Source organism: Lelliottia sp. RWM.1, from assembly GCF_016859735.1.
Taxonomy (GTDB): domain Bacteria; phylum Pseudomonadota; class Gammaproteobacteria; order Enterobacterales; family Enterobacteriaceae; genus Enterobacter.
The window spans coordinates 1-57,671 of the sequence record NZ_WLVC01000028.1 but is presented as its reverse complement, the minus strand read 5'-3'; the positions used below and the strand labels follow the sequence as shown (position 1 = coordinate 57,671).

43 protein-coding genes, 2 tRNA genes and 2 pseudogenes (1 of these 47 running past the window's edge) are annotated in these 57,671 nt (G+C 51.6%); 31 read left to right on the top strand and 16 right to left on the bottom strand.

Annotated features, from left to right (window positions below; all coding sequences use genetic code 11):
- From GF617_RS18100 to recD, 8 genes are all read left to right on the top strand, one after another.
- Window positions 1-311, top strand: the 3' portion of a protein-coding gene (locus tag GF617_RS18100; RefSeq protein ID WP_181623825.1) for a prepilin peptidase-dependent protein. The gene continues 154 nt to the left of window position 1, outside the view; only the last 311 of its 465 coding nucleotides appear in the window; its start codon lies off the left edge, out of view; its stop codon occupies window positions 309-311.
- Window positions 302-862, top strand: coding sequence for a prepilin peptidase-dependent protein (locus GF617_RS18095; protein WP_203452202.1), 561 nt, complete (start codon window positions 302-304; stop codon window positions 860-862). Before GF617_RS18100 ends, GF617_RS18095 begins: the two co-directional genes overlap by 10 nt.
- Complete coding sequence (locus GF617_RS18090; RefSeq protein WP_203452201.1) at window positions 859-1,263, top strand: DUF2509 family protein; 405 nt, start codon at window positions 859-861, stop codon at window positions 1,261-1,263. Before GF617_RS18095 ends, GF617_RS18090 begins: the two co-directional genes overlap by 4 nt.
- Window positions 1,248-1,571: a prepilin-type N-terminal cleavage/methylation domain-containing protein gene (locus GF617_RS18085; RefSeq protein ID WP_203452200.1), complete on the top strand. Its 324-nt coding sequence runs from the start codon at window positions 1,248-1,250 to the stop codon at window positions 1,569-1,571. Before GF617_RS18090 ends, GF617_RS18085 begins: the two co-directional genes overlap by 16 nt.
- 12 nt (window positions 1,572-1,583) lie before the next feature.
- The gene (gene recC / locus GF617_RS18080) at window positions 1,584-4,958 is read left to right on the top strand and encodes an exodeoxyribonuclease V subunit gamma (RefSeq protein ID WP_203452199.1); all 3,375 of its coding nucleotides are present in this window, start codon (window positions 1,584-1,586) and stop codon (window positions 4,956-4,958) included.
- A gap of 140 nt (window positions 4,959-5,098) precedes the next feature.
- Window positions 5,099-7,981, top strand: a complete 2,883-nt coding sequence (gene ptrA / locus GF617_RS18075) for a pitrilysin (RefSeq protein WP_203452198.1) — start codon at window positions 5,099-5,101, stop codon at window positions 7,979-7,981.
- A complete protein-coding gene (gene recB / locus GF617_RS18070; RefSeq protein WP_181620611.1) occupies window positions 7,978-11,520 on the top strand; it encodes an exodeoxyribonuclease V subunit beta in 3,543 nt (1,180 codons plus the stop codon). Before ptrA ends, recB begins: the two co-directional genes overlap by 4 nt.
- Window positions 11,517-13,337 (top strand): exodeoxyribonuclease V subunit alpha, encoded by a 1,821-nt coding sequence (recD, locus tag GF617_RS18065; protein ID WP_203452197.1) that lies wholly within the window; start codon window positions 11,517-11,519, stop codon window positions 13,335-13,337. Before recB ends, recD begins: the two co-directional genes overlap by 4 nt.
- Before the next feature lie 35 nt (window positions 13,338-13,372).
- Here the strand turns inward: recD and argA are convergent, their stop codons facing one another.
- Window positions 13,373-14,704 carry an amino-acid N-acetyltransferase gene (gene argA, locus GF617_RS18060; protein WP_181620609.1) on the bottom strand — a complete coding sequence of 444 codons (1,332 nt, stop codon included), beginning with the start codon at window positions 14,702-14,704 and terminating at the stop codon, window positions 13,373-13,375.
- 227 nt (window positions 14,705-14,931) lie between these two features.
- Here argA and amiC point away from each other — a divergent pair, with 227 nt between their 5' ends.
- The gene (gene amiC, locus GF617_RS18055; protein ID WP_181620608.1) at window positions 14,932-16,185 is read left to right on the top strand and encodes an N-acetylmuramoyl-L-alanine amidase AmiC; all 1,254 of its coding nucleotides are present in this window, start codon (window positions 14,932-14,934) and stop codon (window positions 16,183-16,185) included.
- Between the two features lie 89 nt (window positions 16,186-16,274).
- On the opposite strand, the gene GF617_RS18050 is transcribed toward amiC, so the two are convergent.
- Both GF617_RS18050 and GF617_RS18045 read right to left on the bottom strand, forming a co-directional pair.
- Window positions 16,275-16,351, bottom strand: a tRNA-Met gene (locus tag GF617_RS18050).
- A gap of 94 nt (window positions 16,352-16,445) precedes the next feature.
- Window positions 16,446-16,522, bottom strand: a tRNA-Met gene (locus GF617_RS18045).
- A gap of 208 nt (window positions 16,523-16,730) precedes the next feature.
- Between GF617_RS18045 and mltA the strand changes: the two genes are divergently transcribed.
- Both mltA and tcdA read left to right on the top strand, forming a co-directional pair.
- Window positions 16,731-17,828 (top strand): murein transglycosylase A, encoded by a 1,098-nt coding sequence (gene mltA / locus GF617_RS18040; RefSeq protein WP_181620607.1) that lies wholly within the window; start codon window positions 16,731-16,733, stop codon window positions 17,826-17,828.
- 109 nt (window positions 17,829-17,937) lie between these two features.
- Window positions 17,938-18,744: a tRNA cyclic N6-threonylcarbamoyladenosine(37) synthase TcdA gene (gene tcdA, locus GF617_RS18035; RefSeq protein ID WP_181620606.1), complete on the top strand. Its 807-nt coding sequence runs from the start codon at window positions 17,938-17,940 to the stop codon at window positions 18,742-18,744.
- Here the strand turns inward: tcdA and csdE are convergent.
- Together csdE and csdA are read right to left on the bottom strand one after the other, a co-directional pair.
- Window positions 18,735-19,181: a cysteine desulfurase sulfur acceptor subunit CsdE gene (gene csdE, locus GF617_RS18030; RefSeq protein ID WP_203452196.1), complete on the bottom strand. Its 447-nt coding sequence runs from the start codon at window positions 19,179-19,181 to the stop codon at window positions 18,735-18,737. The genes tcdA and csdE overlap by 10 nt on opposite strands.
- Window positions 19,181-20,386 carry a cysteine desulfurase CsdA gene (csdA, locus tag GF617_RS18025; RefSeq protein ID WP_203452195.1) on the bottom strand — a complete coding sequence of 402 codons (1,206 nt, stop codon included), beginning with the start codon at window positions 20,384-20,386 and terminating at the stop codon, window positions 19,181-19,183. Before csdA ends, csdE begins: the two co-directional genes overlap by 1 nt.
- Before the next feature lie 191 nt (window positions 20,387-20,577).
- Here csdA and GF617_RS18020 point away from each other — a divergent pair, with 191 nt between their 5' ends.
- The 4 genes from GF617_RS18020 to rlmM all read left to right on the top strand — a co-directional run bounded on the left by GF617_RS18020 (window position 20,578) and on the right by rlmM (window position 23,601).
- Window positions 20,578-20,805: a YgdI/YgdR family lipoprotein gene (locus GF617_RS18020; protein ID WP_181620603.1), complete on the top strand. Its 228-nt coding sequence runs from the start codon at window positions 20,578-20,580 to the stop codon at window positions 20,803-20,805.
- 349 nt (window positions 20,806-21,154) lie between these two features.
- Window positions 21,155-22,072 (top strand): glycine cleavage system transcriptional regulator GcvA, encoded by a 918-nt coding sequence (gene gcvA / locus GF617_RS18015; RefSeq protein ID WP_181620602.1) that lies wholly within the window; start codon window positions 21,155-21,157, stop codon window positions 22,070-22,072.
- Between the two features lie 40 nt (window positions 22,073-22,112).
- Window positions 22,113-22,508 carry a DUF423 domain-containing protein gene (locus GF617_RS18010; RefSeq protein ID WP_181620601.1) on the top strand — a complete coding sequence of 132 codons (396 nt, stop codon included), beginning with the start codon at window positions 22,113-22,115 and terminating at the stop codon, window positions 22,506-22,508.
- The gene (gene rlmM, locus GF617_RS18005) at window positions 22,501-23,601 is read left to right on the top strand and encodes a 23S rRNA (cytidine(2498)-2'-O)-methyltransferase RlmM (RefSeq protein WP_181620600.1); all 1,101 of its coding nucleotides are present in this window, start codon (window positions 22,501-22,503) and stop codon (window positions 23,599-23,601) included. The genes GF617_RS18010 and rlmM overlap by 8 nt, the downstream gene beginning before the upstream one ends.
- 47 nt (window positions 23,602-23,648) lie before the next feature.
- Here rlmM and fucR read toward each other — a convergent pair whose 3' ends face one another.
- The 6 genes from fucR to queF form a co-directional block, all read right to left on the bottom strand.
- The gene (gene fucR, locus GF617_RS18000) at window positions 23,649-24,365 is read right to left on the bottom strand and encodes an L-fucose operon activator (RefSeq protein ID WP_203452203.1); all 717 of its coding nucleotides are present in this window, start codon (window positions 24,363-24,365) and stop codon (window positions 23,649-23,651) included.
- 153 nt (window positions 24,366-24,518) lie between these two features.
- The gene (xni, locus tag GF617_RS17995; protein ID WP_181620599.1) at window positions 24,519-25,277 is read right to left on the bottom strand and encodes a flap endonuclease Xni; all 759 of its coding nucleotides are present in this window, start codon (window positions 25,275-25,277) and stop codon (window positions 24,519-24,521) included.
- Between the two features lie 111 nt (window positions 25,278-25,388).
- Window positions 25,389-26,756: an L-serine ammonia-lyase gene (locus GF617_RS17990; protein WP_203452194.1), complete on the bottom strand. Its 1,368-nt coding sequence runs from the start codon at window positions 26,754-26,756 to the stop codon at window positions 25,389-25,391.
- Between the two features lie 61 nt (window positions 26,757-26,817).
- A complete protein-coding gene (locus GF617_RS17985; protein WP_181620597.1) occupies window positions 26,818-28,107 on the bottom strand; it encodes an HAAAP family serine/threonine permease in 1,290 nt (429 codons plus the stop codon).
- 524 nt (window positions 28,108-28,631) lie between these two features.
- The gene (gene ppnN / locus GF617_RS17980) at window positions 28,632-29,996 is read right to left on the bottom strand and encodes a nucleotide 5'-monophosphate nucleosidase PpnN (RefSeq protein ID WP_181620596.1); all 1,365 of its coding nucleotides are present in this window, start codon (window positions 29,994-29,996) and stop codon (window positions 28,632-28,634) included.
- Between the two features lie 114 nt (window positions 29,997-30,110).
- Window positions 30,111-30,953, bottom strand: coding sequence for an NADPH-dependent 7-cyano-7-deazaguanine reductase QueF (gene queF / locus GF617_RS17975; RefSeq protein WP_203452193.1), 843 nt, complete (start codon window positions 30,951-30,953; stop codon window positions 30,111-30,113).
- 69 nt (window positions 30,954-31,022) lie between these two features.
- Here queF and syd point away from each other — a divergent pair, with 69 nt between their 5' ends.
- The 8 genes from syd to GF617_RS17935 all read left to right on the top strand — a co-directional run bounded on the left by syd (window position 31,023) and on the right by GF617_RS17935 (window position 39,413).
- On the top strand, window positions 31,023-31,568 hold the full coding sequence (gene syd, locus GF617_RS17970) for a SecY-interacting protein (protein WP_203452192.1): 546 nt from the start codon (window positions 31,023-31,025) through the stop codon (window positions 31,566-31,568).
- A gap of 629 nt (window positions 31,569-32,197) precedes the next feature.
- A complete protein-coding gene (locus GF617_RS17965; RefSeq protein ID WP_181620593.1) occupies window positions 32,198-32,527 on the top strand; it encodes a YqcC family protein in 330 nt (109 codons plus the stop codon).
- Window positions 32,524-33,303, top strand: a complete 780-nt coding sequence (truC, locus tag GF617_RS17960; protein WP_181620592.1) for a tRNA pseudouridine(65) synthase TruC — start codon at window positions 32,524-32,526, stop codon at window positions 33,301-33,303. The genes GF617_RS17965 and truC overlap by 4 nt, the downstream gene beginning before the upstream one ends.
- Window positions 33,304-33,324: 21 nt before the next feature.
- Window positions 33,325-33,774, top strand: coding sequence for a flavodoxin (locus tag GF617_RS17955; protein WP_181620591.1), 450 nt, complete (start codon window positions 33,325-33,327; stop codon window positions 33,772-33,774).
- 363 nt (window positions 33,775-34,137) lie between these two features.
- Window positions 34,138-35,490 carry a galactarate/glucarate/glycerate transporter GudP gene (gene gudP, locus GF617_RS17950; RefSeq protein ID WP_203452191.1) on the top strand — a complete coding sequence of 451 codons (1,353 nt, stop codon included), beginning with the start codon at window positions 34,138-34,140 and terminating at the stop codon, window positions 35,488-35,490.
- Between the two features lie 2 nt (window positions 35,491-35,492).
- Window positions 35,493-36,833, top strand: coding sequence for an enolase C-terminal domain-like protein (locus GF617_RS17945; protein WP_181623823.1), 1,341 nt, complete (start codon window positions 35,493-35,495; stop codon window positions 36,831-36,833).
- Window positions 36,834-36,848: 15 nt separating this feature from the next.
- A complete protein-coding gene (gene gudD / locus GF617_RS17940; protein ID WP_181620589.1) occupies window positions 36,849-38,186 on the top strand; it encodes a glucarate dehydratase in 1,338 nt (445 codons plus the stop codon).
- Window positions 38,187-38,273: 87 nt separating this feature from the next.
- Entirely contained in the window at window positions 38,274-39,413 is a 1,140-nt protein-coding gene (locus tag GF617_RS17935) for a glycerate kinase (protein WP_203452190.1), read from the top strand.
- Between the two features lie 82 nt (window positions 39,414-39,495).
- Here the strand turns inward: GF617_RS17935 and barA are convergent, their stop codons facing one another.
- Entirely contained in the window at window positions 39,496-42,255 is a 2,760-nt protein-coding gene (barA, locus tag GF617_RS17930) for a two-component sensor histidine kinase BarA (protein ID WP_181620587.1), read from the bottom strand.
- 57 nt (window positions 42,256-42,312) lie between these two features.
- On the opposite strand from barA, the gene rlmD reads away from it, so the two are divergent.
- The 5 genes from rlmD to eno all read left to right on the top strand — a co-directional run bounded on the left by rlmD (window position 42,313) and on the right by eno (window position 49,987).
- Window positions 42,313-43,611, top strand: a complete 1,299-nt coding sequence (rlmD, locus tag GF617_RS17925) for a 23S rRNA (uracil(1939)-C(5))-methyltransferase RlmD (protein ID WP_203452189.1) — start codon at window positions 42,313-42,315, stop codon at window positions 43,609-43,611.
- 51 nt (window positions 43,612-43,662) lie between these two features.
- Window positions 43,663-45,894, top strand: a complete 2,232-nt coding sequence (gene relA / locus GF617_RS17920; RefSeq protein WP_181620585.1) for a GTP diphosphokinase — start codon at window positions 43,663-43,665, stop codon at window positions 45,892-45,894.
- A gap of 59 nt (window positions 45,895-45,953) precedes the next feature.
- A complete protein-coding gene (gene mazG / locus GF617_RS17915) occupies window positions 45,954-46,745 on the top strand; it encodes a nucleoside triphosphate pyrophosphohydrolase (RefSeq protein ID WP_181620584.1) in 792 nt (263 codons plus the stop codon).
- 223 nt (window positions 46,746-46,968) lie between these two features.
- A complete protein-coding gene (gene pyrG, locus GF617_RS17910) occupies window positions 46,969-48,606 on the top strand; it encodes a glutamine hydrolyzing CTP synthase (protein ID WP_181620583.1) in 1,638 nt (545 codons plus the stop codon).
- 82 nt (window positions 48,607-48,688) lie between these two features.
- Window positions 48,689-49,987 carry a phosphopyruvate hydratase gene (eno, locus tag GF617_RS17905; protein ID WP_181620582.1) on the top strand — a complete coding sequence of 433 codons (1,299 nt, stop codon included), beginning with the start codon at window positions 48,689-48,691 and terminating at the stop codon, window positions 49,985-49,987.
- 53 nt (window positions 49,988-50,040) lie between these two features.
- Here eno and GF617_RS17900 read toward each other — a convergent pair whose 3' ends face one another.
- Both GF617_RS17900 and GF617_RS17895 read right to left on the bottom strand, forming a co-directional pair.
- The gene (locus GF617_RS17900) at window positions 50,041-51,150 is read right to left on the bottom strand and encodes an SDR family oxidoreductase (protein WP_181620581.1); all 1,110 of its coding nucleotides are present in this window, start codon (window positions 51,148-51,150) and stop codon (window positions 50,041-50,043) included.
- Window positions 51,151-51,518: 368 nt separating this feature from the next.
- A complete protein-coding gene (locus tag GF617_RS17895; protein ID WP_203452188.1) occupies window positions 51,519-52,343 on the bottom strand; it encodes a MurR/RpiR family transcriptional regulator in 825 nt (274 codons plus the stop codon).
- A 167-nt stretch (window positions 52,344-52,510) separates the two neighbouring features.
- On the opposite strand from GF617_RS17895, the pseudogene GF617_RS17890 reads away from it, so the two are divergent.
- The 3 genes and pseudogenes from GF617_RS17890 (at window position 52,511) to queE (ending at window position 55,501) form a co-directional block, all read left to right on the top strand.
- Window positions 52,511-54,068 (top strand): annotated as a pseudogene (locus GF617_RS17890) (PTS transporter subunit EIIC).
- Entirely contained in the window at window positions 54,068-54,775 is a 708-nt protein-coding gene (locus GF617_RS17885; protein ID WP_203452187.1) for an N-acetylmannosamine-6-phosphate 2-epimerase, read from the top strand. Before GF617_RS17890 ends, GF617_RS17885 begins: the two are co-directional and overlap by 1 nt.
- Before the next feature lie 54 nt (window positions 54,776-54,829).
- Window positions 54,830-55,501, top strand: a complete 672-nt coding sequence (queE, locus tag GF617_RS17880) for a 7-carboxy-7-deazaguanine synthase QueE (RefSeq protein ID WP_181620577.1) — start codon at window positions 54,830-54,832, stop codon at window positions 55,499-55,501.
- 46 nt (window positions 55,502-55,547) lie between these two features.
- Here queE and GF617_RS17875 read toward each other — a convergent pair whose 3' ends face one another.
- Window positions 55,548-57,026, bottom strand: a complete 1,479-nt coding sequence (locus GF617_RS17875; protein WP_203452186.1) for an FGGY-family carbohydrate kinase — start codon at window positions 57,024-57,026, stop codon at window positions 55,548-55,550.
- Window positions 57,027-57,046: 20 nt separating this feature from the next.
- Window positions 57,047-57,595: pseudogene (locus GF617_RS17870) on the bottom strand (MFS transporter); the annotation flags it as partial.
- Between the last annotated feature and the right edge of the window lie 76 nt (window positions 57,596-57,671).

Here is a 57,671-nt window from a genome sequence, read left to right as displayed (position 1 = left end):
TCCTGCGTAACGACGCTAACAGGCACAACCGGGACCATAAACTTAGTCTGATATTGAATGGAACAAGCACCTGCCTTGTCAGTTCGGTGGTGTCTGATTGCGAGGATAAAACACCATTTGTCTTAAGGCCGCTCTGGCCCGAAGTCACAATTACGGAGTTAACGCCTTCGCTGGGGTTTTATGGGTTACGTGACACCGCCTGGGCAGGCAGAGTTCGCGTACATAGCAGTGCAGGGGAGTGGTTGATTATCATCTCGAATGGAGGGCGTATCAGAATGTGCAATACCGCAGGAGAAAGCTCATGCCACTAAGAGCAGGTGGTTTTTCGCTGATCGAGGTGCTGATCGCCATGATGATCAGCAGCATCCTGTTGTTAAGCTCATCGCGTTTTTTACCCGGGCTGCAGCGGGCTATTTCGCTGCAATCTGGGCAACGGGAGCTTGAAGAGGCGGTCTGGCAGCGTCTTTTTTCCATTGGAAAGCAGCTTCAGCGGGCAGGGTATTGCGCTGGGAATTGTCAGGGGCAAGGGCTGGTGATCGGTAAACAGGGGCGTTGTGTCATTGTGCAGTGGGACGCAAACAGCAACGGAAATTGGGACATCACTCAATCTGAAAGCGACCAGACAGGTTTTCGTCTGGAATCGGGGTCTTTGGAAACACTACGAGGTGCAACATCCTGTGAGGGGAAGGGGTGGGAGAAAGTCACCGACCCGGACAGGCTTCGGATCCAACAGTTTGTGGTGACCAAAACTGAACGACTTGGTTTCGCTCCAGAACTGAACATTGAGCTGACGGCAGTAATAACAGGCTCACTCGCTTCCCCTTATAGCGCTCGCCATACCGTGACAGGGTTTAACCTGTGAATCGGCAGCGAGGAATGTCGTCACTGGCCATGGTTCTGCTGTTGCTGGTTCTTGGTAGCCTGGTGCTTTCTGGGTTGAATCAGCAGCTAAATACCTTCAGTGCATTGGTTGGTGGCGAGAGCCGGTCCCTTCAGTCTCAGGCCATCGTACAGTCTGCACTGGAATGGGGACGTATGCAGCACTGGCTGCCAGAAAGCGATATTCAGTGCAAACAGGCACAGCCGCCAGCACGCGTGTGTGTGAAGCTTCTGAGCGATGAGCGTGTTTTGCTGATTGCTGGAAACAATGATCTGCTGTCGTGGCGTACTGGCAAGGTGCTGGAAGGACATATCATTTTTTCCCCACATGGCTGGAGTGATTTTTGCCCGCTTAAGGAAAGTGCGTTATGCCAGTTGCCCTGAGTAAACAGAAAGGATTTAGCATGGTTGAAGTTTTGCTGGCGATGATGCTGCTGGTCTTAATTGTCACGGCGCTGTCTGGTTATCATCGGGAACTTGCCGTTCGCTTTACGGTTTTTAACCAATATCGCGAACTCTGGCACAATGCCTGGAATCAGTCTCAACTGGAAGCCAAAGCGCTGCCGGAAGGTTGGCAGGTTAACCGGGAGCAGACAACGCAGTCGGGATGTGTCAGCATCACGGTTACACTTATTTCTCCTCTGGGGCGGCGTGGTGAGATGACTCGCCTGCATTGCCCGGTCAGCCAGTAGTCGGGAGCGTCTATGTTAAGGGTTTACCACTCAAATCGTCTGGATGTGCTGGAAGCGCTGATGGAGTTCATTGTTGAGCGAGAGCGCCTTGACGATCCTTTTGAGCCCGAAATGGTGCTGGTGCAAAGCACTGGGATGGCGCAGTGGCTACAGATGTCACTTTCGCAAAAATTCGGTATTGCGGCGAACATCGAATTTCCACTCCCCGCCAGTTTTATCTGGGACATGTTTGTTCGCGTATTGCCAGATATCCCAAAACAGAGCGCATTCAACAAACAAAGTATGAGCTGGAAGTTGATGGCGCTGCTGCCGGAAATGTTGGCGCGTGATGAATTCGCTATGCTGCGCCACTATCTCAATGACGATACCGACAAACGAAAACTGTTCCAGCTCGCATCGCGTACTGCCGATCTTTACGACCAATATCTGGTTTATCGCCCGCAATGGCTGACCCGTTGGGAGGCTGGCGAGCTGGTTGATGATCTGCCGGAGGCGCAGATCTGGCAAGCACCATTGTGGAAAGCGCTGGTAGAACATACCGCGAAGCTAGGCCAACCGTTGTGGCATCGCGCCAATTTATACGATCGGTTCATTTCAATACTGGAAACCGCTTCAGAGCGCCCCACGGGACTGCCATCACGGGTGTTTATTTGTGGTATTTCGGCACTACCGCCAGTTTATCTGGATGCGCTAAAAGCACTGGGTAAGCATGTTGATATCCATATCCTGTTTACTAACCCATGCCGCCATTATTGGGGGGATATTCAGGATTCGCGCTGGCTTTCGAGACTGGTGACAAGGCAAAGACGGCGCATCTTTGAAGAACGGACCATCCCGCTGTTTAAGGACAGTGCAACGGCATCGATGCTCTTCGATGAAGAGGGTATTCAGAACCTTCCAAATCCACTTCTTGCCTCCTGGGGAAAATTGGGACGCGATTATATTCACATGCTCTCTGATATCACTTCATCAGGTGAGGGCGATGTTGATGCGTTTGCGGAGATCAGCCCGGATAGCTTGCTACACAATATCCAGTTAGACATTCTGGATCTTGAAAATCGTGCCGTTGCGGGGATCACTGCCGACGAATTTGCGCGTAGCGATCGGAAGAGAAGGTTGGATCCTGACGATCGCAGTATATCGATCCATGTGTGCCACAGCCCGCAGCGTGAAGTGGAGATCCTGCACGACCGTTTACTGGCACTCCTGCAAGACGATCCTGATTTAACCCCGCGCGACATCGTGGTGATGGTGGCTGATATCGATAGCTATAGCCCCTTCATTCAGGCTGTTTTTGGTAGCGCCACGGGGGAGCGTTATCTGCCTTATGCAATATCTGACCGACGAGCGCGGCAGTCTCATCCGGCATTGCAGGCATTTGTTAGTTTGCTGTCACTCCCTGATAGCCGGTTTATCTCTGAAGATGTGCTGGCGCTACTTGATGTACCTGTACTGGCAGCCCGCTTTGGAATTGATGAAGAAGGGTTACGCTACCTGCGCCAGTGGGTGAATGAATCCGGCGTGCGCTGGGGGATTGATGACGATAACGTTCAGGAATTTGATCTCCCGCCTACTGGTCAACATACCTGGCAGTTTGGGCTTACGCGTATGTTGCTGGGCTACGCAATGGAGAGCAGCCAGGGCGAGTGGAAAGATGTTCTGCCTTATGATGAATCCAGCGGTCTCATTGCTGAGCTGGTTGGCCATCTGGCCTCGTTGTTGATGCAGCTTAACCGCTGGCGGCGTGAGCTGATACAGCCTCGCACCCTTGAAGAGTGGCTACCGGTTTGCCGTGAGATGCTCAGTGATTTCTTCCTGCCGGATAGTGAAACAGAAGCAGCAATGGCACTCATTGAAAAGCAGTGGCAGGCGATCGTTGAAGAGGGGGCTGATTCCCACTATACGGAGACGGTTCCCCTGTCGCTATTGCGTGACGAACTGACCCAGAGGCTTGATCAAGAACGAATCAGCCAGCGCTTCCTTGCCGGGCCTGTCAACATTTGTACCTTGATGCCCATGCGTTCTATTCCGTTCAAAGTGGTTTGCCTGCTGGGGATGAATGACGGTATTTACCCACGAGCACTCGCGCCTCTGGGTTTTGATCTGATGAGTCCGAAACCGAAACGGGGCGATCGTAGTCGGCGTGATGATGACCGCTATCTTTTCCTCGAAGCGCTGATCTCAGCTCAAAGCAAGTTGTATATCAGTTATATCGGGCGCTCAATTCAGGATAACAGTGAGCGTTTTCCGTCGGTTCTGGTGCAAGAATTGGTGGATTACATCGGGCAGAGTCACTATCTGCCAGGGGATGAAGCGCGTAATTGTGACGAAAGCGAACAGCACGTGAAGGTGCACATTACGTTTTGCCATAGCCGAATGCCCTTTGATCCGATGAACTATGTCGTAAGTGAGTATCAAAGCTACGCCTGTGAGTGGCTACCCGCGGCGAAAAAAGAGGGGACTGCACACACTGAGTTTATTCAGGAGCTTGAACCACGCCCGTTTGACACACTGACCTTTGAGCAACTCTTGCGCTTCTGGTCACATCCGGTGCGGGCATTTTTTCAGCAGCGATTACAAGTCAACTTTCGATCTGAAGAGGGCGATATTCCTGATACTGAACCCTTTACCCTTGAAGGGCTTGAGCGCTATCAGTTGAATGTTCAGTTGTTGAACGCACTCGTCGAGCAGGAAGATGCACACAGTCTGTTCCGTCGTTATCGGGCTGCCGGGCAGTTGCCATATGGTGCATTCGGGGAAATAGCCTGGGATGCGCAATGCCAGGAGATGCTGGCCCTTGCAGGCCGTGTTATCGAATGTCGCCAACCGGGGAAAAGTCTCGAAATAGACCTCAATTGCAATGGTGTGCAATTGACGGGCTGGCTCTCTCAGGTTCAGCCAGACGGGCTGCTCCGCTGGCGTCCATCCATGCTCAGCGTTTCGCAAGGCTTGCAACTCTGGCTCGAACATCTTGTCTATAGTGCTGGTGGTAATGAAGGTGAAAGCCGGTTGTTCGTGCGTAAAGAGGGCGAGTGGCGTTTTCCTCCGATGGCTGCAGATCAGGCGTTAACCTTGCTGTCAGTGTTTGTTGAAGGCTATCGGCAAGGGATGAACAAACCTCTCCTGCTCCTGCCAGAAAGTGGAGGGGCGTGGATAAAAGCTTGTTACGATGTGCAGAATGATGCCATGTTAACGGACGATGCAACGTTGCAGAAAGCACGTAGTAAATTCTTGCAGGCGTACGAAGGAAACATGATGGTGCGTGGTGAAGGCGAGGATGTCTGGTATCAACGCCTGTGGCGTACACTTGAGCCAGAATACTTCGAGACCATCACGAAAGAGGCGCAGCACTACCTGTTACCCTTGTTTAAATTTAATCAGTCCTGATTGCTGTATAAAAATTGCACAGATTTTGGTGTTCATTTATTATGCACTTCTTATCACGGACCGATGTACCAAAAGAAAGAGATGCTGGTGTGTCCAGCACGCAGTTTGTTAATGATGTAGCCGTGATAAAGAGGTCGTGAATGCCAGGCAGCACCTTGTTCAAAGCGTTTGTTTTGTTTGTCGCCCTTTGGGCTCCCGTCACTCAGGCAGACTCCGGTTGGCAACCCGTTCAGGAAACTATCCGTAAGAGCGAAAAAGATACCCGTCAGTATCAGGCGATTCGTCTTGATAACGGCATGACTGTACTGTTGGTTTCCGATCCACAGGCGGTGAAATCGCTGTCAGCGCTGGTTGTTCCTGTTGGGTCGCTTGAAGACCCTGATGCTCACCCAGGGCTTGCCCACTATCTGGAACACATGACGCTGATGGGGTCTAAAAAATACCCTCAGCCGGATAGCTTATCCGAATTTCTGAAAATGCATGGCGGCAGCCACAATGCCAGTACTGCACCCTATCGCACGGCGTTTTATCTCGAAGTCGAAAATGATGCGCTGGAAGGGGCGGTAGACCGTCTTGCGGATGCGATTGCCGCGCCTCTGTTAGATAAAAAATATGCCGACCGTGAGCGCAACGCGGTGAATGCCGAACTGACCATGGCTCGCACACGTGATGGTATGCGAATGGCGCAGGTGAGTGCCGAAACCATCAACCCGGCTCACCCTGGCTCACGCTTCTCTGGTGGAAATCTGGAGACGCTGAGCGATAAACCCAACAGCCCTGTACTCGATGCTTTGCATGCCTTTCGTGATAAGTACTATTCAGCAAACCTCATGAAAGCGGTTATTTACAGCAATAAACCGTTACCTGAACTGGCGAGAATTGCTGCACAGACTTTTGGTCGGGTTCCAAATAAAAATATCGACGTACCACAGATTAATGTGCCGGTCGTGACGGATGCGCAGAAAGGGATCGTGATTCACTATGTCCCAGCATTGCCGCGTAAAGTGTTGCGTATTGAGTTCCGTATCGATAACAACACGGCGCAGTTCCGCAGCAAAACGGATGAGCTTGTGACTTACCTTATTGGTAACCGTAGCCCAGGTACACTTTCTGACTGGTTGCAAAAGCAAGGGCTTGTCGAAGGTATTCGTGCCGATTCTGATCCTGTTGTTAACGGCAACAGTGGTGTGCTGGCGATCTCTGCCACCCTTACGGATAAAGGCCTTGCGAACCGTGATGAAGTGGTTGCAGCCATTTTCAGTTACCTCTCACTGCTGCGGGATAAGGGTATTGATAAACGCTACTTCGATGAACTGGCCCATGTGCTGGATCTCGATTTCCGTTACCCGTCTATAACACGGGACATGGACTACGTTGAATGGCTCGCAGACACCATGATTCGCGTACCGGTGGAACATACGCTGGATGCGGTCAATATTGCCGATCAGTATGATGCTGATGCGGTAAAAGCACGCCTGGCGATGATGACGCCGAAAAACGCCCGTATCTGGTACATCAGCCCGAACGAACCGCACAATAAAACGGCCTATTTTGTCGATGCCCCTTATCAGGTCGATAAAATCAGTGAGCAGACGTTCTCTGACTGGCAGAAAAAGGCCGGGCAGATTGCGCTCAAATTGCCGGAGCTGAACCCCTACATTCCGGATGATTTCTCGCTGATTAAAACCATAAAAGCCTATCCGCATCCTGAGCTTATTGTTGATGAGCCGACGCTTCGTGTGGTGTATACCCCAAGCCGCTATTTTGCGAACGAACCAAAAGCGGATGTCAGCGTGGTGCTGCGTAACCCGAAAGCGATGGACAGTGCCAAAAACCAGGTTATGTTTGCGCTCAACGACTATCTGGCCGGTATTGCGCTCGACCAGCTCAGCAACCAGGCCGCGGTGGGCGGGATTAGCTTCTCGACAAATGCGAATAACGGCCTGATGGTTAATGCTAATGGCTATACCCAGCGTTTACCGCAACTTTTCCAGGCATTGCTGGAAGGATATTTCAGCTATACGCCAACGGAAGAGCAGTTTGAACAGGCCAAATCCTGGTACGCGCAGATGATGGATTCTGCGGAAAAGGGCAAAGCCTACGATCAGGCGATAATGCCTGCACAGATGTTGTCGCAAATCCCGTACTTCCAGCGTGAAGAGCGCCGTGCGTTGCTGCCCACTATCTCGCTTAAAGATGTGCTGGATTACCGCGGCTTGCTTAAAACCAATACCCGTCCTGAGTTCCTGATTGTCGGGAACATGGGAGAAGACCAGGCGAAAACGCTGGCACAGAATGTACGGACACAACTGGGTTCGAAAGGTGAAGTCTGGTGTCGTAACCAGGATGTCCTGGTTGAGAAAAAACAGAATGTGATTTTTGAGAAGGCGGGAAGCAGTACGGACTCTGCACTGGCTGCCGTCTTTGTGCCAACAGGCTACGACGAATTTGCCAGTTCCGCGCAAAGCGCTGTGTTGGGGCAGATTATTCAACCGTGGTTCTACAACCAGTTACGCACAGAAGAGCAACTTGGCTATGCGGTCTTTGCATTTTCAATGAATGTTGGGCGTCAATGGGGATTGGGTTTCCTGCTGCAAAGCAGCGATAAACAACCTGCGTACCTTTGGCAGCGATATCAAGCCTTCTTCCCGCAAGCGGAAGAAAAACTGCGTGCCATGAAGCCTGAGGAGTTTGCTCAAATCCAGCAGGCTGTGATCGCTCAAGTCACACAACAGCCGCAGACGCTGGGTGAAGAAGCTTCGCAACTGAGCAAAGATTTTGATCGCGATAATCTGAGCTTTGATTCGCGTGATAAAGTAGTGGCAGAGATAAAACAGCTGACACCTCAAAAGGTTGCCGATTTCTTCCATCAGGCGGTGGTTAAACCGCAGGGAATGGCCATCTTGTCTCAGGTTTCCGGCAGCCAGAATGGGAAAACGGACTACGTGAATCCGAAGGGCTGGAAAGTGTGGAAGAGTGTCAGTGCATTACAGCAATCTATGCCCTGGAGTAAGAAAGAATGACCGATACCGCTGAGTCCCTTGATCCCTTACGTTTACCCCTACAAGGGGAACGATTGATTGAAGCCTCAGCGGGAACGGGAAAAACCTACACCATTGCCGCTCTCTATCTTCGCCTGTTACTGGGGCTCGGTGGCGATGCGGCATTTCCAAAACCGCTAAGCGTGGAAGAGCTACTGGTAGTGACCTTTACTGAGGCCGCTACCGCTGAGTTACGCGGACGTATTCGTTCGAATATCCATGAGCTGCGTATTGCCTGTTTGCGTCAGAGTACGGATAACCCTCTTTACGCGCGCCTTTTGGACGACATTGTCGATAAGCAACAGGCGGCCCAGTGGCTGCTGTTAGCAGAACGACAAATGGACGAGGCCGCTGTATTTACCATTCACGGTTTCTGCCAGCGAATGCTTAGCCTCAATGCGTTTGAGTCCGGCATGCTGTTTGAGCAGCAGCTTATTGAAGATGAGTCTGAACTGCGTTATCAGGCCTGTGCAGATTTCTGGCGTCGTCATTGCTATCCACTGCCGCGAGATATTGCCGAAGCGGTTCACGCGCTATGGAAAGGCCCGGAAGAGCTTCTTCGCGCCATTGACCGTTATCTCCAGGGCGAGGCCCCGGTCATTAAATCCCCGCCGCCAGCCGATGAAACCCTGGCTTCACGCCATGAAAAGATCGTTTCGCAAATTGCGGCTTTAAAGCGAAAGTGGAATGCGTCAGTCGGTGAGATTGAGGCGATCATCGAAAACTCCGGGATAGACAGACGCAAATTTAACCGTGGCAATCAGGGTAAATGGATCGACAAGATCAGCGCTTGGGCGCAGGAAGAGACACGAGGCTACCAGCTCCCGGATGCGCTGGAGAAATTCTCCCAACGTTTTTTGGTTGAGCGAACTAAAGCTGATGGCATTGTCCCTGAGCATGCCCTGTTTGTTGCCATAGAGACCTTACTCGCCGAGCCGTTAACCCTTAATGACCTGATGATCACCCGTGCCATGACGGAAATTCGTGAGACCGTAACGCGTGAAAAACGTCGCCGGGGTGAGCTTGGGTTTGACGATATGTTAAGCCGTCTGGATGCGGCGCTGTGTAGCGAAAACGGCGAAGCGCTTGCCTCTGCTATCCGTACCCGCTTTCCGGTAGCAATGATTGATGAATTTCAGGATACCGATCCCCAGCAGTATCGTATTTTCCGTCGTATCTGGCGGCAGCAGCCAGAGACTGCGCTGTTGCTGATTGGCGATCCTAAGCAGGCGATTTATGCCTTCCGTGGCGCGGATATTTTCACCTATATGAAAGCCCGTAGTGAGGTTGAAGCGCACTATACGCTGGACACTAACTGGCGGTCTGCCCCTGGTATGGTTGAGAGCGTGAATACGCTGTTCAGGCGTATGGATACGGCTTTCATGTTCAAGGAAATTCCCTTTAAGCCGGTAAAGTTTGCCGATAAAAATGCCTCATTACGTTTCGAATTCAATGGTCAGGTTCAGCCAGCCATGAACTTCTGGCTGCTGCAGGGGGAAGGTTGTGGCGTCGCGGACTATCAAAATGCGATGGCGCAGTACTGCGCCGCACAAATCCGTGACTGGCTTAGTGCGGGCGCACGTGGTGACGCGGTGTTGTGGAAGGGGAATAAATCGACCCCAGTGAAGGCATCAGATATTACGGTACTGGTGCGTAGCCGTCAGGAAGCGGCGCTCGTTCGCGATGCATTGACGCTACTGAATATCCCGTCCGTTTATCTCTCCAACCGTGATAGCGTTTTTGAAACTCTGGAAGCCCAGGAGATGCTGTGGTTGCTCCAGGCCGTGCTGTCCCCGGAACGAGAGAGCACGCTTCGCAGCGCGTTGGCAAGTTCCATGCTGGGGCTAAACGCACGTGATATTGATGTCCTTAACAACGACGAAGCCACCTGGGATACCGTGGTGGAAGAGTTTGTTCACTATCGCGAGCGCTGGCAAAAGCGCGGGGTTATGGCGATGCTACGAGAACTGATGACCCAGCGTCGCATTGCGGAGAATATGCTCGCAACAGCAGGTGGTGAGCGCCGTCTGACCGATATTTTGCATATCAGTGAGTTGTTACAGGAAGCCGGAACGCAGCTTGAGAGTGAACATGCCCTGGTGCGCTGGTTGTCGCAGCACATTGCCGATCCCAACAGTAACGCCTCCAGCCAGCAGATGCGCCTTGAGAGTGATAAGCATCTCGTGCAAATCGTCACCATTCACAAGTCAAAAGGGCTGGAGTATCCGTTAGTCTGGCTGCCGTTTATTGCCAATTACCGGGCGCAAGACCAGGCGTTTTATCACGATCGTGATTCGTATGAAGCGGTGCTCGATCTCAGCAACGCAGAGAGCAGCGTCGAGCTTGCCGAAGCTGAACGTCTGGCGGAAGATTTGCGCCTGCTTTATGTGGCCCTGACCCGTTCGGTTTGGCATTGCAGCCTGGGTATCGCTCCGTTGTTCCGGCGTCGTGGCGAGAAGGCGGGAGAGTCTGATTTTCATTTGAGCGCGTTGGGGCGGCTTATCCAACAGGGTGAGCCGAAAGATGCTGCGGGGCTTCGTCAGTGTATTGAATCGCTTTGTGGGGATAATATTGCGCTACAGACCCCTGAAGAGTCTGACAGTCGTCGCTGGCAGATGCCTGAGCAGCATGAGCCTGATCTACACGCGCGGCAGATTACACGAACGATAGCAGACGACTGGCGTGTGACCAGTTACTCGGGGTTGCAGCAGCATGGGCAAAGCATTGCCCAGGATCTGATGCCAAAACTGGATGTGGATGCCGCAGGTGTGGGTGACATTCTGGCGGAGCCCGCGCTGACGCCACATCAATTCCCGCGTGGAGCCTCACCCGGAACATTCCTCCATAGCCTGTTTGAAGAGCTTGATTTTACTCAGCCCGTCTCTGCGGATTGGGTACTGGAGATGTTGCAAAAAGGGGGCTACGACGCAAGCTGGCAACCGGTACTGACGTCGTGGATCACCACTATTTTAGAGGTGCAACTGACGCCGCGAGGCCTCTCGCTGAGCCAGTTAACATCCAAAGATAAACAGGTCGAGATGGAGTTCTATCTCCCCATCGAGAGCCCGCTCAACGCAGGGGCGCTGGATGCGCTGATCCGCGAGCACGATCCCTTATCTGCCGGCTGTCCGCCGCTGAATTTCCGCCAGGTACAGGGTATGCTGAAAGGGTTTATCGACCTGGTTTTCCGTCATGAAGGGCGCTATTACCTGCTGGATTACAAATCAAACTGGCTGGGTGAAAACAGTGATGCATACACCCGAGAGGCAATGGCTTCTGCGATGCAGTCCCACCGCTATGATTTGCAGTATCAGCTTTATACCCTGGCGCTGCATCGCTATCTGCGTCACCGCATTGCGGACTACACCTACGATGCGCATTTTGGTGGCGTCATCTACCTGTTCTTGCGTGGCGTTGATGCTGCCGATCCGCAATCAGGTATCTTTAGCACGCGCCCGGACGTAGCATTGATTGAAAAAATGGACATGTTATTTGCAGCCAGCACGGAGGAGATGGCATGACAATGCAGGAATTGTTGCTTGAGGCGGCAGATCAGCGTCTGCTGCGTCAGCTTGATGTGCAGTTCGCTATGGCCATTGCAGGTGATCGGCCCGCCGTAATGCTTGCTGCTGCTATCCTCAGTCGGGATACGGGGGAGGGGCATGTGTGTTTGCCGCTTTCACGGTTGGTACTCGATGAAAAAATGCCGTCGGCGATCCAATCTTGTTTTGCGCTGCTCGGAGAGTCCGTGAACTGGCAAACGCTATTATTGAGCTCTGAAGCCGTCAGTACAGGAGAAAGTCCTACGCCGTTAATCCTGGCGGGTGATCGTTTATACCTCAACCGCCTTTGGCGTAATGAACTCACCGTTGCGCACTTCTTTAACGAAGCCAACACGCCGCTTTCCTATGATGAAGCCCAGCTTCAGCAGACGCTGGAGGGGTTATTTACGTCCGGCGAATCCCTTGACTGGCAGAAAGTGGCCGCCGCTGTTGCGCTAACACGACGGATCTCCGTGATTTCTGGTGGCCCCGGTACGGGGAAAACGACCACTGTTGCAAAACTACTGGCTGCACTTATCCAGATAGCGGGCGAACAAAAATGCCGTATTCGTCTGGCGGCGCCTACGGGGAAAGCCGCGGCCAGATTGACGGAATCCCTGGGAGGTGCGCTGCAAAAACTGCCTCTTACCGACGCGCAGCTTGCGCTGTTCCCGGGTGAGGCCAGCACTTTGCACCGTTTATTGGGGGCGCAGCCGGGAAGCCAGCGTTTACGCTACCATGCGGGAAACCCGTTACATCTGGATGTGCTGGTGGTGGATGAAGCTTCAATGATCGACCTGACCATGATGTCACGGTTGATTAATGCGCTACCGCCTCATGCACGGGTTATCTTTCTGGGCGATCGCGACCAGCTTGCATCGGTTGAAGCTGGGGCGGTGTTGGGGGATATCTGCACTTATGCCAGCCTGGGCTACACCACTGAACGTGCCCTGGAGTTGGCACGTTTAACCGGCTGCCAGGTGGAAGGAAATGAAGAACCACTGGCGGGAACATTGCGCGACAGCCTCTGTTTGCTGCAAAAGAGCTACCGTTTCGGGAGTGATTCTGGTATTGGGCAACTTGCTGCAGCGGTGAATCGGGGTGATTGTCAAGCAACTCGCTCAGTGTTTAATGGCGCATTCGAGGATATCGAGAAAAAGCCGCTGGAGAGTGGTGATGATTATCTGGCAATGCTCAATGATGCTTTGCATGGTTATCAGCGTTTTTTAGAAAATATTCAGCAGCAGAGCATGCCGGGGCAGGTCATTGCCGCGTTTGGTGAATTTCAGCTTCTGTGTGCTCTGAGAGAGGGGCCTTTTGGTGTGACCGGTCTGAATGAGCGACTGGAGCAGGTGCTGACACAAAAGCGCAAGATTGTTCGTTCGGCACATTCACGCTGGTATGAAGGACGTCCGGTGATGATCTCCCGCAATGACAGCGCACTGGGTTTGTTTAATGGAGATATTGGCATTGCGCTTGATCGTGGCCAGGGACTACGCGTGTGGTTCCAGATGCCGGATGGTAGCGTGAAGTCAGTACAACCCAGTCGTTTGCCCGAACACGAAACCGCGTGGGCAATGACGGTCCATAAATCGCAAGGGTCTGAGTTTAATCATGCGGCGCTGATCCTGCCTCCGCAACTCTCACCGGTCATTACGCGTGAGCTGGTTTACACCGCGATAACCCGTGCACGTCAGCGTTTGTCGCTGTATACCGATGAGCGTGTTTTGGTGCAGGCGATTGTCACGCGTACTGAGCGTCGAAGCGGTTTAAGCGCAATTTTCGATGCAAGGTAAGTATCTGCCCCCACCGGACGGTGAGGGCATGAACATCAGCCTAAATCAGCCATCAGTACTTTAGAGCGGCGTTGATAGTTGTACATCTCTTTCTTACTCTCTGGCAGCGAATCAATGTCGACTGGCGTAAATCCGCGTTCCTGGAACCAGTGGATACTGCGCGTCGTGAGTACAAAGAGTTTACTTAAACCAATCTGGCGCGCCTGAGCTGCAACGCGCTCAAGCAGCATTTCGCCGCGAGACGAGCTGCGGTAGTCCGGGTGAACCGCGACGCAGGCCATTTCACCGATCTTCTCTTCCGGGAAGGGATAGAGCGCGGCGCAGGCGATGGTCAGATTATCACGCTGGATGATGGTGAATTTGTCGATCTCCATCTCCAGTTGTTCGCGGGAGCGACGAACCAAAATACCCTGTTGTTCTAACGGGCGAATCAGTTCCAGAATACCGCCAATATCATTGATGGTGGCGCGACGGATCTGCTCAGCACTTTCCATCACGATCTGCGTGCCAATACCGTCACGGGAGAACAGCTCCTGCAGTAATGCACCGTCTTCCTGATAACTGATGAGGTGGCTACGGCGAACACCGCTACGACAGGCTTTTACCGCCCCCCGCAGGAAACGTACTGTCCCGGAGTGATAGTCACCTGCTGCTTCCAGCTCTTCTACACGCGCTTGTGCTTCATTCGGGAATAGTTCGGGCACAATGACACCCAGATCGTTGACCACGCCCTGAGAAGAGCAGAAGCCAATCATTTTTTCCGCTTTCAGTTTGATAGCCAGTTGAGTGGCGATCTCTTCCGAGGTGAGGTTAAAGCTTTCTCCGGTGACGGAGACGGCGACAGGACCCATCAGCACGATAGCGCCGCTGTCCAGTTGACGGTGAATGGCCTCTTCATCAATACGGCGAATACGACCGCTGTGGCAATAATCAACACCATCGTCCACGCCAAGAGGCTGAGAGATGATGAAGTTGCCGCTAACCACGTTAATATGTGCGCCCTGTAACGGTGTGTTGTTAAGGCTCATGGATAAACGTGCCGTGATTTCCAGTTGAAGCAGTCCGGCTGCCTGTTTAACCAGTTCGAGCGATTTGGCGTCTGTTACACGGATATGCTTGTGATATACCGGTTCATGGTGATGGGCAGACAGGTTGGCATCGATCTGTGGACGTGCGCCATAGACGACGACCAGCCGAATCCCGAGGCTGTGCAGTAAGCCGATATCATTGACAATACTGGAGAAATTTTCATGCTCAATGGCTTCCCCGCCAAGCATGATGACAAACGTCTTTCCCCGATGGGCATTGATATAGGGAACAGAATGGCGGAATCCCTGTACCAGTTCGGTTCTACGTTCCTTCACCATGACACAACCCTTAATGAATGTTTATTCGTAATTTTTGTATTTTTATTCGATTATCGCCGCGCGCGCAAGCCTAAATTTTCAGTGAGACATGGAAATTAATAAGTAATGGCTGCGTTAGCGTATGATTGTTTACCCTTTTATAGATGACAGCTTATGCGTCATTCGTTAAAGTTTTCGGTCAATCTGGACGTTTTACTTATAAATTTGATTTCTTGCTCGGGAGAAGCATGTCGGGATCCAAAACAACAATAAGCCGCCGCCGCTTGTTACAAGGGGCCGGGGCGATGTGGTTGCTTAGCGTCAGTCAGGTCGCCTTTGCCGCTGTCAGTCAGGTGGTGGCTGTGCGCGTCTGGCCGTCGTCGACCTATACGCGCGTGACAGTCGAGTCCAACCAGGTGCTGAAATATAAGCAGTTTGCTCTCAGCAATCCTGAACGTGTCGTGGTGGATCTTGAAGGCGTTAACCTGAACTCGGTCCTGAAAGGGATGGGGGCGCAGATCCGTGGTGATGATCCCTTCATTAAATCTGCACGAGTGGGGCAGTTTGACCCGCAAACCGTGCGAATGGTATTTGAGTTAAAACAGAATGTTAAGCCTCAGCTGTTTGCGCTAGCGCCGGTCGCTGCCTTTAAAGAGCGTCTGGTGATGGATCTCTATCCTGCCAATGCGACGGATATTCAGGATCCTTTGCTGGCGTTACTCGAAGATTACAACAAAGGCGATCTTGAACGGCAGGTCCCGCCTGCGCAAAGCGGCCCGCAGCCAGGTAAAGCCGGACGCGATCGTCCGATTGTGATCATGCTTGATCCTGGGCACGGAGGCGAAGACTCTGGTGCTGTGGGGAAATATCGCACGCGTGAGAAAGATGTGGTGCTGCAAATTGCGCGTCGCCTGAAGGCTCTGATCGATAGAGAAGGTAACATGCGGGCCTATATGACGCGTAATGAAGATGTCTTTATTCCGCTGAAGGTTCGTGTGGCAAAAGCGCAGAAACAGCGCGCGGATCTGTTTGTCTCCATCCATGCTGATGCCTTTACCAGTCGTGAGCCGCGTGGCTCCTCGGTGTTTGCGTTGTCGACAAAAGGGGCTACCAGTACCGCAGCACGATATCTGGCAGATACCCAGAACGCCTCCGACCTTATCGGTGGTGTGGGCAAGAGCGGCGACCGTTATGTCGATCACACGATGTTCGATATGGTGCAATCATTAACGATTACCGATAGCCTGAAATTTGGTAAAGCGGTATTAGGACGGCTTGGCAACGTCAATAAACTGCATAAAAATAGTGTCGAACAGGCGGGGTTTGCCGTTCTTAAAGCGCCGGATATTCCGTCGATTTTGGTTGAAACGGCGTTTATCAGTAACGTGGAAGAAGAACGAAAGCTAAAGACGGCGAAGTTCCAGCAGGAAGTTGCAGAGTCGATTCTGGCGGGGATAAAGGCGTATTTCTCGGACGGGGCTACGCTCGCCAGAAGAGGGTAGTGTCATAATACCGGGTGATTGCCCGGTAAATTCACAGATTTCAGATACAAAAAAACACCCATCAGGGTGTCCATTGTTTTTTGAAGAATTGGTTGCGGGGGCCGGATTTGAACCGACGACCTTCGGGTTATGAGCCCGACGAGCTACCAGGCTGCTCCACCCCGCGTCCGTCTTTCTGCTACTAATGTCCAATCACACCAGCGTTTTCGCTTCATTGTGATTCAAACTGCTTTGCAGAACTTACTGCATCAAATTTTAATTGGTTGCGGGGGCCGGATTTGAACCGACGACCTTCGGGTTATGAGCCCGACGAGCTACCAAGCTGCTCCACCCCGCGTCCGTGGATGCGCACTATACTCTGCTGGCTTTCTGATGCAACCCTTTTTCACATAATTCGTCACATTAGTATGTAAATTGAACGACTTTGCGTTCTTTGGACTATTTTTTGCGCAAAATTTGCCAAAGGATGTGTGATGACATTTCTTTAGCCCGGGTGGTTTGTTATCTTCATCACGCGGAAACAGGCAACTTAAAGACGAGATATAATGAAAGGACGTTGGGCGAAGTATCTGATGACGGGCACAATGGTAGCTATTCTTGCGGCGTGCTCCTCAAAACCGACCGATCGCGGTCAACAGTATAAAGACGGGAAATTTACCCAGCCTTTCTCTTTAGTTAATCAACCCGATGCCGTTGGCGCACCGATCAACGCAGGGGATTTTGCCGAACAGGTTAATCAGATCCGCAGCGCATCGCCGCGTCTGTATGGCTCGCAGAATTCGGTTTATAACGCAGTGCAGGACTGGTTGAGAGCGGGTGGTGATACACGCACGATGCGCCAGTACGGTATTGATGCCTGGCAGATGGAAGGGGCAGATAACTACGGCAACGTCCAGTTTACGGGCTATTACACACCTGTTATTCAGGCTCGTCATACCCGTCAGGGCGAATTCCAGTATCCCATCTATCGTATGCCGCCAAAACGCGGCCGTTTGCCTTCTCGTGCAGAGATCTACTCCGGTGCATTGAGCGAAAACTATGTCCTGGCATACAGTAACTCGCTGATGGATAACTTCATTATGGATGTACAAGGCAGCGGTTATATTGATTTTGGTGATGGTTCTCCGCTTAACTTCTTCAGCTATTCCGGCAAGAACGGGCATGCTTACCGCAGTATCGGCAAAGTATTGATCGATCGTGGTGAAGTGAAGAAAGAAGATATGTCGATGCAGGCGATCCGTGAGTGGGGCGAAAAACACAGCGAAGCGGAAGTGCGCGAACTACTGGAACAAAATGCCTCGTTCGTCTTCTTTAAGCCGCAAAACTACGCGCCAGTTAAAGGAGCAAGCGCAGTGCCGCTAATTGGCCGTGCGTCTGTCGCCTCGGATCGTTCAATTATCCCGGCAGGCACAACGCTGCTCGCGGAAGTTCCTGTGCTGGACAATAAAGGCAAGTTTAGCGGTCAGTACGAGCTGCGCCTGATGGTGGCGCTGGATGTTGGCGGGGCAATCAAAGGCCAGCACTTCGATATTTATCAGGGGATCGGTTTCGACGCCGGACATCGTGCAGGCTGGTATAACCACTACGGCCGTGTGTGGGTGCTGAAAGCGGCTCCTGGTGCAGGCAACGTATTCAGCGGTTGATTGTGGTATTCTGAGCGTCTTGTTACCCGGTCGCATTTCGCGTTTCGGGCCTACGGATAACTGAGCAGGGGTGAGGGAATAACCTCACCCTTTTTACATCTGAGGTTTTATGTCTGTGGTAATCAGCGATGCCTGGCGTCAGCGTTTTGGCGGTACGGCGCGTTTATATGGTGAAAAAGCCCTGCAACTGTTTGCAGATGCACATGTTTGCGTCGTTGGGATTGGCGGGGTTGGCTCCTGGGTGGCGGAAGCGTTGGCCAGAACCGGTATTGGTGCTATCACGCTAATTGATATGGATGATGTCTGTGTAACCAACACAAACCGACAGATCCATGCCCTGCGTGACACCGTTGGCCTGGCTAAGTCGGAAGTGATGGCCGAGCGAATTCGTATGATAAACCCGGAATGTCGTATCACGGTGATAGATGATTTCGTCACTGCAGACAACGTTGCTGACTACATGAGTAAGGGTTACAGCTACGTGATTGACGCGATCGACAGTATCCGTCCGAAAGCCGCACTGATTGCTTATTGCCGTCGTTATAAGGTTCCACTGGTGACAACGGGCGGGGCGGGTGGACAAATTGACCCAACACAGATTCAGGTGGCCGATCTGGCAAAAACGATCCAGGACCCATTGGCTGCCAAACTGCGTGAGCGCCTGAAAAGTGATTTTAACGTAGTGAAAAACAGCAAGGGTAAACTCGGCGTTGACTGCGTATTTTCAACTGAGGCACTGGTTTATCCGCAATCAGACGGTTCAGTGTGTGCGATGAAAAGCACTGCGGAAGGGCCAAAGCGCATGGACTGTGCATCAGGATTTGGTGCAGCCACCATGGTGACTGCTACCTTTGGCTTTGTGGCAGTATCTCATGCCCTGAAGAAGATGATGGCGAAAGCGGAACGTCAGGCATGAGCCTGACGCGCTGCATCCAGAACCGCTTCGCTGAGTGCGGTTAATCCCTGGCTGCGTGAGGCGCTCAGTTGCGCGCTCAAGCCCAGTTCATCAAACAGTGCCAGAGGCGGTTGTTCCAGCAGTTGTTCAGCTGTTTTCCCTTCGACCGCCGTCAACAGTATAGCCAGCAAGCCGCGCACGATGCGGCCTTCGCTGTCACCAAAGAAGTGCAACCTGCCATCGGATACTTTAAATCCCAACCAGACGCGGTTTTCACAGCCAGCGATCTCTGCTGCCTGCGTTTTCATCTCATCAGACAGCGTGGGCAACTGCTTGCCCAGCATAATCAGTTGACGGTATTTATCTTCCCATTGTGTCAGCGGGCTGAAAGTCTGCTTTAACGTCTCTTCTGTGATCGTCGTGCCGAAGGGATGTCCGGCAAATACAGGGTTAGTCATTAATCCACCAGGAGTTCAAGGGCACGATCAACGGCAGCAATCAGCGCCGCAACATCGTTTTGCGTATTATAGGGGGCAAAAGAGGCACGCAATGTACCACTGACGCCGAGGGCTGCCAGTAGTGGTTGCGCGCAATGTTGTCCGGCACGCAGGGAGATGCCATATTCAGCGAGCAGCGTTACCATATCGCTATGATGAACGCCTGCGAAATCGAACGCCAGCAGGCTTGAGTCTTGCGCACGAAACGACCGGAAACCAGGACGCTTTTTGAGCTCTTCCTCTGCAAGTGTTGCCAGACCACGGCTCCAGCTTTCAGCCTGGACGATATCCAGATCGGCGAGCCATTCCAGTGCCGCGCTCAGGCCAATCACGCCAGCTACATTCGGTGTACCTGCTTCCAGACGATAAGGTACATCCTGAGTTTTAAAACCCTCGAAGGTGACTTCGGTAATCATTTTCCCGCCGCCAAGCCACGGTGTCATTTGCGCCAGCAGCTCTGGCTTCCCGTACAGCACCCCGATACCCGTTGGGCCATACAGTTTATGTCCTGAGAAAGCATAGAAGTCGATATCGAGTTTTTGCATATCTGCCGGAAAATGCACAACCCCCTGCGCGCCGTCGACCATAACCACAATGCCGCTGGCGTGCGCGACATCAATGGCCTGAGCCAGGTCCGGGCAGCCGCCAGTCACGTTGGACATTTGCCCCAGTGCCAGAATCTTGCTACGCGAGGTGATGATTTCTGGCAAACGCGCTACATCCGGGAGTAAACCAGCGCCAAGCGGGAGTTTGACGATGTGCGCGCCGGTCTGCTCAGCGACCATCAGCCACGGAACCAGATTGGCGTGATGTTCTGCCTCGCTCACGATTATCTCATCACCGGGTTGCAGGAGAGGTCGGGCGTAACACTGGGCAACCATGTTAATGGCCTCAGTGGTTCCCCGCGTCCAGACGATGTTCTTTCCGCTGTCTGCATTGAGCAGGCGAGCGACCTGATCACGGGCGGCCTCATAGCGTTCAGTTAAGCGTTGTGCTGCTGCAAACTGGCTACGATGAACGTTGCCTGCGCTCAGGCTATAAAACTGCGCTGTAGCCTCAATGACGGCCAGCGGTTTGAGTGCCGTCGCGGCGCTATCAAGATAGACAGCAGCGTCGGCCAGCGCGGGAAACTGCGCGCGAAAGTGTGCGGGGCTGAAAGCGTTCATGGTATTCCTCATTTCAATCCGTTGATCGTCGCGCAATTTACGCAGCAGGGCAAGACAGATGTCTTTGTCGGAATAGTCTGTTTATCCCTGACCCTTTGGAAAAGCAGGTTATGCTAAATAGTGTTAGGTGAATGTTTTAGCCTGTTTTAAATCGAGGTTTAAATAGTATTTATTGCTGAAGGAGAATAATCATGAAAAAGACAGCCGCCATCCTTTCTGCCTGTATGTTTACCTTTGTCCTGAGTGCCTGTTCGGGTAACAACTATGTAATGCACACCACTGACGGCCGTTCTATCGTCTCCGAAGGGAAACCAGGAACGGATAATGACACCGGGATGATCTCATACAAAGATGCGAACGGTAACAAGCAGCAGATCAACCGGACTGATGTGAAAGAGATGCAAGAGATTGAGCATTAACAATCGATAAGCGAAAAAAAAGCACCGCAAATTGGCGGTGCTACATTAATCACTATGGACAGACAGGGTAAATGTACAGGAAGTGAAAAATTGGTAGCCTGGCTACCGTGGTCTGAATCGCAGACCAATTGCAAACACAACAACACAACATCACAACCGTAAGCCAAAAGCCCTTCAGAACACGCATTCCAAAAAAAGCTTTTCGTTCCGGCTCAGGAAGTGCCGCCACTATAGGTATTTGCTGGTAGTTCCTCAACGGACAAATTATAATGGCTCAGATTAAAAAAACTAATAGGTTAACTGTTGTTTCCTATATGTTAAATGCTGTTAACATCTAAGCCAGATAACCATGTCGAAGCGATTACCACCTCTAAATGCATTACGTGTTTTTGATGCAGCAGCACGTCATCTGAGTTTCACTCGCGCAGCCGATGAGCTTTTTGTGACACAGGCCGCAGTAAGTCATCAAATCAAGTCTCTCGAGGATTTCCTGGGCCTCAAGCTGTTTCGTCGCCGCAACCGATCGTTGCTATTAACGGAAGAGGGGCAGAGTTATTTTCAGGATATTAAAGAGATTTTTTCCCAGCTTACCGAAGCGACGCGCAAGCTACAGGCGCGCAGTGCAAAAGGCGCGCTGACAGTCAGTTTATTGCCCAGTTTTGCCATTCAGTGGCTGGTTCCCCGACTCACAAGCTTTAACTCAGCTTATCCGGGAATCGACGTGCGGATCCAGGCTGTGGACCGTCAGGAAGATAAGCTAGCGGATGATGTCGATGTGGCGATTTTTTACGGGCGGGGCAACTGGCCTGGATTACGTGTTGAAAAATTATACGCAGAATATCTGTTGCCAGTCTGCTCTCCGGTTTTATTGACCGGCGATAAGGCGTTGAAAACGCCAGCTGATTTAGCGCAACATACGTTATTACATGATGCTTCTCGCCGTGATTGGCAAACTTATACCCGGCAATTGGGTCTTAATCATATAAATGTGCAGCAAGGCCCCATTTTTAGCCACAGTGCGATGGTGTTACAGGCTGCAATACACGGGCAGGGCGTAGCGTTGGCAAACAACGTGATGTCCCAGTCCGAAATTGAGGCGGGCCGCCTGGTCTGCCCTTTTAATGATGTTCTGGTCAGCAAGAATGCGTTTTATCTGGTTTGCCATGACAGCCAGGCAGAACTGGGTAAAATAGCCGCCTTCCGGCAGTGGATTCTGGCGAAAGCGGCGAGCGAGCAAGAAAAATTCCGCTTCAGGTATGAACCATAACTTTTTGTGTGCCGAGCACGCATCACTTTAGGACAGAAACATGACCAGCCGATTCATGCTGATTTTTGCCGCGGTGAGTGGCTTTATTTTTGTCGCACTGGGCGCATTTGGTGCGCATGTGTTAAGCAAATCTTTAGGGGTTGTAGAGATGGGCTGGATCCAGACCGGCCTTGAATACCAGGCGTTTCACACGTTGGCTATTTTTGGCCTGGCTGTTGCGATGCAGCGTCGTATCAGTATCTGGTTTTACTGGAGCAGTGTTTTCCTGGCGTTGGGTACGGTGCTGTTTAGCGGCAGCCTATACTGCCTGGCGCTTTCACATTTACGCCTGTGGGCGTTTGTTACACCTGTCGGTGGCGTAAGCTTCCTGGCAGGTTGGGTATTGATGTTAATCGGAGCAATCCGTCTGAAACGCAGGGGCGTTGTCCATGAATAAGGTTGTTTTATATTGTCGCCCAGGGTTTGAGAAAGAGTGCGCCGCGGAAATTACGGATAAGGCCGCTAAACGCGAAGTGTTCGGGTTTGCGCGCGTAAAAGAGAATGCGGGCTATGTGGTGTTCGAGTGCTATCAGCAAGACGATGCCGACAAACTGGCGCGTGAGCTACCATTTAGCTCACTGATCTTTGCTCGTCAGATGTTCGTTGCCGGTGAATTACTCAAGGATCTCCCGCCGGAAGACCGCATTACGCCTGTCACGGGTATGTTGCAAGGCGTGGTAGAAAAGGGGGGCGATCTGCGCGTTGAAGTGGCGGATACCAATGAAAGCAAAGAGCTGATGAAGTTCTGCCGTAAATTCACCGTCCCACTTCGTGCAGCGTTACGTGATGCAGGCGTGTTGACGAACTATGAAACGCCAAAGCGCCCGGTTGTACATGTTTTCTTTATCGCGCCTGGTTGCTGTTATACCGGTTATTCGTATACCAATAACAATTCACCGTTTTACATGGGTATCCCACGTCTTAAGTTCCCGTCAGATGCTCCGAGCCGTTCAACACTTAAACTTGAAGAGGCGTTCCACGTCTTTATTCCGGCTGACGAATGGGATGAGCGCCTGGCAAACGGTATGTATGCCGTTGATCTGGGGGCATGCCCGGGCGGATGGACCTATCAACTGGTGAAACGCAATATGTGGGTTTCTTCGGTTGATAATGGTCCAATGGCGCAGAGCCTGATGGATACCGGACAGGTGACATGGTTGCGTGAAGATGGCTTCCGCTATCGCCCAAGCCGCAACAATATCACCTGGATGGTGTGTGATATGGTTGAAAAGCCCGCCAAAGTGGCTGCGCTGATGGCGACATGGCTGGTCAATGGCTGGTGTCGCGAGACGATTTTTAACCTCAAACTGCCAATGAAAAAGCGCTACGAGGAAGTCTCGCAGAACCTGGCATTTATTGAAGAGCAACTGAGTGCGCAAGGCATTAATGCTGAAATTCAGGCACGCCAGCTTTACCACGACCGTGAAGAAGTGACTGTACATGTGCGTCGCTGGTGGGCCGCGGTGGGTGGGCGTCGCGACGAGCGATAATCTGTTGTTATGCTCTGACTGGGTGGCGGTGAACGCCTCCACCCAGGTTATCTTGCGGTAATCTGCGCATCAGAAATGATGTGCGTCACGTCATCAAGATGCCCGATACGGGCTTCCCCCGAACGGTTAAATTTGCTTTTATCGATCAGCAATAGTGATTGTGCAGTACGTTTAAGCAAAAGTGATTTGTAATCAGCATTAACCGTATTTGAATCCCACAGCACGCCGCTGTTATCAATACCTTCGCAAGAAAAAACAAACAGATCGATCTCAAACGATCGGAGCTGAGAAATGAGCGAGGGATTGACATAACATCCATATTTACGCTGCAGAGTGCCACCTGAACAAGTGAGCTGTATGTGTTTACGTTTACTGAGCGTCTGGCAGACGGGCTGGCTGTTTGTGAAAACGTGAAGGTCGATATCGGGTAATTGCCGGGCTAAATACCAACAGGTTGAACTGGCATCCAACGCTATCACCATTCCTTCTTCAATCCAGGATAAGGCTTCGCGGGCGATATCCGCTTTGTGCGCATAATGGCTTTTCAGGCGACTTTGGAAGGGGTCACCGCTGTCCTGGTTTTCCCGATGAATGTATTTCGCTCGTCCGTGATTGCGGAGTATTTTCCCCTGCGCCTGCAGTTCACTGAGATCGCGGCGGATCGTCTCTTTGCTGACGCTAAGTGCTACGGACAAGGCTTCAGTTGTCAGGCTCTTATGGTTTATCAGCAGGTCCAGAATGGCTAGCTGGCGGGCCTCTTTCATGATTAATCGTCCCATCATCTGACGAACACCCGCGTTACGCGGGCATACCGGCATGAGATTACGGCGTTACCTCATCATTTAAAAGCGTATTTCCGTGCGGCGTAAGTACTCCTGTGATGTCCGTCGCAAAGGTTCCACACGTGCCATCGAGATTTATTCTCTTACCCAGCGTAATTGCTGTAGGTTGCCATCCAGTTGTAAATCCGTCTGCAGGCGGGCAATCTCGCGGCATGTGAATGCCATCTCTTTGTGTACTTCAAGTTTTTTGCGCCATTTCTCCGGTATGTCTTCCAGATGGGCATAAATTCCCTCCAGATCCTGAAAATCCGTTAACAACTGTGCTGCGCTTTTAGGCCCGATTCCTGCCACCCCAGGGACTTTTGAACTGCTGATGCCTGCCAGCCCCCAGTAGTCGGGGAGTTGTTGTGGCGATACCCCAAATTCACTGGCAATAAACGGAGCATCGAGCCAGCGTTTCTGGAAGTAGTCGCGGATGCGAATGGTGGGAGATAATAACTGGCAGTAACCTTTATCGGTCGAGACAATCGTCGCCTGATGCCCGGCTTCCGCCACTTTAACGGCAAGTGTTGCGGCCAGATCGTCGGCTTCATTACCTTGCGCACCCCAGCAGGAAAAACCGTATTGCTCAAAGGCCGAGCGGATTATGGGCATTTCAGCATGAAGATCTTCAGGCATCGGGGCTCGTCCTGCTTTGTAATCAGGCAGGCGCTGATGCCTCCAGCCGGTATTACGTGCTTCATCATCGAATACGGCAACCACGTGGGTTGGCTGGCTATGGCGAATAAGCTGTTCCAGCGCATGCAGGCAGGTGTCTTTACAGGGTGTGCCTTGTACCGCATGAATGCGGCGAATGAGGTTGAGTGCGTCGACGATAAGCAAATGAACAGCCACAGATAATCTCCCTTAAATCTACTGGGTAAAGGGTAACACTGTCGGTGGGATGAAACGAATAGCGTTGGAGCAAATGGGAAGAAGCCTCGCAAAACGAGGCTTCTTTTGGACTTAATCGCAGGTCACGATCTTCATCGCCAGGCCACCACGAGAGGTTTCTCGGTATTTGGCGTTCATATCTTTACCCGTTTCGTACATGGTTTCGATGACTTTATCGAGACAGACTCGGGGTTCGCTGGTGCGACGCAGTGCCATGCGCGCGGCATTGACCGCTTTCACAGAGGCAATAGCGTTACGTTCGATGCAGGGAACCTGAACCTGTCCTGCTACCGGGTCACACGTCAGGCCTAGGTTGTGTTCCATACCGATTTCGGCGGCAATACACACCTGTGCCGGGCTTGCCCCCAACAGTTCAGCCAGACCGGCTGCTGCCATAGAGCAGGCCACGCCGACTTCGCCCTGGCAGCCAACTTCAGCGCCAGAAATAGAGGCGTTCATCTTATACAGCGAACCAATGGCACTGGTGACCAACATGTAGCGAGCCAGTGAGTTTGCGTTCACTTCGCGGATAAATTTGTCGTAATAGGCCAGAACTGCCGGAACGATGCCGCATGCGCCGTTTGTTGGCGCAGTGACTACACGTCCACCGGCGGCATTTTCTTCGTTAACGGCCAGTGCAAACATGTTGATCCAGTCTACAACCGCCATTGGGTCGGTGGTGGTTTTGTCTGTGCTGACCAGCATACGACGAAGTGCAGCTGCACGACGTGGCACGCGTAGTTTGCCAGGCAGTACGCCTTCGGTGGTGATACCACGCTCGATACCGCCGCGCATCACGTCCCAGACGTTGGCAAAGTGCTGTTCCAGCTCTTCTTTGCTGTGCAGCGCCAGCTCGTTTTTCATCATCAGGCCAGAAAGCGATAAACCGGTTTCCTGGCAATGACGTTGTAAATCTGCAGCATTCTTGTACGGGTAAGGCACAGCAACCGTTGCGTTGTCCGCCTGACCAAAATGGTCTTCGTCGACGATAAAACCGCCGCCGATGGAATAGTACGTTTGGCTGTAAAGCACTTTATCGCCTGCCAGCGCAGTAATACGCATCCCATTTTCGTGCAGCGACAGGTTGTCGGCATGGAAATTCATGCACTGATCAACCGGGAATTCAACTTCGTGTTCGCCGTTTGCCAGTAGCAAACGACCGTGAGTATTCACGTCCTGGATGAAACCAGGGATTGCGTCAATATCAACGGTATCAGGCAGGTTACCCGCCAGACCCATGATAATGGCGATATCGGTATGGTGGCCTTTACCGGTGAGGGAAAGGGAACCGTAAACATCGACAACCACGCGGGTTGTGTCGTGCAAAATGCCGCGTGAAATCAAGTCATCCGTGAATTGTTTACCGGCTTTCATTGGCCCGACAGTGTGAGAGCTGGAAGGACCAATACCGATTTTAAAGATATCGAATACGCTAATCATGATGCGTCCATTGCTATCAGTCAGAGGAGGAGTGCGCCGCCCGAAGACGGCGCAGGAGGTATTAGCTGAACAGTGAGTAGAAAATCGCAGAGATGGCAATCAGACCCATAATCACAACGAATACGTTGCTGATATGGCCGCTGTATTTACGCATCGCGGGTACTTTCTGAATCGCGTACATCGGCATCAGGAACAGAATCATCGCGATAATCGGGCCGCCCAGCGTTTCGATCATGCCAAGGATGCTAGGGTTCAGGGTTGCAACTGCCCAGGTGGTCACCAGCATGAACAATGCAGTGATTTTGTTCAGTTTGTTGATTTCAATGCTCTTACCTTTACCGCGCAGAGATTTGATCACCATACCGTTGAAGCCTTCACGAGCGCCCAGATAGTGGCCCAGGAAGGATTTGGTGATCGCGATAATCGCGATGATAGGTGCCATCCACGCAATTACAGGTGCATTAAAGTGGTTTGCCAGGTAAGACAGGATAGAGATGTTCTGCTCTTTCGCCGCAGCCAGATCCGCTGGAGAGAGGCTCAGTACGCAGCTAAAGACGAAGAACATAACGGTCAGAACCATCATCACATGAGCACGAGCCAGGATGCTGGAGCACTTTTTCTCTGCGCCATTGCCGTACTCTTCACGCTTCGCAACAGCAAAAGAGGAGATGATTGGGGAGTGGTTGAAGGAGAAGACCATAACCGGAATGGCGAGCCACAGGGTCAGTAGCAGGCCGTTACCCGTTGTTGATGCACTGCTCAGTGACAGCGTTTCCAGGGCTGCGCCGTTCCAGTTAGGAATCAGGTAGCAAGCCAGTACCATCAGGGCAATCACGAACGGGAATACCAGCACGCTCATCGCTTTTACAATCATCTGCTCGCCGAAGCGTACGATGGTCATCATACCTACGATCAGAATCAGAGACAGGATGGCACGTGGTGGTGGTGTCATGTGCAACTGGTGCGTCATGAAACTTTCAACGGTGTTGGTGATAGCCACGCTATAAACCAACAGAATCGGGTAAATCGCGAAGAAGTAGAGCAGGGTGATCAGTTTACCCGCGCCAACGCCAAAATGTTCTTCAACCACTTCGGTGATGTCTTCACCTGGGTTTTTACCGGAAAGCACAAAGCGGGTCAGGCCACGGTGTGCAAAGAAGGTCATTGGGAAGGCAATGATTGCCATAATAATTAGCGGAATAAGACCGCCAACGCCTGCGTTGATTGGCAGGAATAATACACCAGCGCCGATTGCTGTGCCGTAAAGGCCAAGCATCCACATGGTATCGGTTTTGCGCCATCCACTTCGGGATTCAATCGAAGCAACGGTGCTGGTTTGAGTGGTTTCCATCTGTATCTCCTGGAGGAAGCAAATTGTCAGGTTTTTAGTCAAATCCGATGAAAAAGTGCCTGACGGTAATATGAAATTCGTTCAGTGACGGTTTTTTAATAATTTTTGCCCGTAACTATTGGCGGGCGGAAAGATACATTCTAGTTATGAATCTATCAGTGATCGCGATCCCAAATGCAATAATCTACTTTTGATGTGGGTATCTTTAGACCATTTATCTGTTAAAAAAACATCAAAGAGAATTTACGGGCGCGAAGGCTACCATTAACAATATATGTCATGAAAGCCTGACCAGTGAGATAGGCGTCTTACGCTGTAAAGAGATGCGATTTTAGTGTTTTCTTGCGGGTAATTTAGATTAAGGATGATAATTTGTGGTCAATAAAACGAAGTAATCGTTTGCGTTCGGCCGATTATGTAAGAGTCATAAGTAATATCTATTTGTTACCTGGGGTATGAGGAGAGAATAAAAAAAGCCGGATAGCGATTGCGCGATATCCGGCCTGATGAGAAGTGCAGGAGTGTTACGTGCAAATCTCGTAACAAGGGATGTAAGCAGAGCCCGGTAACTTCATGCGGTGCTGGGCAACAAAACCCTGCAGCATGTCATCCATACGACGCATCATCTCCCGGTCGCCATGAATTTTATACGGGCCAAACTGTTCAATGGCACGAATACCCATCTCTTTCACGTTACCCGCGACGATACCAGAGAAGGCTCGGCGCAGGTCGGCAGCCAGAACCTCAACCGGTTGATCCGGGTAAAGCTTCAGGTTTGCCATATTCTCGTGCGAAGGCTCGAACGGAACTTGCAGATCTGGAGCAATACGAATTGACCAGTTGAAGCTGTAGGCATCGCCGGTATCACGGCGATTCTCTTTCACCAACGGCATCGCTTTTTTCATCTGGCGTGCCACTTCCGCCGCATCATCAATGATAATGCGATAGTGACGACGAGCCTCTGCGCCTAGCGTATGAACAATAAATTCATCCAGCACGCGGAAGTAATCGGCGCTCTCTTTCGGCCCTGTCAGGATCAATGGCAGAACCTGATCTTTGTTGGCCGGGTTCATCAGAATACCGAGCAGGTAAAGTAGCTCTTCCGCTGTACCTACACCACCAGGGAAGATGATGATCCCATGAGCGATACGGACGAAAGCCTCAAGCCGCTTTTCGATATCCGGCATGATGATCAGCTCGTTAACTAATGGGTTAGGTGGCTCAGCCGCAATAATGGACGGCTCAGTCATGCCGATAAAACGCCCTTCTTTATAGCGTTGTTGAGCATGACCCACTGCCGCCCCTTTCATCGGGGCTTCCATTGCGCCAGGGCCACACCCTGTACAGATATTTAATTCGCGCAGACCCAACTGTGTCCCCACCCGGCGGGCGTAGAGATATTCGGTCTCATTAATCGAATGGCCACCCCAGCACACCACCATATTTGGCGCTTCACCGACATGCAGCGCGCGGGCGTTTCGCAGAATAGAGAACACCAGGTTGGTAATATGAACGGAGCTTTCCAGGTCGAGATGCTGGAAGCGGCCTGCGTTGTGGATCTGTCCGTTAACAAACAGGATATCGCGTAGTACGGCAAACAGGTTGGCCTGGAGTGAGCGAATAATTCGTCCGTCGACAAAGGCGTCTTCCGGCGGGTTAATCACTTCCAGTTTTACGCCACGCTCGCGGCGCAGCACGTTGATATCAAAGCTTTCGAAGCGTGACAGCAGCTCTTTGCTGTTATCGGTCAGACTTCCGGAGTTCAGTACGGCAAGTGAACAGTTACGAAACAGTTGATAAAGGTCGCTACTGGCCGTGCGTTTAAGCATGTCCACTTCCAGCTGCGACAACATATCCATTGAGCCAAGCGGGCTAATATGTGTAATCAAGTGAGCTCCTTACGGGACGATTATCGTCTTTCCCTGTTGATTACAATAGCCCTGGCTTATGACGTTTCACAACCCAAAGCGCGGAATGAACCGCGCATATTTTCAAAATAAATGTTACTGACGAACCAAACGACCGGTTGCCGGAACAAAATCGGTGTTGGTGCGCCATGGGTTGATATCCAGCCCACCACGACGGGTATAGCGTGCATATACGCTTAGCTTCTCTGGCTGACTAAAACGTTGAATATCGTTGAAGATGCGCTCCACGCACTGTTCGTGGAACTCGTTATGGTGACGGAACGACACCAGATACCGCAGCAGTTTTTCGCGGTCGATTTTCGGTCCACGGTACTGGATTTGAACGGAACCCCAGTCAGGCTGATGCGTGATCAGGCAGTTGGATTTCAACAAATGGCTGACCAGCGTCTCTTCCACCACGTTGCTGCGGGTTGCATTTTCGAGATAGTCAGCACTGAATTCATAACTCTCGATTTCAATCTCTTGATCGTCGATACAGGTTCCATGGAAGTGGGCAATTGGCTGGCCTTCCAGTTCATCCAGACGATAAAGTGAAACCGTCACGTCTCCTTGCGCGCAGGCGCTTAAATCCCGTACCAGGGTGCGCTGGACATCATCCCAACTGCTGAATTTTGTCTGGTTAAAACTGTTGAGATAGAGCTTGAAGCTTTTCGATTCCACCAGATTGCTACTGGCATAATCCAGTTCAACATGGCCTACGGCAACTTGTGGCAGGCCACGGGCGTTAAGCCAGGAGAGTTCATACAGCGTCCAGATATCGCCGCCAACAAAAGGGAGTGCATCCGCATGCAGTCCTAATGGATCGCGGTTTAAGCTACGTGGGACACCTTGCAGCAATGTTGCATCATAGGTGTCGCGGTAGTCAGTCGATTTGCCCAGCGTTAAGCCCGTTAACGCCTGATGATTTTCGTAAGACATGTTTCATTGCCACTTTACAGGTACACTTAGGGGCTGAGTTTATCCTGTCTTACGAGAAGAGAGAAATCGGTGGATATTGAAACGGCAAATGCGCTAACTGCATTCACAACACGCTACTGCGATGCATGGCACGAGGCAAAGGGAACATGGCCGCAAAGCACTGACTTATATGGTGTTCCTTCACCGTGTGTTATCTCTTCTGTGGATGATAGCGTGATCTGGCAACCTCGGCCTTTTACCGGTGAGCAAAATGTAAATGCGGTTGAACGCGCAATGGACCTTGTGGTACAACCAGCCCTTCATGCGTTTTATACCACTCAGTTTGCAGGGGATATGGTTGCCCAGTTTGCTGGCACTGCCCTGACATTGCTGCAAACCTGGAGTGAAGATGATTTGCAGCGTGTTCAGGAAAATCTGATTGGACACCTGGTCACGCAAAAGCGTCTTAAACTATCTCCGACACTTTTTATTGCAACGCTCGACAGTGAACTGGATGTGATTTCCGTCTGCAACCTGTCTGGTGAAGTGATCAAAGAGACCATCGGAACCCGCAATCGTGATGTTCTTGCCCCTTCACTTGCGGATTTCCTCACCCGGCTTGAGCCTCTTCTGTAATCCATCGTGCTACTAAGCGTGTGAGAGATCTCTTACAAGGTTTGTGAGAGATCGCCGTATTAGTAAGCTTCGTCTTATCACATCAATATTTCTATCCTTTTATTTTTCAGTTGGTTATATTTTTTTTGGCCGCCTGAAGTGGTAATAAGACGCTTACATGGCTTACGGAGTGGGTTGTAAGACGAAGCGGAATAGCGGATTCTATCTCTGTCGACAGGAAGCCGGCACGAGAAACGAACATCAGGATGATGGCGTTTCTCACTCAGGACACGTCGGGATGGCGCGACAGGAAGGCTTCAGGATGAAGCAAAAGGATAACGCAGGACGCGTAAGGGACACCTCCAGGAAGGAGAATGGGAGCCGGTCAGGATGATTGGTGGGTCAGGAAGGCCAGGACGTTTCGGGATGAAACATTCACATCAGGATGATGTGAGCAGGATGCAGCGGTTTAAGGATGACCAGGCCCTCGGGCTTCAGGAAAAGTTGTCATGGATGAGCAGGGAGCACGAATTGTAGCTGGAATGCTGCGAAACGAACCGGGAGCACTGTTTTTACAGTGCTCCCTTTTTTTATTTCCCGTTCTGCAATGTTATGCTGCGCGCCATTGTGTTTTTCGGTCGAGGTTTTTCATGACGCATCACGATAGCGTACGTGCCCAGTTGCACGCCATCGAAGCAGTATTGCGCCAGCATCAGGTGTGGCAAGAGAGTTCACCGCAGCCAGAGGCGTTCGCCAGTACACAGCCTTTCTGCCTGGACGCCATGGAACCTTTTGAGTGGTTACAGTGGGTGTTGATCCCACGTATGCACGCCCTGCTTGATGGGCATCATCCACTTCCCCAGAATTTTGCTATCGCACCCTACTACGAAATGGCAGTAGATGCTGCACATCCTGCCCGTGAAGTGATCCTGGTTGAGTTACAACGTCTGGATACGCTTGTTTCCGGTGATAATGCATGACGCTGGAAATTCTTTACCAGGATGAGTGGTTGGTTGCGGTCAATAAACCCTCGGGCTGGCTGGTACATCGTAGCTGGCTGGATCGCGATGAAAAAGTGGTTGTGATGCAAACCGTGCGTGACCAGATAGGCCAGCATGTGTTTACCGTCCACCGTCTGGACAGGCCAACGTCCGGCGTGCTCCTTATGGGGTTATCAAGCGAAGCGGGGCGTTTATTGTCCCAACAGTTTGAACAGCATCAGATCCAAAAACGCTATCATGCCATTGTGCGTGGCTGGCTAATGGATGCCGCAACACTTGATTACCCGCTGGTTGAAGAGCTGGATAAAATCGCCGATAAATTTGCCCGCGATGATAAAGGTCCGCAGCCTGCAGTAACGGATTATCGTGGTCTGGCAACCACAGAGATGCCCGTTGCAACCAGTAAATTCCCAACCACACGTTACGGCCTGGTTGAGCTGGAGCCGAAAACCGGGCGCAAACACCAGCTGCGACGCCATCTTGCGCATCTTCGCCACCCGATTATTGGTGACAGCAAGCACGGTGATTTACGCCAGAACCGTAGCGCAGCGGAACATTTTGGCTGCAATCGCCTGATGTTGCATGCAAGCCAGCTCAGCCTGACGCACCCTTTCACCGGAGAGCCCCTGACGATTCGGGCGGGGTTGGATGAGGTCTGGATGCAGGCGCTGTCACAGTTTGGCTGGCTGGGACAACTCCCCGAAAATGAAAGGGTTGAGTTTGTGTCAGGCAACGTCCAGGATGAACAGCAATAGCAAAAACGAAGGGAGCAAAGCATGGCTGAAGTCGGAATTTTTGTCGGCACAATGTACGGTAACTCACTGCTGGTAGCGGAAGAAGCCGAAACCATTCTCGCCAGCCAGGGCCATAAAGCCACGGTTTACGAGGACCCGGAACTGACTGATTGGGAAAAGTACAAAGATAAATACATCCTGGTCGTGACCTCGACGACAGGCCAGGGTGATCTGCCGGACAGCATTGTGCCTCTTTTCCAGGGCATCAAAGATCAGCTCGGCTATCAGCCTGATGTTCACTACGGCATTATTGCTTTGGGTGACAGTTCATACGCCAACTTCTGCGGCGGTGGGAAGCAGTTCGATGCACTCCTTCAGGAGCAAAGCGCGCAGCGCGTAGGCGACATGCTGCTTATCGATGCGGGCGAGCATCCCGAGCCTGAAAGCGAATCCAATCCCTGGGTTGAGCACTGGGCAACACTGCTGAAATAACATAATGCCCGGCGGTGCTTCGCTTGCGCGAGCTTACGGGCTTTGTCGGCCGGGTATGGCGTCACCCGCCACCCGGTGAGACAGATCTCTCAAAATCATCATTTCCGTGAAGTCCCCCCCATTCCTTTGGGCTTTTGCCCCAAACAACCTCTCTCACTTCTTTTAATGTTGTGTTCATGCACGGTGAGCGAAAGAGTCACTCCTTCATATACTTTTTCCGTCAGTTACCAAAAAAGGCAGTGTTTCACTATAAAACGGCACTACGCCGTACCAAAACTGCCAAACACTAACCTCACATTCTGATTACCCTACAGGTGCTGTACAGAATGGACCAGGCGAAAGCTATGATTCAGGAGTGCAACAATGAGTACATTAAGCCACGCGGCGAGCAGCGCTGAAAAGCGTACCAATGCTCGCTACTGGATAGTGGTGATGTTGTTTATCGTCACATCCTTTAACTATGGTGACCGCGCCACGCTGTCGATTGCCGGTTCAGAAATGGCAAAAGATATCGGGCTTGATGCGGTTGGCATGGGTTACGTTTTCTCCGCATTTTCATGGGCCTATGTTATTGGCCAAATTCCCGGCGGCTGGCTGCTTGACCGCTTCGGCTCCAAACGCGTCTATTTCTGGTCCATCTTTATCTGGTCGATGTTTACCCTGTTACAGGGGTTCGTCGATATCTTCAGCGGGTTTGGCATCATCATTGCGCTCTTTACCTTGCGCTTCCTGGTGGGGTTAGCTGAAGCACCTTCTTTCCCGGGTAATAGTCGCATTGTTGCCGCCTGGTTCCCGGCGCAGGAGAGAGGAACGGCAGTCGCAATTTTTAACTCTGCACAGTACTTTGCCACGGTTATCTTCGCACCCATTATGGGCTGGCTGACGCATGAAGTGGGCTGGTCACATGTCTTCTTCTTTATGGGCGGGCTTGGGATCGTTATCAGTTTTATCTGGCTGAAAGTGATCCACGAACCGAACCAACATCCAGGCGTGAACAAAAAAGAGCTGGAGTATATTGCTGAAGGTGGAGCGCTGATCAACATGGATCAGAAAGCGACCAAAGCAAAAGTGCCGTTCGGCCAGAAATGGGCGCAGATCAGGCAACTCGTGGGTTCACGCATGATGATTGGCATCTATCTGGGCCAATACTGTATTAACGCCTTAACCTATTTCTTTATTACCTGGTTCCCGGTCTACCTGGTGCAGGCGCGCGGGATGTCGATCCTGAAAGCTGGCTTTGTTGCTTCTATCCCGGCGGTGTGCGGTTTTGTGGGGGGCGTGTTAGGTGGGGTGATTTCCGACTGGCTGATGCGTCGCACGGGCTCATTGAACATCGCCCGTAAAACACCGATTGTGCTCGGGATGTTGCTCTCGATGACAATGGTGTTCTGTAACTACGTAAGTGCTGAGTGGATGATCATCGGCTTTATGGCGATGGCCTTCTTTGGCAAAGGCATTGGCGCACTGGGCTGGGCGGTGATGGCAGATACCGCGCCAAAAGAGATCAGTGGCCTGAGCGGCGGGTTGTTCAATATGTTCGGTAACATCTCCGGCATTGTCACGCCAATAGCCATCGGCTACATCGTGGGTACAACCGGATCGTTTAACGGCGCACTGATTTATGTGGGAGTTCATGCCCTCGTGGCAGTACTGAGCTACCTGGTTCTGGTGGGTGATATTAAACGTATCGAACTCAAACCTGTGATGGAGCGCTGATGATGACGACGCAATCAAGTCCCGTGATCGTTGAGATGCAGGTCATCCCGGTAGCCGGGCAAGACAGTATGCTACTCAACATTGGCGGGGCACATAACGCCTGGTTCACCCGTAATATTGTGGTACTTACCGACAACGCCGGAAACACGGGCGTAGGTGAAGCGCCTGGCGGAGAGGTGATTTACCAGACGCTGGTGGATGCTATTCCACTGGTTGTGGGCCAGGAAGTGGCTCGCCTGAATAAAGTGGTTCAGCGGGTGCACAAAGGCAACCAGTCAGCTGACTTTGATACTTTTGGCAAAGGTGCCTGGACATTTGAACTGCGCGTGAATGCCGTTGCGGCGCTGGAAGCTGCGTTACTCGATTTACTGGGTAAGGCTCTGAATGTGCCGGTGTGCGAACTGCTGGGGCCCGGTAAACAGCGCGATGCGGTAACGGTTCTGGGTTATCTGTTCTACCTCGGCGACCGTAACAAAACCGATCTGCCTTATCTTGAACGCTCGCCAGGCCATCACGAATGGTATCAGCTGCGCCATCAGGAGGCGCTCTCCAGCGAGGCGGTCGTTCGGCTGGCGGAAGCTGCGCAGGATCGCTACGGTTTTAAAGATTTCAAGCTGAAAGGCGGCGTGTTGCCAGGCGAACAAGAGATCGAAAGTGCGCGCGCGTTGAAAAAACGTTTTCCTGATGCGCGCATCACCGTCGATCCCAATGGTGCATGGTTGCTGGATGAGGCTATTGCCTTGTGTAAAGGACTGGGCGATGTGCTGACTTACGCGGAAGATCCCTGTGGTGCAGAGCAGGGCTTCTCCGGACGGGAAGTGATGGCGGAATTTCGTCGGGCGACCGGGTTGCCAGTGGCGACCAATATGATCGCCACCAACTGGCGCGAAATGGGTCATGCGGTGATGCTCAACGCTGTGGATATCCCGCTGGCCGACCCGCATTTCTGGACGCTTTCCGGCGCAGTGCGTGTCGCGCAGCTTTGCGATGACTGGGGGCTGACCTGGGGTTGCCACTCCAATAACCACTTCGACATTTCGCTGGCGATGTTCACTCATGTTGGGGCCGCTGCGCCAGGAACACCGACCGCCATTGATACACACTGGATCTGGCAGGAAGGGGAAGCCCGTCTGACGAAAAATCCGTTGGAGATAAAAAACGGCAAAATCGCCGTACCCGATGCACCTGGGCTGGGTGTGGAGCTTGACTGGGATCAGGTCCATAAAGCGCATGAGGCATATAAAAAGCTACCAGGTGGTGCGCGTAATGACGCAGGCCCGATGCAGTATCTCATTCCCGGCTGGACATTTGACCGTAAACGCCCTGTTTTTGGACGTCACTGATAAAAGGATTGCACGATGAACACATTTTCTACACCTGTTGTTACTTCCATGCAGATCATTCCGGTTGCGGGTTATGACAGCATGTTGATGAACCTGAGTGGCGCACATGCCCCCTTCTTTACCCGTAATATTGTCATTATTAAGGACAACTCCGGGCATACCGGTGTGGGTGAAATCCCGGGCGGCGAGAAGATCCGCAACACGCTGGAAGAGGCTATTCCATTCGTTGTTGGCAAAACGCTGGGTGAATATAAAAACATCCTGAATAGCGTGCGCAGTAACTTCGCTGACCGCGATGCCGGTGGGCGTGGCTTGCAGACTTTTGACCTGCGCACCACGATTCACGTCGTGACAGGCATTGAAGCGGCAATGCTGGATCTCTTAGGCCAACATCTGGGCGTTAACGTGGCGTCGCTGCTGGGGGAAGGTCAGCAGCGTAGCGAAGTCGAAATGTTGGGATACCTGTTCTTTGTGGGCAACCGCAAACTGACGCCGCTGTCGTATCAAAGCCAGCCTGATGAACAGTGCGACTGGTATCGTCTGCGCCATGAAGAGGCGATGACGCCGGATGCCGTTGTGCGCCTGGCGGAAGCCGCTTATGAAAAATACGGCTTTAATGATTTTAAATTGAAGGGGGGAGTGCTGGCGGGGGCTGAGGAAGCCGAAGCGATTTCTGCGCTGGCAAAACGTTTCCCGCAGGCGCGTGTCACGCTGGATCCAAACGGAGCGTGGTCGCTTGACGAAGCGATTAAAATTGGCAAACAGCTAAAAGGCGTGCTGGCTTATGCGGAAGATCCGTGTGGGGCGGAGCAAGGGTTCTCCGGGCGTGAAGTGATGGCGGAATTCCGTCGCGCGACTGGCTTGCCAACGGCCACTAATATGATTGCTACCGACTGGCGTCAGATGGGCCATACGTTGTCTCTGCAGTCTGTTGATATTCCGCTGGCTGACCCGCATTTCTGGACGATGCAGGGCTCGGTTCGCGTGGCGCAGATGTGTCATGAGTTTGGCCTGACCTGGGGTTCTCACTCGAATAACCACTTCGATATTTCTCTGGCGATGTTCACCCATGTCGCTGCTGCTGCACCTGGCAACATTACCGCTATCGATACCCACTGGATCTGGCAGGAGGGCAACCAGCGTCTGACCAAACAGCCGTTTGAAATCAAAGGCGGCATGGTGCAGGTTCCGGCCGCTCCAGGACTGGGTGTTGAGCTGGATATGGATCAGGTCATGAAAGCGCATGAGTTGTATCAGAAACACGGCCTGGGAGCGCGCGACGATGCAATGGCAATGCAGTATTTGATCCCGAACTGGACCTTTAACAACAAACGCCCTTGCATGGTGCGTTAAGTGTATTGCCGGTTCCTGCGGGAATCGGCATTTTCGCAAGCTGGGCGGGTGTATGCTTAACGTAGTTAACATGCGTAAGGATGGCTTATGAAAATTGTTATCGCACCGGACTCATATAAGGAAAGTTTGAGTGCGCTTGAGGTGGCGACAGCGATAGAGCAGGGGTTTCGCGAAGTCTTCCCATCGGCGGATTACGTTAAATTGCCGGTTGCCGATGGTGGTGAAGGTACGGTGGAAGCCATGGTTGCCGCAACGCATGGGCGAATTATCCATGTTCCGGTTACGGGACCGCTGGGTGAGCGTGTTGATGGTTTTTATGGGCTATCTGGCGATGAACAAAGCGCCTTTATTGAAATGGCCGCCGCGAGTGGCCTGGAACTGGTCCCCCCTTCGCAGCGAAACCCGTTAAAAACAACCTCCTGGGGAACCGGTGAACTCATCCGCCATGCGCTGGATGCGGGCGTTAAACATATCATCATTGGTATTGGCGGCAGTGCAACCAATGACGGCGGGGCGGGGATGGTACAAGCGCTGGGGGCGAAACTGCTGGATGCAAAAGAGCAGGCTATCGGCCAGGGCGGAGAGGTGCTGGAAAATCTGGCGCATATTGATTTAAGCGGTCTGGATAAGCGTCTGACAGCCTGCCGGATTGAGGTTGCTTGCGATGTCACGAATCCGTTAGTCGGAAAAGAGGGGGCATCGGCGGTATTCGGGCCACAAAAAGGCGCAACGCCTGAGATGATCGAATCCCTGGACAACGGGCTTGCCCACTACGCGAGAATTATTGCCCGGGATCTGGATATCGATGTGCTGAATCTGGCCGGGGGTGGTGCTGCTGGCGGTATGGGGGCGGCGCTGTATGCGTTTTGCGGAGCACAGTTGCGTCAAGGCATCGAGATTGTGACGGATGCGCTGCATCTGGATGAACAGGTGGTTGATGCTGATCTGGTGATTACTGGTGAAGGGCGAATCGACAGCCAGACAATCCACGGTAAAGTCCCGGTGGGCGTGGCGAAAATTGCTAAGCGCTACAACAAACCGGTTATTGGGATTGCAGGTAGCCTGACGGCAGATGTTGGGATTGTGCATGACCACGGCATCGATGCCGTGTTTAGCGTGATTTATTCCATTTGCTCGCTGGAAGATGCGCTGGATAACGCACAGCAAAATGTCCAGATGGCTGCGAGGAATATTGCTGCAGCCTTGAAAATAGGGCTGGGATCTTAGCTGGAATTGCCGGTACGGTTTCGCTTTACCGGGCCTGCGTTCATGCACTCGTAGGCCCGGTAAGTGCTCACGCCACCGGATTTTAGCCGCCAGGGATCCGGGCCGCTTCCCGCGCGACGTTATCCATCTCATCCAGCAACTCAAGAAACTCCGGTTCCAGTTCAGACTCCGGCGTACCGGCGCGAAGCTGCTGTTCCAGCAACTGACAGAGGTTTTTCAACCGTGGTACGCCACTGTAACCACAGCTACCGTGCAGTTTGTGGATAGCATCCAGTAAATCTTCAGGGTTTTCTCCCACCAGTTGTTCTTCAACTTTGTTACGGATTTCCGGCAGGAAGGCGACCAGCATTTGCAGCATATCACGTGCCAAATCAGGTTTACCGGCCGCCTGGCGGAGTGCCAGTTGCCAGTCGAATGTAACGTTTGGATTGATGCTGATCTCTGGCGATTCAGGCTGTGTAACAACTGCTCCGCCGATATGTCCTGGCTTATAACGTAACAGCAGGTTGTGCAGTTTCTCTTCGTCGATCGGTTTTGCCAGATAATCGTTCATTCCGGCGCTCAGGAGTTTCTCTCTCTGACCGGCCATCGCATGTGCGGTTACGGCAATAACGGGAGTCTGCTGCTGATGGGGAAGCTGGCGGATCAGTTCGCAGGCACGGATACCGTCCATACCCGGCATTTGAATATCCATCAGGATAAGATCGAACTGCATCTGTTTTGCCTGCTCGACGGCTTGAGCGCCGCTGGAACATAACTCAATATGCTGCACCTGATCGTCGAGGAGTACGCCAATGAGTTTAAGATTTGCAGGATTGTCATCCACGGCCATCACCGTCATAGGCAGCTTATGCTCATCATTGGCTAACGGCAGGGCGTAATGGCTTATACGGCAATATTCAGTTAAGGCCGGTAACAGTCGCGTGGAGGTCAGTGGTTTGAGAAGACACGCCGCAGCGCCGTCATTTTTCAGCTCTTCTGCGTTAATTTGAGCGTGGCATGGCAGTGCCAACAGCAGGTAATCGGTCATTGAAGCCGCTTTTGCAAGCCGCTCCTGTTGCATGCTCAGTTCTCCGGTGAAGGTCACCGGGATCCCCATCAGCAAAATATCGTAATGATCGACAGCCAGGGCAGAGAAAGTTGGACTATAGATAACTTCCAGTGGTGTGGTGCTTAACACATCCAGCGTACTTTGTGCCGCCGCAGCGTTAGGCTCAACGTAGGCCAGACGCTTACCTTTGAGGCAATCGGTCATTGGGCCATCGGTCAGAACGTTCGGGTTAAGATCGAGGTTAATGTGGAACCAGAATGTTGATCCGCGGTTTGGCTGGCTATGGAAGGAGATATCTCCCCCCATCTCTTTCACCAGCTTTTGCGTGATCACCAGCCCTAATCCCGTTCCTCCGTGGCGGCGTGAGATGCTGGCATCGGCCTGACGGAAAGCCTGGAAAAGGCGTGACTGGTCGCGTTCCGGGATCCCAATGCCGGTGTCTCGGATCTGAACTTCTATCTGCACGTTGTTATTACTGATGGCACGTTTTTCTACCAGAACGTCAATGTTGCCGCTCTCGGTGAATTTAATCGCATTACCAACCAGGTTAGTGATGACCTGTTGCAGACGTAACGGATCGCCGATCACATTGTCAGGAACGTCGTTTTTGATATTAAGCGTCAGCTCAAGCCCCTTATCATGGGAAGAGTGCGCGAGGAGCGTTACCACTTCATCCAGCGTACTGCGAAGTGGGAAAGGAATACTTTCCAGAAGCAGCTTACCGGCTTCCAGCTTGGAGAAGTCCAGCACGTCGTTGATGATCGCCAGCAGGTTGTTGGCCGAACGTTCAATGGTGTGCAGGTGATCGCGCTGAGTTGGGTTAAGTTCGCTTTTGAGCGTCAGACGGGTAAAACCAATTACGCCATTCAGTGGCGTTCGCAGTTCGTGAGACATGTTTGCCAGAAACTCAGATTTAATGCGAGCGGCCTCCTGGGCGCGCTTTTTCGCCAGATCCAGCTCGACGTTCTGAATCTCCATCTGCTCCAGCGTTTCGCGCAGGTCAGACGTGGCCTGATCGACGTTGTGCTGCATCTCTTCATGGTAGGCTGCCAGCGACATGGCCATCGAGTTAATGCCATTTTTCAGCATATCCAGCTCGCCCAACATAAAGCCTTCCACGCGGCTATCGAGCTGCCCCCGTCGAATGCGGTCAACGGTGTTCACCATGTTGCGGATTGGTCCCGTTACGTCACGCATTAAGCGCCAGCCGAAAATTAAGGCAATGCCGATACAAAACAGCATCATCACACCGGAAATGAAAATCTCTTTGTACTGCTGGAGCCTGACTGATTTGAGATCCAGTTCGAGTGCCACATACCCCAGCATGTTGTTACTGGATTTGGCATCGGAGATGGCTGATTCATCAGGTGAATAGCTTTCGGAAATAATCGGGGTGCGCAGGATCATAATATCGCCACGCCTTACTACGCTGAGACGGCGCGGGAAAGGTGTACCGTCAGGAATTTTCAGCTCGCCTGGATCAAGATGAAAATTCGAGGTCACAAACAAGCGGTTGTGTTCATCGTAGACGGAAATAGCCCGCACAATTTCAGAATGGCGGCGGTGTAACACGCTGATTAGCTGACCAATTGATTCGCGGTTCTGCAAATTCATCCCATACTCACTGGAGACTGCCAGCGGTTCGATAATGCTGGCTCCGGCATCTTCCAGTTGCCTCTGCAAATCGTTATAGCGGTGCACCACAAAGAAGATACTCAACAGCAAACCGATAAGAACGGTGGGGGCGAGAATCAAAATCATCATGCGCGCACGCAGGCTGTAGTTGGTCATGGAGTTCCGTTATGGGACAATTAGGGTCATTATGTTTATTTGAGAAAAATCTCGGCGATGGCGCAATTCTACTCTGCAAAGCGACGCGTGACGACGCGTCAGATCATAACTGTTGAAGCCACAGACCTCGATCCCTTTGGTCAGGGGGTTGCACGTCATAATGGTAAAGCCTTGTTTATAACAGGTTTGCTGCCAACCGAACGAGCAGAAATTACGCTGACGGAAGACAAACGCCAGTATGCACGTGGTCAGGTTAAACGACGTCTTAATGATAGCCCTGAACGTGTTATGCCGCGTTGCCCACATTTTGGGGTTTGTGGTGGATGTCAGCAACAACATGCCAGTGTAGCGTTGCAGCAAAAAAGCAAGAGCAGTGCGCTGGCGCGTTTACTCAAACATGACGTTAACGACATCATTGGTGATACCCCCTGGGGTTACCGCCGCCGGGCGCGGTTGAGCCTTAACTATCAGCCCAAAACGCAGCAACTGGAGATGGGATTTCGTAAAACCAGTTCCAGCGATATTGTGAATATCACGCAGTGCCCTGTTTTGATGCCCCAACTTGGTGCATTGCTCCCGGAGATACGCGCGTGTTTGTCTGCGCTGGATGGTGTGCGCCATCTGGGCCATGTCGAACTGGTACTGGCCAACAATGGTCCGCTGATGGTGCTTCGCCATACTGCACCCCTGTCGGCAAAAGACAGAGAAAAACTGGAACGCTTTTCGCATTCCCACGAGCTTGCGCTTTTCCTTGCGCCACAAAGCGAGATACTTGAACAGGTTACGGGAGAGTCTCCCTGGTATGTAGCAAACGGGCTACGCTTAACGTTCAGCCCGCGCGATTTCATCCAGGTGAATGATGGCGTTAATCAGAAAATGATAGAAAACGCACTCGCGTGGCTGGATATACAACCTACTGACCGGGTGCTCGATCTGTTCTGCGGTATGGGGAATTTTACGCTGCCGTTAGCGATGAAAGCATCAAGTGTCGTCGGTGTCGAAGGTGTCGAGGCGCTGGTGGCTAAAGGGCAGGAGAATGCACAACAGAATGCGTTGCACAATGTGACATTTTTTCATCAGAATCTCGAAGAAGATGTCACGCAACAGCCCTGGGCAAAACAGGGTTTTGACAAAATTCTGCTCGATCCGGCGCGTGCTGGTGCGCCGGGTGTTATGCAACATATTATTAAACTCGCGCCCAAACGTGTGGTCTATGTTTCCTGTAATCCAGCGACTCTTGCCAGAGATAGCGAAGCATTGATCGATGCGGGTTACCAGATTCAGCGTCTGGCAATGTTGGACATGTTCCCGCACACTGGGCATCTGGAATCAATGGTGTTGTTCGAGCACATCTAATTAGTTCGGCTTGTCGACTTCGACAGGCCCTGGTCCCTAAAGGAGAGGACGATGGTTGCGGTAAGAAGTGCACATCTTAATAAAGCTGGTGAGTTTGACCCACAAAAATGGATCGCAAGTCTGGGAATTTCCAGCCAGCAGTCGTGTGAACGCTTAACCGAAACCTGGGCATATTGTCTGCGAACGACGCAGGGCCATGCTGATGCTGATTTACTGTTGTGGCGCGGCATCGAGATGGTCGAAATTTTGTCCATGCTGAACATGGATCTCGAAACGCTACAGGCAGCGCTGTTATTCCCGTTGGCGGATGCCGAAGTGGTTAGCGAGGATGTCTTACGCGAAAGCGTCGGTAAATCCGTTGTCGCCCTGATCCATGGCGTGAGGGATATGGCGGCTATTCGTCAGCTCAAAGCGGCACAGACCGATTCTGTTTCATCGGAACAGGTTGATAATGTCCGTCGCATGTTGCTGGCAATGGTGGATGATTTCCGTTGCGTCGTCATTAAGTTGGCAGAGCGTATTGCCCACTTGCGCGAAGTGAAGGATGCCCCAGAAGATGAACGTGTTCTGGCTGCCAAAGAATGTACCAATATCTATGCGCCTCTGGCGAACCGATTAGGGATTGGGCAACTGAAATGGGAGCTTGAAGATTACTGCTTCCGTTATTTGCATCCGGATGAATACAAGCGAATAGCCAAATTACTGCACGAACGTCGTATCGACAGAGAACACTACATCGACGAGTTTGTTGGTGGCTTGCGTCAGTCGATGAAAGAAGAGAATGTGCGGGCTGAAGTGTATGGTCGTCCAAAGCATATCTACAGCATCTGGCGCAAAATGCAGAAAAAACACCTCACTTTTGATGAGTTGTTTGATGTACGTGCGGTACGTATCGTGGCGGAGCGTTTGCAGGACTGTTATGCCGCGCTCGGTATCGTCCATACTCATTTTCGCCACCTGCCTGATGAGTTTGATGACTATGTTGCAAACCCCAAACCTAACGGCTATCAGTCGATCCATACCGTTGTACTGGGCCCTGGCGGCAAGACCGTTGAGATCCAGATCCGCACCAGACAAATGCATGAAGATGCTGAGCTGGGTGTAGCCGCGCACTGGAAGTACAAAGAAGGTACGTCCGGCGGCGTGCGCTCTGGTCATGAAGATCGTATCGCCTGGCTGCGTAAGCTGATTGCGTGGCAGGAGGAGATGGCTGACTCTGGCGAGATGCTTGATGAAGTCCGTAGTCAGGTCTTTGATGACAGGGTGTACGTGTTTACGCCAAAAGGCGATGTTGTTGACCTGCCTGCAGGATCGACGCCGCTCGATTTTGCATATCATATCCACAGCGATGTCGGGCATCGTTGTATTGGCGCGAAAATTGGTGGGCGAATTGTACCTTTCACCTATCAATTGCAGATGGGCGATCAGATTGAAATCATCACCCAGAAACAGCCGAACCCAAGCCGTGACTGGCTGAACCCAAACCTGGGATATGTCACGACCAGTCGCGGACGCTCAAAAATCCATGCCTGGTTCCGCAAACAGGATCGCGACAAAAACATCCTTGCTGGGCGTCAGATCCTTGATGATGAGCTGGAGCATATTGGTATTAGCCTGAAAGAGGCGGAAAAACATCTGCTGCCGCGCTACAACTTCAACGAGCTTGACGAGCTGTTGGCGGCAATTGGCGGCGGCGATATCCGCCTCAATCAGATGGTCAATTTCCTGCAAGGGCAGTTCAACAAGCCAAGTGCGGCAGAGCAAGATGCTGCGGCGTTGAAACAGCTTCAGCAGAAAACCTATGCTCCGCAACAACGTAGCAAAGATAACGGCCGTGTTGTTGTGGAAGGGGTCGGCAACCTGATGCACCATATCGCTCGCTGCTGTCAGCCTATCCCTGGCGATGACATTGTTGGTTTTATCACCCAGGGGCGCGGCATCTCGATTCACCGTGCTGACTGCGACCAACTCGCAGAGTTGCAATCCCATGCGCCAGAGCGAGTGGTTGATGCGGTTTGGGGCGAAAGTTACTCTGCCGGGTACTCGCTGGTAGTGCGTGTCACGGCCAACGACCGCAGCGGTTTGCTGCGCGATATCACGACCATTCTCGCCAACGAGAAAGTGAATGTGCTGGGTGTCGCCAGCCGTAGCGATACGCGCGAACAACTTGCCACAATCGACATGACTATCGAAATCTATAACCTGCAGGTGCTGGGCCGTGTGCTGGGCAAACTGAACCAGGTGCCAGATGTGATTGATGCGCGTCGTCTTCACGGCGGCTAAGATTAACATCTCTTTTTCCCCTCTCTGAACGGAGAGGGGATGTATCTCAAGGATTTTTCATGACCCAGATAGACCGCCTGCTCGGCATTATGAAACGCCTGCGTGACCCTGAAAACGGCTGTCCGTGGGATAAAGAGCAGACATTCTCTACCATTGCGCCTTATACCCTCGAAGAGACTTACGAAGTGCTGGATGCTATATCGCGTGAAGATTTTGACGACCTGAGAGGTGAACTGGGCGACCTGCTGTTCCAGGTCGTGTTCTATGCGCAGATGGCTCAGGAAGAGGGGCGTTTTAATTTTGATGACATCTGTGCGGCGATTAGCGACAAGCTGGAGCGTCGTCATCCGCATATTTTCGGTGATGCCACGGCTGAAAACAGTGCTGAAGTACTGGCGCGCTGGGAACAAATTAAAAGTACTGAACGGGCTGAAAAGTCTCAGCATTCAGCGCTGGATGATATTCCCCTGAACCTGCCTGCGCTTATGCGTGCGCATAAAATCCAGAAGCGGTGCTCTGCGGTAGGCTTTGACTGGACATCACTCGGCCCGGTGCTGGATAAAGTCCATGAAGAGATCGACGAAGTGATGCACGAAGCACAGCAGGCGGTTATCGATGAAGCCAGGCTTGAAGAAGAGGTGGGCGATTTACTGTTTGCGACGGTCAACCTTTCGCGCCATTTAGGTGTAAAAGCGGAAACCGCTCTGCAAAAAGCCAACCTTAAGTTTGAACGTCGTTTTCGCGAAGTTGAGCGGATTGTTGCCTCGAGAGGCCTGGAAATGACGGGGGTAGACCTTGATGTGATGGAAGAAGTCTGGCAGGAAGTAAAACGCCAGGAATATGATCTCTAACGGATTTTTGCGATCAAGCGCAATTTGTGTGATTTTTTAAATGACAAGCGCTTGATTTGCGTCAAAAACATTTACCCAAAAGGGGCTATTTTCTCACTCCTTATGTTTGTCATGGCCTGGAATGGAGACGGAGAATGAAAGTTTGTGGCGCTCGCCGTGTTCGGGTATACTACTTTCCCGTCTTGGTTATTCCATCGTTTCACCCTAACTTCTCAGGTTCAGCATGACAACGAACTATATTTTTGTGACCGGCGGGGTCGTATCCTCTCTGGGTAAAGGCATTGCCGCAGCCTCCCTCGCAGCCATTCTTGAAGCCCGTGGCCTCAATGTGACCATGATGAAACTGGATCCGTATATTAACGTCGATCCTGGTACCATGAGTCCAATCCAACACGGGGAAGTGTTCGTTACTGAAGACGGCGCTGAAACCGATCTGGATCTTGGCCACTACGAGCGTTTCATTCGCACCAAAATGACCCGTCGCAATAACTTTACGACAGGCCGTATTTACTCCGATGTTCTGCGTAAAGAGCGTCGTGGTGATTATCTGGGTGCAACGGTTCAGGTTATCCCACACATCACGAATGCGATTAAAGAGCGCATTATTGCGGGTGGTGAAGGACATGATGTTGTCCTGGTCGAAATCGGCGGTACTGTGGGGGATATCGAATCCCTGCCATTCCTTGAAGCGATTCGCCAACTGGCTGTTGATATTGGTCGTGAACATGCCCTGTTCATGCACCTGACGCTTGTGCCTTACATGGCCGCTGCAGGTGAAGTGAAAACCAAACCGACTCAGCACTCTGTGAAAGAGCTGCTTTCCATCGGTATTCAGCCTGACATCCTGGTTTGTCGTTCCGATCGCCCGGTTCCGGCGAACGAACGTGCAAAAATTGCATTGTTCTGTAACGTGCCAGAAAAAGCCGTTATTTCAATGAAAGACGTCGATTCCATTTATAAAATTCCAGGCCTGTTGAAATCACAGGGGCTGGACGATTATATTTGTAAACGATTCAGCTTGAACTGCCCGGAAGCAAATCTGTCCGAATGGGAACAGGTTATCTACGAAGAAGCGAACCCGGCAGGCGAAGTGACTATCGGTATGGTCGGCAAGTACATTGAACTGCCGGATGCCTATAAGTCAGTTATTGAAGCGCTGAAACACGGTGGTCTGAAGAACCGCGTCTCCGTTAACATCAAGCTGATTGACTCGCAGGATGTTGAAACGCGTGGCGTTGAAATTCTGAAAGATCTGGATGCGATTCTGATCCCTGGCGGCTTTGGCTACCGTGGTGTAGAAGGTAAAATCGCAACTGCACGCTATGCGCGTGAAAACAATATTCCATATCTGGGTATTTGCCTGGGTATGCAGGTTGCGCTGATCGAGTTTGCGCGCAATGTCGTCGGGATGGAAAACGCCAACTCGACGGAATTTGTGCCAGACTGTAAGTACCCTGTTGTGGCGCTTATCACCGAATGGCGTGACGAAGACGGTAATGTTGAAGTCCGTACTGAGAAAAGCGATCTGGGTGGCACGATGCGTCTTGGTGCTCAGGCTTGCCAGGTATCTGACGATAGCCTGGTTCGTAAGATGTATGGCGCGCCAGTTATCACTGAACGCCATCGTCATCGTTACGAAGTCAACAACATGCTGTTGAAACAAATTGAAGCTGCGGGTCTGCGTATTGCGGGCCGCTCCGGGGATGATCAGTTAGTCGAGATCATTGAGGTGCCAAACCACCCTTGGTTCGTCGCCTGTCAATTCCACCCGGAATTTACTTCAACGCCGCGTGATGGGCATCCGCTGTTTGCAGGCTTTGTGAAGGCTGCCAGCGAGTACCAGAAGCGTCAGGCGAAGTAAAAAAAGTTAGAACGGCAACGCGTACCTTTGGTACGCGTTGTTTGTCTGGAGTTTTAGTTTAACTTGTACTGAGGAAAATCTAATGTCCAAAATCGTTAAAGTCATCGGTCGTGAAATCATCGACTCCCGTGGTAACCCGACCGTTGAAGCCGAAGTTCACCTGGAAGGTGGTTTCGTTGGTATGGCTGCTGCTCCGTCAGGTGCTTCTACTGGTTCCCGCGAAGCGCTGGAACTGCGCGATGGCGACAAATCCCGTTTCATGGGCAAAGGCGTACTGAAAGCTGTTGGCGCTGTAAACGGTCCTATTGCTCAGGCAATCCTTGGCAAAGATGCCAAAGACCAGGCTGGCATCGACAAGATCATGATCGATCTGGACGGTACTGAAAACAAATCTAACTTCGGTGCGAACGCAATCCTGGCAGTTTCTCTGGCAAACGCCAAAGCAGCAGCTGCTGCAAAAGGCCAGCCACTGTTCGAGCACATCGCTGAACTGAACGGCACTCCAGGCAAATACTCCATGCCAGTACCAATGATGAACATCATCAACGGTGGTGAGCACGCAGATAACAACGTCGATATTCAGGAATTCATGATTCAGCCAGTTGGCGCGAAATCCCTGAAAGAAGCCGTACGTATGGGTTCTGAAGTGTTCCACAACCTGGCTAAAGTTCTGAAAGCTAAAGGTATGAACACTGCTGTTGGTGACGAAGGTGGCTATGCGCCAAACCTGGGCTCTAACGCAGAAGCACTGGCTGTAATTGCTGAAGCTGTTAAAGCTGCTGGCTATGAGCTGGGCAAAGACATCACTCTGGCGATGGACTGTGCAGCATCTGAATTCTACAAAGACGGTAAATACGTCCTGGCTGGCGAAGGCAACAAAGCATTCACCTCTGAAGAATTCACTCACTTCCTGGAAGACCTGACCAAACAGTATCCGATCGTGTCCATCGAAGATGGTCTGGACGAATCTGACTGGGCTGGTTTCGCATACCAGACCAAAGTACTGGGCGACAAAATCCAGCTGGTTGGTGACGATCTGTTCGTAACCAACACCAAGATCCTGAAAGAAGGTATCGACAAAGGCATCGTTAACTCCATCCTGATCAAATTCAACCAGATCGGTTCTCTGACCGAAACTCTGGCAGCGATCAAAATGGCGAAAGATGCTGGCTATACTGCCGTTATCTCTCACCGTTCTGGCGAAACTGAAGACGCTACCATCGCTGACCTGGCTGTTGGTACTGCTGCAGGCCAGATCAAAACAGGTTCTATGAGCCGTTCTGACCGTGTTGCTAAATACAACCAGCTGATTCGTATCGAAGAAGCTCTGGGCGAAAAAGCACCATACAACGGTCGTAAAGAGATCAAAGGCCAGGCGTAATCGCTTAAGCCCTTGAAATGAAAATGCCAGTCATTCGACTGGCATTTTTTTGGCTATTTGAAATCAACGGCCATCTGTTCGGGAATTGTCAGACCCTGTGTCGTCTGCACACAGCGTGCGATGTAGTCCGTAAAGCGGGGCGGTTTTGGCATTCCCATACTCAGCAGCTTATCATTACTGAAACGTACGTTCAGCGTGGCAAACGCACCGTACAAACGCATTGCCTTCAGCATCAGACGTTCGTTGCAAGGACCGAAGATATCCTTCAATTCGCGACGCATTTTGACCAGTGTTCCATAGCTCACCTGGGCATATTTATCCCCTACAGGCGCTTTCTCCAGAGCCTGAGCCATCGCCTTATCAATATCAGCAAACCGAACGCTGTTCTCTTCACCGGCAGAAATATGTACCACTTCACCCTGGCTTGCTTTGCTTTCCAGCAGCATTAACAGCGCATCAGCACAGTAGTCCACGGGAACCACATCGATTCTATCTTCCATTGAGCACATAAATTTTTGCAGCATTAGGCCCATACTGAAGACCCAGAAAATACTGCTTGAAGGTTCACATCCGTGGCGGGTATGGCCGACCACGATTGACGGACGGGCAATCAGCAGGGGTAACTGCGGACAATGCTGGCGCATCAGTTGCTCGATGGTGGATTTAGAGTACGTATACTCCACCAGGTGCTCAGCGTTTTCCCTGAATTCAGCACTTTCCGCCACCAGTGAATCTTGCTCTGGTGTACATGACATCGCGGTTCCTACATGCAGGAAACGCTGTAAACCTGCAACCTGCTCCATTCTGCGGGCCAGCGCCAGTGTGCCTTCCACGTTCACTTTCCAGATGAGAGGGTTATTACCAAAAGAGGCCACGGCAGCACAGTTAAGTGCGTGGGTCACCTGGTCCAGGCGCGGATCGTTCAGGAAGGCATCGGTATTACCGAGATCGCCGATGATAATATTGTCCGGCTTCAGTACCGCCAGCTGATCCTCATTAACATTGAATTTGCGCATATTTTCTTTGACGCGCTCAAGCCCTTTCTCTCGGTTGCTGGCTCGTACCAGAAGTAACAAATTTACTGGTTGATCGCTGGTAAGTATTTTTTCTAGTACTGCTCCGCCAAGAAATCCGGTCACACCCGTAATGAATAACGTATTCATGGATACTGTCTCATGATGATAGATTAGGCGGATTGTAGGCGGGGAAAAGTAAACGGCGTTTAAATAAGGAAAGGGCACGTTGCGCTGTATCTTAAGCTTATTTTAAGGTAAGAAAATCGGGAGAAGATATTCGACAGTTAAGTACGATGTAAAATTCAATTTAATTATTTTTAATATTTAATATGTTGTTTTTTATGCATTTTATAAAAACTCACTGTAATGTTGAATTGATTCAAAATGTAAGAAATAAAATGACTTGTTACACCATTAATTCAGACTATGAATAACGTCATTATCCTAAAGTGAAACGCTTTACATGTATAAGGTTATAACGTAGCAGGCTATAAAAATAGCCTGCTAAGTAATAATTATAATAACAATGGCAGTGTTGCACTGGCAGTTTGCTGATTGATATCGCTGTAATGGCTATCAAGCGCGATCAGCGACGTGGTGAGTAGCTCCACCAATAACATCACCCCCACTTTCGCATTCAATGCTCCGGCACTCAGCGGTCCTTCCGGTTTTGCTGCAACTAACTGGATATCGCACAGTGAAGCCAACGGGCTACGTGGCGTATTACTCAGCGCCAGCACCGGAACCCCTCGCTTGCGCGCCAGCTTAACAACATGCAGTAAATCCCGCGTCGAACCCGAACTGGAAATGGCCACGACCAGAGAGGTTTTTGGGAGCGTAGCGGCATTCATGGCGGCCCGGTGCATATCACTGAAAAGCTGTACCGGCTTGCCAAGACGCAGCAGCTTATAGTGCAAATATTCGCCCAGGATCGCACTGGCTGCTACGCCGTAAATCTGAATGGATTGTGCCTGATGCAGAGCCAAAGCGGCGTTCGCCAGAAGTGCCCTGTCGAGCAGCTTTGCGGTGTCCAGCAGGGCTTGTACCGATTCGTCGACGACATTATCGATTTCATCACCATTCTGGCGAGCGGGTTGCCCTTGCTGAATATCCAGCGCCAGCGCCATTTTAAACTCGTTATATCCCTTACAACCTAGCGCACGGCACAGACGTGTCACGCTGGCTTCGCTGGTATCGCTTTCGCGCGCCAGCTCAGTAATCGTCAGGTAGAGCACCCTGGCTGGATCGTTTAGCACAAACTCTCCCAGCTTTTGTTGCGTTGGGCTGTATCCAGAGACGCCCTGCCGCAGCCTCAGCAGCAGATTTTCATTTTCTGACATGCAAGATCCTTAATGCGTTTCCCTGCCGGATAGTGTGGCGGAAAGCGGGGGAGAGATGCCAGTCATTTTAAAAAAGTATGATCAACCTCCAGGTTGTTGGTGATAATTTTCACATTTAAATATTAATATGGTAAAAATTTTCATCAATTGGCGGAGGGAATGAAAAAATGATGCACATGTTCAGTGGAACCTCTTCGGGGGCATGGTTTGAGAAGGCACAACGTTTTGGTAAATCGTTTATGTTGCCGATCGCGGTATTGCCTGCGGCGGGCTTATTGCTGGGGATTGGTGGCGCGTTATCTAATCCCAATACGTTAACGGCGTATCCGTTTTTAGATGTGGGTTGGTTACAGGCCATTTTCACGATCATGAGCAGTGCGGGGGCGATTGTCTTTGCCAACCTCTCTGTGCTCTTCGCTGTGGGTGTGGCGGTAGGGCTGGCGAAAACCGACAAAGGAACTGCCGGGTTATCGGCATTGCTCGCGTTTCTGGTGATGAATGCCACCATTGAATGCCTTGTTGATCCTGACGGGGAAACTGGCCCATGAGAACCCTGGTTCCGTGGGGCAGGGGATGACGCTAGGTATTCAGACGTTAGAGACCGGTGTGTTTGGTGGTGTAGTGATAGGCCTTGTGACCTGCGCGTTGCATCATCGGTTTAACAAAATTGCGTTACCTCAGTTCCTCGGTTTCTTCGGTGGCTCACGCTTTGTGCCAATTATCTGTTCACTTGCCGCTATCGTTGTTGGTGCGGTGATGACGGTAGTTTGGCCGCATTTCCAGAAACTGATTTTTGGTCTGGGAGGACTGGTGGATGCAACCGGTTATCTGGGTACGCTACTCTACGGTTTTATTCTGCGTATGCTGGGTCCATTCGGCTTACATCACATCTTCTATCTCCCATTCTGGACAACCGCTCTGGGCGGCAGTGAACTTGTGAATGGTCAACTGGTTGAAGGGACCCAGCGGATCTTCTTTGCTCAACTGGCCGATCCTCATACTCAGCAGTTCTATATCGGCACATCGCGTTTTATGTCCGGACGCTTTATCACCATGATGTTTGGCCTGCTTGGGGCATGTCTGGCGATGTATCACACGGCAAAACCGGAGAATAAAAAGCGCGTGGCCGGGCTTCTTCTCTCCGCGGCGCTGACCTCATTCCTGACGGGGATCACTGAACCTATCGAGTTCTCGTTCCTGTTTGTCGCTCCGGTGCTGTATGTCATCCATGCTTTCTTTGATGGTCTGGCGTTCATGCTTGCCCACATTCTGCACATCACTATTGGTCAGACGTTTTCTGGCGGATTCATCGATTTCATTCTGTTTGGCGTATTGCAGGGTGAAGCAAAAACTCACTGGATGTATGTCCCGTTGGTCGGCGTGCCGTGGTTCTTCCTCTACTACTTTACTTTCCGTTACCTGATTAACCGATTTGGCTACCTGACCCCGGGGCGTGAGAAAGACGTCGCAGTGGAAAACTCACTTCCACAAAGTGAGCGGGCAGCGGCGGTGATTGCTGGGCTTGGCGGGAAAGACAATCTCGATGAAGTGGATTGCTGCGCTACGCGTTTACGCGTGACGGTGAAAGATGGCAGCAAAGTGAATGAATCTGCACTGAAAGCGACCGGGGCGCGAGGCGTCATCCTGCGCGGCAATGGCGTTCAGGTAATCTACGGGCCGCACGTCACTATTATCAAAAACGAAGTTGAAGAGATCTTATCGTAATGAAAACAGTACTGAATCACCTGAAAGGCAAATTGGTCGTCTCCTGTCAGGCGCTGGAAAATGAACCGCTTCACAGTCCGTTTATCATGTCACGGATGGCACTGGCGGCGGCGCAGGGGGGAGCTGCCGCGATTCGTGCAAATAGTGTGGTGGATATTGACGCGATTAAACAGCAGGTCTCGCTACCCGTGATCGGTATCATCAAACGTGATTATCCGGATAGCGATGTGTTTATTACCGCCACCATGAAAGAGGTGGACGAGTTGATGAGCGTATCGCCGGAGATCATTGCTCTTGATGCGACGGCACGTCCGCGGCCAGGTGGACAAACGTTAGACGTGCTGGTTGGGCAAATTCGCCACCGTTATCCCTCGATTCTGCTTATGGCTGATATTGCCACTGTTGAAGAGGCCATCACGGCACAGAAACTTGGGTTTGATTGCATAGGGACAACGCTTTACGGCTATACCGCAGAGACGGCGGGGCACACCTTGCCCGAAAATGACGGCGCTTTTCTGCAAGAGGTGCTGGCAGCCGTCTCGATCCCTGTGGTGGCTGAAGGGAACGTTGATACGCCTGAACGGGCAGCGAGATGCCTTGAAATGGGCGCACATATGGTTGTTGTTGGCGGCGCAATTACTCGTCCACAACAGATCACCGGGCGTTTTATCGCGGCAATCAGCCACCAAAGCATCGATGGAGCATGATCCTCAGACGGGGATCTGCGATACTTATCGTTTATCCCCCTAACTGAGATGACTATGCAGTACCCGATTAACGAGATGTTCCAGACCCTGCAAGGCGAGGGTTACTTTACCGGCGTTCCCGCTATTTTTATTCGTTTACAGGGATGCCCGGTTGGCTGTGCCTGGTGTGATACCAAACATACGTGGGATAAACTCGCAGATCGGGAAGTGTCGCTGTTTAGCATTCTGGCAAAAACCAAAGAGAGTGATAAATGGGGCGCGGGAACCGCGGAAGATCTGTTGGCTATCATTGGTCGTCAGGGCTGGACGGCTCGCCATGTGGTGATTACCGGGGGTGAACCCTGCATCCATGATTTGACGCCGCTGACCGAACTGCTCGAAAAGAACGGGTATAGCTGCCAGATTGAAACCAGTGGTACGCACGAAGTACGCTGCTCCCATACAACCTGGGTGACCGTATCACCAAAAGTGAACATGCGTGGCGGATATGATGTGTTATCTCAGGCGCTGGAACGGGCTGATGAGATCAAGCATCCGGTTGGTCGTATGCGCGATATCGAAGCGCTGGATGAACTGCTGGCGACATTATCTGATGATAAACAGCGCATTATTGCCCTGCAGCCGATTAGCCAGAAAGACGATGCAACGCGTCTGTGCATTGAAACCTGTATTGCCCGCAACTGGCGCTTGTCGATGCAGACGCACAAATATCTGAATATTGCCTGATCCATTGAAAGGGCCGGAGCTTGTCTCCGGCCCTTTACCTTTCTACCTAAGCATTTGACCAGCTCTGAATTGCATCAATTTTATTCAAATCACCCTGAAATACTTCATAGGATTTCTTCAGAATCGGGTCCGTCTGTTTTGTCAGATCTCTGAAAATACCGCTGTTCATGGTTTCGTAGCGTTTGGCATGCGCTTCCACAGGGGCGAAGAGATCTTTCATCCTCACCATTTTCTCCACCGCTTCTTTGTAGGACGGATACAAACCCAGTCCGACAGCGGTATTGATTGCGGCTCCCAGGCTTGCACAACCATTAATCACATTTCGTCTTGCGGGTAAATTAAAGACATCAGCGAAGATCTGCATAAACAAATCGCTGTTTGATCCTCCGCCTGTGATGATGAGATGTTTTGCCTGGTGGTGCATTTCACTACACATGTTGTCGTAGTTGTTTTTTAACGTTAGCGCGATGCTTTCCAGAATGGAGCGATACATCCAGGCGTAGTTCATGCTGGAATTAAACCCAATCATAATTCCGCGTTTGTAGGGTTCCCACGGATTGGTTAGCCAGTCCAGAATAGTCATTAAACCCTCACAGCCTGGCGGGACGTCCGCGGCTTTGTGGTTTAATAAATCTTCAGGAGAAAGCCCCTGAGATTGAGCATCCTGAATTAAGGATTCACCGAGCATGTCTCGTAACCAGCTCACCGTCCACATGCCTTTTCGAATGCCGTATCCCTCATACAAAAGGGTTTCAGGAATGGAAGACATGATTGGCCAATACCAGGTTGGATCTTTAGGCAGTGTTTTTCCACTGGTCATCAATGCGATGTAGGTTCCAAGAGAAATAACCACGGTGTCATCATCAAGCAACCCTGCTCCCAGCGCTTCAACTGCTTTATCACTGGTGCTGCACACCACGGGAAGTCCTTCAGGGAAACCCGTCAGCCGGCATGCCTCTTTTGTGATGTAACCCAATACTGTGCCAGGCATCTGCACATCGAACAGCATGTCTCGCGGGATACCAAACTGGCTGAGAACCTTATCATCCTCAGTCCACGTCCAGGTTTTAAAATTCACCGGCCACTGGCCAAAGTAGTTGCCGATATTATCTTTTAACTCACCGGTGAGACGATGAGATAAATAGCCTGAGAACGAGGTGACGTAGGCTACATCAGGATTCGTGTGTTCATAGGGCCTGGTGACACGAGCATCCTGCCAGCTAATCAGGGGAGCCGCAGGCGTCCCGTCGGCCTTCAGTAATGCCCGACAGCAGCGGATTGAGCCAAGACCGATACCCACAATATCGCCCACGTTGCCGGTGAACTTGCGCATCAGGTCTTGCCCGGCTGCGCACAGGGACGTCCATAAATCATCGTCAGGATGTTCTGCCGTGTTGGCATCAGGCGTGTGCATTGGTTGCAGCAGGCCTTTTCCTTCACACACCACGTTCCCTTCGAGGTCGTACATCACGACTTTTGTGCTTTGACTTCCGCCATCAATACCAATGATATATTTCTTAGACATCATCATTCTCCATGTGTTGATCACGACCCGCTGCCCGAGACTTCCGTGGCGAGTGAGGTTTTATTTTTGGATTGTGTGTCGGTCTCACGAATTTTTCGGAACAATAAAAAGGTGAACACAACAACCATGCAAACGGCGGCAAGCCCCATCAGCCACATGTTGCGATAGGCTTCAGTTGCCGGTAACGAGTCTTGCCAGTATCCGACAATGGGGTAGACGAATACGTCGGGAAGAAAACCAATGACTGAACAGATACCTACTGTTGTGCCCATGATGTAACCGGGTGTCCGGGCCTCGCCAGGGCAAGCAAAATAGAGACCGCGAGAGGCATAACAGGTAAACGCCAGGAGTAAAATCAGCCCAATACCGATAGCAACAGATTGCGGGTTGTTATTGGTAGCAAGCAACGCCACTAACGCCATAATGCTGACAACAGAGAGGATTTGAATCACGCGTGTAGGCGATTTAATGCGGCTGTAGGTGGTAATAATGCCTCCTAAAGGGCCGCAGATGGCTCTGAAAATCTTATTAATCACAATCCCCATATAGCTGGCAGCAACCAGACTCATGAATCGCCACGGGTTTAACAGACACCTCAGAGTCATTTAAGATGACTTAAAGAGAGGTGCCCATGAGCGGTAAGCG

Bases quoted from the DNA above. Each gene is read 5' to 3' on its own strand.
- GF617_RS18095 (WP_203452202.1), top strand. From the start codon at position 302: ATGCCACTAAGAGCAGGTGGTTTTTCGCTGATCGAGGTGCTGATCGCC.
- GF617_RS18085 (WP_203452200.1), top strand. From the start codon at position 1,248: ATGCCAGTTGCCCTGAGTAAACAGAAAGGATTTAGCATGGTTGAAGTT.
- recC (WP_203452199.1), top strand. From the start codon at position 1,584: ATGTTAAGGGTTTACCACTCAAATCGTCTGGATGTGCTGGAAGCGCTG.
- ptrA (WP_203452198.1), top strand. From the start codon at position 5,099: ATGCCAGGCAGCACCTTGTTCAAAGCGTTTGTTTTGTTTGTCGCCCTT.
- recB (WP_181620611.1), top strand. From the start codon at position 7,978: ATGACCGATACCGCTGAGTCCCTTGATCCCTTACGTTTACCCCTACAA.
- recD (WP_203452197.1), top strand. From the start codon at position 11,517: ATGACAATGCAGGAATTGTTGCTTGAGGCGGCAGATCAGCGTCTGCTG.
- argA (WP_181620609.1), bottom strand. From the start codon at position 14,704: ATGGTGAAGGAACGTAGAACCGAACTGGTACAGGGATTCCGCCATTCT.
- amiC (WP_181620608.1), top strand. From the start codon at position 14,932: ATGTCGGGATCCAAAACAACAATAAGCCGCCGCCGCTTGTTACAAGGG.
- mltA (WP_181620607.1), top strand. From the start codon at position 16,731: ATGAAAGGACGTTGGGCGAAGTATCTGATGACGGGCACAATGGTAGCT.
- tcdA (WP_181620606.1), top strand. From the start codon at position 17,938: ATGTCTGTGGTAATCAGCGATGCCTGGCGTCAGCGTTTTGGCGGTACG.
- csdE (WP_203452196.1), bottom strand. From the start codon at position 19,181: ATGACTAACCCTGTATTTGCCGGACATCCCTTCGGCACGACGATCACA.
- csdA (WP_203452195.1), bottom strand. From the start codon at position 20,386: ATGAACGCTTTCAGCCCCGCACACTTTCGCGCGCAGTTTCCCGCGCTG.
- GF617_RS18020 (WP_181620603.1), top strand. From the start codon at position 20,578: ATGAAAAAGACAGCCGCCATCCTTTCTGCCTGTATGTTTACCTTTGTC.
- gcvA (WP_181620602.1), top strand. From the start codon at position 21,155: ATGTCGAAGCGATTACCACCTCTAAATGCATTACGTGTTTTTGATGCA.
- GF617_RS18010 (WP_181620601.1), top strand. From the start codon at position 22,113: ATGACCAGCCGATTCATGCTGATTTTTGCCGCGGTGAGTGGCTTTATT.
- rlmM (WP_181620600.1), top strand. From the start codon at position 22,501: ATGAATAAGGTTGTTTTATATTGTCGCCCAGGGTTTGAGAAAGAGTGC.
- fucR (WP_203452203.1), bottom strand. From the start codon at position 24,365: ATGAAAGAGGCCCGCCAGCTAGCCATTCTGGACCTGCTGATAAACCAT.
- GF617_RS17990 (WP_203452194.1), bottom strand. From the start codon at position 26,756: ATGATTAGCGTATTCGATATCTTTAAAATCGGTATTGGTCCTTCCAGC.
- GF617_RS17985 (WP_181620597.1), bottom strand. From the start codon at position 28,107: ATGGAAACCACTCAAACCAGCACCGTTGCTTCGATTGAATCCCGAAGT.
- queF (WP_203452193.1), bottom strand. From the start codon at position 30,953: ATGTCTTACGAAAATCATCAGGCGTTAACGGGCTTAACGCTGGGCAAA.
- GF617_RS17965 (WP_181620593.1), top strand. From the start codon at position 32,198: ATGACGCATCACGATAGCGTACGTGCCCAGTTGCACGCCATCGAAGCA.
- truC (WP_181620592.1), top strand. From the start codon at position 32,524: ATGACGCTGGAAATTCTTTACCAGGATGAGTGGTTGGTTGCGGTCAAT.
- GF617_RS17955 (WP_181620591.1), top strand. From the start codon at position 33,325: ATGGCTGAAGTCGGAATTTTTGTCGGCACAATGTACGGTAACTCACTG.
- gudP (WP_203452191.1), top strand. From the start codon at position 34,138: ATGAGTACATTAAGCCACGCGGCGAGCAGCGCTGAAAAGCGTACCAAT.
- GF617_RS17945 (WP_181623823.1), top strand. From the start codon at position 35,493: ATGACGACGCAATCAAGTCCCGTGATCGTTGAGATGCAGGTCATCCCG.
- gudD (WP_181620589.1), top strand. From the start codon at position 36,849: ATGAACACATTTTCTACACCTGTTGTTACTTCCATGCAGATCATTCCG.
- GF617_RS17935 (WP_203452190.1), top strand. From the start codon at position 38,274: ATGAAAATTGTTATCGCACCGGACTCATATAAGGAAAGTTTGAGTGCG.
- barA (WP_181620587.1), bottom strand. From the start codon at position 42,255: ATGACCAACTACAGCCTGCGTGCGCGCATGATGATTTTGATTCTCGCC.
- rlmD (WP_203452189.1), top strand. From the start codon at position 42,313: ATGGCGCAATTCTACTCTGCAAAGCGACGCGTGACGACGCGTCAGATC.
- relA (WP_181620585.1), top strand. From the start codon at position 43,663: ATGGTTGCGGTAAGAAGTGCACATCTTAATAAAGCTGGTGAGTTTGAC.
- mazG (WP_181620584.1), top strand. From the start codon at position 45,954: ATGACCCAGATAGACCGCCTGCTCGGCATTATGAAACGCCTGCGTGAC.
- pyrG (WP_181620583.1), top strand. From the start codon at position 46,969: ATGACAACGAACTATATTTTTGTGACCGGCGGGGTCGTATCCTCTCTG.
- eno (WP_181620582.1), top strand. From the start codon at position 48,689: ATGTCCAAAATCGTTAAAGTCATCGGTCGTGAAATCATCGACTCCCGT.
- GF617_RS17900 (WP_181620581.1), bottom strand. From the start codon at position 51,150: ATGAATACGTTATTCATTACGGGTGTGACCGGATTTCTTGGCGGAGCA.
- GF617_RS17895 (WP_203452188.1), bottom strand. From the start codon at position 52,343: ATGTCAGAAAATGAAAATCTGCTGCTGAGGCTGCGGCAGGGCGTCTCT.
- GF617_RS17885 (WP_203452187.1), top strand. From the start codon at position 54,068: ATGAAAACAGTACTGAATCACCTGAAAGGCAAATTGGTCGTCTCCTGT.
- queE (WP_181620577.1), top strand. From the start codon at position 54,830: ATGCAGTACCCGATTAACGAGATGTTCCAGACCCTGCAAGGCGAGGGT.
- GF617_RS17875 (WP_203452186.1), bottom strand. From the start codon at position 57,026: ATGTCTAAGAAATATATCATTGGTATTGATGGCGGAAGTCAAAGCACA.